Raw genomic sequence first — 55,272 nt, 5'->3', positions numbered from 1 at the left:
GATTCTTTAAATTCATTTGAATATTTAATTGCCATAATAAAAAGCTCCTTTATGATGTATTATATCGAACAGTTTGTCCGTAATTCCATCATAGGAGCCGTTCTCTTTCAGGATTCACAGAATCATACCTCAATGGCGGTAACTCATAAAGCTGGCGTCTATTATCTGCTACGTTATCATCTTCATTTACACCAATTACTGACGCCAAAACATCTTCTTTAAAATCATTTGACTTAGCATCAAATACGGACGTGCTTGCTTGAAAATCTAGTGCACTATACTGATAACTCTGTGCATAACTATTTTCAAAATGCTGTGTAAACGCACGTTTTAAATTATTCAAAGTCTTCTCATTTAGATAGTCAGTATTGGAATTTAATTTATCTTTTAAAACAGTATATAAACCTCTATGCAATTGAGCTGGCTTTAGATTCGTCTCTTTAACAAGTATCTTCAAAAATTCACCGTACTTCATCCCATTTAGTACATTTAATTTTTCATACTCTGCTGTTTGCTCATTTATCTGCATTTCATTATTCTTCTCACTATAAGCCAGGGTCTGATGAACTGATTCAGCATATTGCTTCACAAATATATCCTCTTCATGCATAACATCATCAATTAAGAATTGTAGGGCATCCTCATCAATACGCGTAAACTCTAGCATGTATCGATTAGAGAACCGCTCCCATAATTCACGCATTTGATTCCAGTTATCTTTATTCAACTTAATTCGTTGCTTAGATCTAGGTCCACCCACCGTAATTTTATCTTGTCTAACGCGACTTTGTTGTCCCAAAACTGGATATAAATCTAGTAGTTTGTTTAAACCATTTTCTTTAAACTCATTACTGCGGTTAATAATTCCTTCGATATCTAATTTTTCTAGAAGCTGATCTTTTGTAAGACTAGCATCATCTTTTAAAATTATTTCTATCATATTATCTGTTATTTTGGTTTCATCTAATTTGATAGTTGTATCATCATTGACTTCGCTCACTAAACTCTCTGCAAATGACTTTTCATCATAACCAATTAAAAATCTTAATCTGCTAGGTAATTCCGTCTGTTGTAGTCGATGCCCATTTTCATCGACAGGTAATCGTAACCCCCGACCAACTTCCTGAATCTTAGAATTTTCACTTCCTGATGTCCGCAACTTGGCAATCACAAATACATTGGGATTATCCCAACCTTCTCGTAATGTCCACTTAGAGAATAGAAAACGTCTAGTTTGCCATTTCCCTTTATCATCTTTAAAGGAAAGTAACTTTTCCTTGTTTTTTAAAATGTCATCAACTTCAGCTTGAACAGCTTCATCTCCAGAACCACGATCTTCACCAAAATAACCAGCATGCACATTTTCAGTGAGATTTACCAGAGTTGCTTGTAAGAATGATAGGTATTCTTGTTCTCGCGGCAATTTCTTTAATCTAAATGTTCGAATTAAACTTTCAAGTTTTCTTTGTAATAATTTTTCAAATATCTTCTTTAACCAACCATCCTCGTCTCGATACGATTTAATTGAATCGATAAAAAACAGCGAGAGGGTTTTAACCTTTGCTTGATTATCATTTTCACGCATAAAATTCTGAATTTCTGCTTCAAAATGTTTGTCAATTGCATCTTTGATGATTAATTCCTGATACGAATTAGTCATCGTAGCTGGTAAAAAGGTCATCCCCTTTTCTAATTCCAAACCGTTAGATAATACTTTTGCACCTTCATATGTGACGTCGCCATCAAAGCCAATATCATCGCCTTTTTCAAACGTATATAACTCTTGTTTATTTTTAAGCACCAATTTTTGATTTGTAACCGAGTCTACAACATAGCGATCATTAGCCTCAGACTCTGTCACCGTCGGATAATAAATATCAATTCCTTTTACCAAACCATCATTAAAAGCAGTAATTGCATTTAAATTAAATTGAGGCTGTTTCCGATAGTAATCTTTGATTTCTTTTGCATTTCGTCCTTTACCAACCTTAACCTTAGGAAAGGTTGCCCCAAATCTGATAATGATTTGCGGCTGTGTACTTTGAATGGCTTTATAGAACTCCCCACCTCTTGGAAAACGATGGGGTTCATCAACTAGAACAACTGGCCTAGTCGCTTGAATTGCTTCTAGTGGTTTTGTAAATCCCGACAATAACGTTTGATTAAACCGTTCTTGCCCTTTATTTTTCCCACGCGAAATAACACCCTTCATATTATCTGAATTAAGCATTCCTGCGTTAATTAGCAAAACTTGAATAGTTGAAGTATTTAAGCGATCACCCTCAATAAAATCAACTAAATTAGCTGGAAGTAAACCCTTTTTACTATTAAAATCACCTGCATTAATAACATTTAAGTTAATTTGCGTATTTTCATAAAATTGTGAAAAATGCTGTTTCGCATAGTCTGCTTGAATGAAATTCTTCCATCCTTCTTTAATCGCTGGTGATGGTACAACCACGATAAACTTAAACAAGCCATATTTCTGGTGCATTTCAAACATTGTTCGAACACCTACATAGGTTTTACCAGTACCGGTCTCCATCTTAATATCAATATTAGTACTATCTTCCCCAGCACCTTTAATAATCGGATTCGCATAGACATAGTTACTATCTGGATTCGCTGAATACGCATCAATTCCTAAAAAAGCCTTATCAATTGCTTCTAATGCTTCTTGTTGGTGAGGTAATTCTTCCAATAAAATTTTCATTATATTACCTCCTAGTATCGAACTAATACTTTGACATTATTTTCCAGTTGCTTCAACGCAATCTTTAATTCTCGCAGACTCTCCATTGCCATTGGGTAACCAAATACAACAATCGTTTGTACCGCGATTTGATTCGTCCCAATCGCATTGACCAATGCCTTTGTATTCTCTGACTGCCAATTATCAGTAATAATGTAGATTCTTTGCTGATTGACATACGCCACTTTGATACCACCGAAATCTATCATCTTAATTGGCACATCAAACTGATAATTATCGCTTGCTAAATAAGTTTGTAAGATAGTATCAAACCCACTGGCTTGCCCAGTAACACCCAAATGATCACTTGAGAAATCATCCAACATACTATCAAACATATCTAACTGTAAATTATCATCAAATTCAAGTTGATCTAACGTTTCTTGTTTTGCTGGTACTACCCGATAATGCTTGAATCCACCATCAAAATCCTCAGATAAATTGGTATTTTCGGCTTTAATTTTGGCGCTAGCTCGAATAATCCGTTCTCTTGAAATCTCATCGATTGATTTAAATCCAGCTTTATACGCTGCTTTGCCACCTTTTGTTGGTACCTCTTTACCATTAGAATTAGTTGTAAAAGTTGGTTCAGGTAACGTACACATCATAAATTGACGATGGCCACCATCCTCAGCATTTAATTGCATCACTGCATCGGCAGTAGTGGAGGATCCAGCAAAGAAATCCAAAATTATTGGTTCTTCATTATTCATTAAAGATATAATCTGTTTTATCAAATTAATAGGCTTAGGGTTGTTAAATATATTTTTCACATTAAATAAACTATTCAAATAATTAGTAGTAGCCCTTGTTTGAATCTTAATAACTGATCGACCCACATCTAGCTTGTCCTTATTTAAATAGGTTTTTTTTGAAGCTAGTTTACTATCTTCTTCTGGAAAATAAATTAAATTTTCAGAAACCCACTTATTCCAAGTTTCAACGTTCGTACTCCAACCCCTAGCGGGAACTTTCAATGGTCTTCCTGTCTTTATATTTATCCTTTCATCTTTAGGACCTCTTGATTGAGGATCATCAAGTGGTCCTATACGAAATACTCCATACTGATCGACAAATTTATAATTCGATATATTATTACTTGTTAAATTATTTTTCTTATAAAAATCCTTTAATTTTGTTTCAGCTTCTTTATTATCATAATCGTTTGCTATCCTAACAATTTGATCAGTTAATGGATGAGGAGATCCCCATACTTGCTTTCTCGCTTCTGGTTCGTTCTTTACATACGTAAGCATATATTCATGTGATGTCGCAATCATCATTGGATCATTCTTAGGAGTGGCATCAATTATCACTTCAGCCACAAAATTTCCTTCACCATACACATCATCCATTAATAATTTCAGATTTGCTTGTTCATTATCATCAATGGATACAAAAATTACCCCAGTATCTTTCAACAATTTCTTAGCTAAATATAAACGTGGATACATAAATGTCAGCCACGCACTATGCGTTGATTTTCCTTGAATCGATTTTAATCTTTTTAGTTCTTCACTATTCAACCCAAACATATCTTGTAATTGTCCATCAGAATATTCAAAATTATCCGGATAAACAAACCCATCTGATCCAGTATTATAGGGTGGATCAATATAAATAAAATCAATCGAATTCGCATAATTCTGCTGTAGATGTCGTAAAACTTCTAAGTTATCACCACTAAAGAATAGATTTTTACTACTCTTATTCTCCGCTTTTTCATTATGCACATTATCTGGTACAATCACGGTTGTTGGTCGTTCACCCGCTTGTTTTTTAGCATAGTTCTTACCAATGAAGTCTAACTGATAACCGCTAGTTAATTCATTAATATTATTCTCATTTAAACTAGCTTTAAATTTTTCTAAATCAAAACTCCCCAATTCTTTCACAGCACCAAACTCATCGAGTTTGTCCGCTGTAAAAAAATTGGGGAGTTTATTTTTAAGTTCATCATAAAAAGCGGTGTTAGCTTTAACACCGTTGTTATATTCTAAATTAGCACGTAATCCTTGCTCTGCTCATAGTCGCCCCTCAAAACCCTTCTGTCAAGCGTTTTATTTCATTTCTAATCTTTTATTATTATATCACAGACTATGCTTTATAGTTGCTGTACTTCCAAATAGAAATCTAGATTAAAATTAATATTATTCTTAATAATTCAAAAAAAGCCCTCACCCACCGCCAAACAATTCTTGGCAGGTGCATGAGGGCTTTTTAATTACATCATATCAAACAACGATAATTGATTTTCATCAGGCAAGTCATTCAATACGTTATTTTCTGTTAAATATTCAATCAATGTTTTCGATACTTTCCCACGGTTAGATAAGTCTTCTTTAGATAAGAAAGGTTTTTCTTCGCGGGCGGAGACGATTTGTTTAGCAACGTTATCGCCAAGACTTGGGACTGCGCGGAATGGTGCGAGTAAGGTATGGTCGTCTTGGATCAAGAAATCAGATGAATCTGATTTTTCGATGTCGACCATCTTAATTGTGATGCCGCGTTCCAAACATTCATTGGCGATTTCAAGCACGGTTAACAAGTTCTTTTCTTTCGTACTGGCTTCCATCCCTTTATCCGTGATTTCCTTCATACGAGCCTTCACGCCTTCTTTACCTTGGGCCATCGCCACGAGGTCGAAGTCACTGGCCCGCACACTGAAGTATGCACAGTAATAAATAATTGGGAAGTACACTTTGAAATAGGCAATCCGGAGCGCCATCAAGATATAGGCGGTCGCATGGGCTTTCGGGAACATATATTTAATCTTGAGACAAGAGTCAATATACCAATCCGGCACGTTTTCATTATCGCGCATGGCTCGTTGCCAATCATCCGGAATCCCTTTGCCTTTACGAACCCGTTCCATAATGTTGAAGGACATACTATCGTCCATTCCCCAGTGAATTAAATCCATCATGATATTATCACGACAACCAATAACGTCTTTCAGGGTGACAACGCCTTTATTAATTAGTTCTTCGGCATTCCCCAACCACACGTCGGTCCCATGAGAAAGGCCAGAAATTTGGAGTAGTTCTGAGAAGGTTGTTGGATGTGTTTCTTCCAACATTCCGCGAACAAAACGCGTCCCGAATTCTGGCACGCCCAAGGTGCCCATCTTCGAATTAATCTGTTCAGGCGTCACGCCGAGTGAATCAGTGCCGGAGAACAAGGCCATCACGCCCGGATCATCAGTTGGGATTGATTTAGGATCAATCCCAGAGAGATCTTGGAGCATCCGAATCATCGTGGGATCATCATGCCCCAGGATATCGAGCTTCAAGATATTATCATGGATCGAATGGAAATCAAAATGGGTTGTCTTCCAGGCCGCATCTTGATCATCGGCCGGGAATTGGATTGGCGTGAAATCATAGATATCCATGTAATCAGGCACAACGATAATCCCAGCTGGATGTTGACCTGTCGTCCGTTTAACACCGGTCGAGCCTTTTGCCAACCGATCGACTTCAGCCCCGCGGAAAGTTTGTTCCGTATCACGTTCATAGGCTTTAACATAACCGTACGCCGTTTTATCAGCGACCGTCCCGATTGTCCCGGCCCGGAATACGTTATTTTCACCGAACAAGACCTTCGTATAGTTATGGGCGACTGGTTGATAATCACCGGAGAAGTTCAAATCAATATCCGGCACCTTATCCCCGTGGAAGCCAAGGAAAGTTTCGAACGGAATATCATGGCCGTCCTTATCAAGTGGCGTGCCACATTCAGGGCAATCTTTGTCCGCTAAATCGTAACCCGAACCAACTTCCCCTTTGGTAAAGAATTCGGAGTAGTGACAGTTAGAACACCGATAATGCGGTGGTAACGGGTTAACTTCGGTGATCCCGGTCATGGTTGCGACTAAACTCGAACCAACCGATCCCCGGGAACCAACCAAGTACCCATCCTTGCCACTCTTATAAACCAATTTTTGAGAAATCAGGTAAATAACGGAGAATCCATTCCCGATGATACTCTTCAATTCTTTTTTCAAACGGGCTTCGACGATTTCAGGTAACTCAGCTCCGTACAATTCGTGCGCACGGTTCATCGTTAAGGTTTGAATTTCGTCTTCGGCGCCGGCCATCTTAGGCGTGTAAAGTTTATCTTTAACCGGTACAATTTCGTCGATTTGATCGGCAATCTTTTGTGGATTGGCTACGACTAATTCTTGCGCTAATTCTGGCCCTAGGAAGTCAAAGGCCGTCAGCATTTCATCAGTTGAGCGGAAATGAACATCTGGTAACTTCGAACGGTTCAAGGGGTTGGCCCCGCCCATTGAGTGAATCAGAATCTTCCGATAAATCGCGTCTTCTGGATTCAAATAATGTGCATCGCCAGTTGCGACAACTGGTTTGTTGAGTTTTTCGCCAACTTTAACTAAGTTGCGAATGATTTCTTCAAGTGCCTGATTGTCGCGCACCAATTCACGTTCCAATAATGGCGCGTAAACCGCTTTGGGCATCACTTCGATATAATCGTAGTATTTAGCACGATCGAGCGCTTCGTTATACCCTTTTTGCATCATTGCTTCAAAGACTTCGCCATTACTGCAGGCTGAACCGACTAAAATTCCTTCGCGCAAAGCATCGAGTTTACTCTTAGGCAAGCGCGGTGTCCGGTAATAGTATTCAGTCATTGAGGCTGAAACCAATTTGAATAAATTCTTCAAACCAGCTTGGGTTTGCGCCATTAAGACCGCGTGTGCTGGACGGGCTTGTTTGTAAAACTCGCCGACCCCGACGCGATCATTTAGTTGATTGACGTTTACCATATCGTAATTTTCAGCGGCTTCTTTTTCCAACTTATACAATAAATAACCAGTTGATTCAGCATCGGCATTAGCCCGATGATGGTGTTCTAGGTTGATCTTGTAGCGCTTGGTCAATGAATCCAACTTATGATTCTTGTATTCAGGATGCAACATCCGCGATAATTCCAAGGTATCAATGACTGGGTTATCGATCAGGTCAATATCGTTCCGTTCATAACCCGCGTTCAAGAAGCCCATATCGAAACTAACGTTATGACCGGCTAAAACGGCATCGCCAGTAAATTCCTTGAACATTGCCAAGACTTCAGCTTCCTTCTTGGCACCGTGGACCATTTCGTTGGTGATACTGGTCAATTGCGTTGTGAAGGCTGATAGTGGTCGCTCTGGATCGATAAATTCATCGAACGAGGCGACGACTTCACCATCGCGCATTTTGACCGCAGCCAATTCGATAATTGAATCGTAAACGGCTGACAAACCAGTCGTTTCCACATCAAAAATTACGTATTCAGCTGATTCTAGAACTTGGTCGCGCAAATTATAAACGACTGGCGTGCCATCGTTGACCAAGTTGACTTCGACGCCGTATAAAATCTTAACGCCGTTTTTCTTCCCAGCGGCATAAGCATCCGGAAAGGCTTGGAGATTATAGTGATCGGTCACGGCAATCGCAGGTTGGCCCCACTTAGCGGCTTGTTTGACGTAATCGCCGATTGGGTTGGTCGCGTCCATTTGAGACATGTTGGTATGCAAATGCATTTCGATTCGCTTACCTTCAGTCGCTGTATCTTCACGTTTAGGATGACTAACTTCAACTAAATCGTTGGCGTTAACTGTTAAATCACGCATGAAGTTATCTTCTTGGACACTCCCGCGAACCTTAAACCACATGCCTTTATCAATTGCGGCGAATAAACTTTCATCGCTAGCATCTCTTGAGAACTTCTTGACCGTAAATGAGGATGAGTAATCAGTCATCTTCAAGATTAATAATTGGCGGCCAGAACGGAGTACCCGGACTTCTTTATCAAAGATAAAGCCTTCAATTACGATTGAGCGTTCCTCTTCAGTGATACTAATCATCTGACGAACTGGTTCAGCTGGATTAATCCCGCGACCCATCACGATTGGGCCATCAATTGGCTTGCCTTCGGTTTTACGTTTTTCTTTGAGCGCTTCGTTTTTCTTGATTGCTTCGGCAGCTGCTTGCGCACGTTCAGCATCTTGCACCGCCCGTTTTGCTTGGAAATCTTCAATTGATTTTTGAGAAGCTGATTCGTCGATTAATGGTTGAATCGCAAAGTTGGGGAAGCCCAGGCGTTTATAGCCGGCTTGAATCGTCGTTTGCGCTTGATTGATGAAAAAGGTTTTAACAATGTCATTTTCAACAACCAACAAGACTTTGCGGCCTTCAATATAGGGCGTCTCCTTGGCACATAATTCATGCAAGAGTGATGATTGAATCCCACTATGATTGACGACATATTCCCAATAAGCGGCTAAAACACCACCATCAAGTTCTTTAGCATCGGTACTGATTTCAATTGAAACGGCCGCAATCGCTTGAAAAGCCGCTTCTAAATGTTCTTCAAATGCTGTGTAAACCGCAAAGGGTAACACGTTATCGAAGTGTAATTTAAAGGTCCACCGTTTTGACGTTTCGTGGACAATCACTTGCTCGACCTGCCCCGTTTTAAAGCCGGGATAGTGCGCGACATCCGCAGGTAAAGCAATCTGTTCTAATAATTTTTGAAACAATGCGGTTTGATCTAATGCCACAAAAGGGCCTCCTTCTAGTGATACGTTGAATTAAAAAGAGGCCGAAAAGTAACGATTGCCTATAAACGTGCAATCTTGCTACTTTTGACCCTTTTTAAACCTTACTCAGTGACAAAAAACGAGTCTGAGACAAAAGCAAGTTTCATCCCAGGCTCGACTAATGTCAGTTCATCTTTATTTTTCTGAGGCTAACAAAATGCTGAGGGAGTTGATTAATTCATCCTTCTTCACTTCTAATGTTTCGCCTGTTTTACGTAATTTAACTTCGACGATTTCTTCGGCAGCTTTCTTACCAACTGTGATTCGGATTGGTAACCCAATCAAATCGCTATCGGCAAACTTAACGCCAGCGCGTTCTTTACGATCATCGACTAAGACTGAATAACCAGCTTCTTCTAACAAGCCTTCGATTTGTTCAGCCAATTCAACTTGTGCATCATCCTTAACGTTCACTGGAACAACGTGTAAGTCGTATGGGGCAATGGCACTTGGCCAAACCAAACCATTCTCATCTGCTTGTTGTTCTGTGATTGCTGATAATAGACGACTAACACCAATCCCGTATGAACCCATGATGATTGGTTTAGCACGCCCGTTTTCGTCTAAGAATGTTGCACCGAATTGTTCAGTGTAACGTGTTCCTAATTTGAAGATATGGCCAATTTCGATCCCTTTAGTGAATTGTAATTTACCTTCACCGTCTGGGGCTGTTTCGCCTTCTTGAACAAAACGTAAGTCAGCATAGTCTGCGACGTTGAAATCGCGCTTGCTGTTGACGTTGAGGAAGTGATGATCAGCTTCGTTAGCACCTACTACGGCGTTAACAAGTGCTTCAACACTGTAATCAGCAACGATTTGAACATCTTCTGGTGCATTAACGGGTCCGATTGAACCCATTGGAGCGTTCATCGTTGCTTGAACTTGTTCAGCAGTTGCTAGGTCTAAGAAGTCAGCATCTAAGAAGTTCTTCAACTTAACATCGTTGACTTCATAGTCACCGCGTACAAGCACTAAGACTGGTTTTTCATCAGCAATGAAAAGCACACTCTTAATAATCTTTTGAGCGGGTACTTCTAAGCGTGCTGCTACTTCTTCGATAGAATGTGCATCGCCAGTTGCCACTTTTTCTATTTCTAATTGGACATCAGTTGAACTTTGACCAGGACGAACCCCCGTTGCCATTTCTAAGTTAGCAGCGTAGTCACTTTGATCAGAGTAAACAATCGTATCTTCCCCGATTTCAGCAATCGCAGAAAATTCCATTGAATCCTTACCACCCATGGCGCCGGCATCACCAACGATTGCGCGGAAATCTAAACCGCAACGTTCAAAAATGTTCGTGTAAGCTTGGCGCATTTGTTGGAAAGTTGTATCCAAATCTGCTTCATTAGCAGAAAATGAATAAGCATCTTGCATGATGAATTCACGGCCACGGAGTAAACCATAACGAGGACGATCTTCGTCACGATACTTCGTTTGGATTTGATATAACGTTAATGGTAACTTCTTGTATGATTTAATGTTATTGCGCACTAAATCAGCAAATGTTTCTTCATGTGTTGGTCCGAGGATAAAGTCTCGTGAATGACGATCTTTGAATTTGAATAAGTTAGGGCCATAAGTTGCATAACGACCTGATTCTTCCCATAATTCAGCTGGTAAAATACCAGGCATTTGCATTTGTACTGCGTCGATCTTGCTCATTTCATCCTTGATAATCGCTTGGATATTTTCCAATACGCGATAAGCCAAAGGTAAGTAGCTATAAACACCAGCTGAGACTTGGTGAATGTAACCCGCACGAAGCATCATTCGGTGACTTTTAGCTTCAGCCGAATTAGGCACTTCCTTGAGGGTTGGGATAAATAATTTTGATTGTTTCATAAATTGTTACGCCTCCAAAAATATTCTAAAAGAAAAATCGTTGTATATCGTTCCACGTGACTAAGACCATTAATAACACCATAATACCGACACCGATTAATGTCACGATGCCTTCTTTTTCAGGTGAAATTGGTTTGCGACGAATCGCTTCAATAATGTTCAAGACTAACTTACCACCATCTAACGCCGGAATCGGAATTAGATTCATAATCCCCAAATTAAGTGATAAGAATGCTAAGAAATAAACTAACGCATTAAAGCCTTGTTGGGTAAATTGGGTCGTCATTGAATACATGCCGACCGGCCCCGATAATTTATCTAGTGAGAACCCACCGGTTAAAAATGACCCGAGGATCTTGAAAATCTGACTGGCAATTGACCAAGCTTGTGTAAAGCCGTAAGAAATCTTGGCCTTTAGGCTATGATCCATTTTGACTTTTTGTGTGACCCCTACTTGACCAACCTTTTCTTTTTGGTTAGCCACTTTGACAGCCTTGGGAGTCACCTTAATTGTCTTTTCAGTTGCGCCCCGTTGAACGCGCACCGCAACAGTTTCGTTAGGGTGTTCTGAAATTATCGCACTAAAGTCAGTGAAGCTCGCTACTTTTTTGTTATCAACCTTCAAAAGACGATCGTTGGCTTTTAAGCCTGCCTTTTGAGCAGCTGAATTCTCTTGTACCGTGCCAATTTGATTGGATTGCTGTGGCACACCCCCGCTTAGAAAAGCGAAGAGGATAAAGGCTAGAATTGCGAGGATGAAGTTATTAAATGGTCCGGCAAAGTTCGTTAACATCCGATTAATCAACGTTGCTGATTGGAATTGGACATCCACGGGTGCGATTTGCACTTCCGTTCCATCTGCTTCGATAATCGTCGCATCATGTAAGACGGGATAACGTTTCATTTCTGACTCGTCGCCGCCTTCGTAACCTTCGACCCACAATTCCTTTTGTAAATCTGTTTTAGCAATTTGGAAAGGCACCCCGTTTAACGTGGTGACCTTGTCACTTGTATTAATCTGTTGAACGCGTCCTTGTTCGTCCAAAATTAAAGTCGCTTGTGTGCCCGCTTCAATTTCAGATTCATCGTCGGCCATTCCCGCCATTCGAACGTAACCACCTAATGGTAACCACCGGATGGTGTAAGTTGTGCCGTTTTTGCGAGTTGCAAATAATTTAGGCCCCATGCCGACAGAAAACTCACGCACCAAAATGCCTGAGCGCTTAGCCATGTAAAAATGCCCAAATTCATGAACGACCACTAAAATACCAAAGATGATGATAAACGCAATAATTGCAGCCAATGTATCCGACCTCCTTTTTCAATACCGTCATTCAGATTCTGATTTTATAGGGAACTGTCTTATTATATCACGAAATGAAAAGAAAAAAGAGTGCTTTTGCATGCGCCCCTTTTCACAGCTTGATCGCAGAGGATCGAGTTAGTGATAATGAACGGATGGAAAAACACTCTGATTTGAATGATAGCTTTAAAAACGGGTCATTCATGCTAAATGATGCCAAACAAATGTAGTAACGGTAGTACAAACAACATACTATCAAAGCGATCTAAGATGCCGCCGTGACCTGGTAGGATTTTACCTGAATCTTTAACGCCATAATAGCGTTTGTAAGCTGATTCAACCAAGTCCCCTAATTGACCACAGATTGAGAAGATTAAGGTTAAGCCTAACATGATTGGCAATGAGTAAATTTGTGGGAAGAAGTATAAGTAAACTGCTGCAACGGCAACGGCTAATAAAGTCCCGCCAATTGAGCCTTCCCATGTTTTATTAGGGCTAATTGCTGGCCACAATTTATTCTTACCAAATGCACGACCAAACATATAAGCACCAATATCTGTCATCCAGATAACCAATAAGATGTACATCACTGTATCGAAACCGCCCAAATTACGAGCACCGGCTAAGTAGTGGAAGCCAAGTCCAATATACAGGCTGGCTAAAGTTGTGACACCCATATCATCGAAGTTTACACGGTTCTTCGTGAAGACCGTGATGGCTAATAAGATTGCGACGAATAGATAGAACAAATCAAATTGTGAAACACCATCTGGCAACCAGTCAAACGCTCCCGCTGGTAATGCCAAACTTAATACGGCTAAACCGGCCACCATGGCATCTGATGAAACGATAATCCGTTTGCGCATAATAAAGACTTCTGATAATGCGACTAATGCTAATACGGCTGCGGCGATATCAATGAAAATGCCCCCACTAATTAAAATTGGGATAAAGATAATCAACGCAACGACCGCTGTAATCACTCGTTGTTTCATAAACTGAACTGCCTCCTAATAAATAAACGTCTATTTTAAGCCGCCAAAGCGCCGGTGACGTTGTTGATAAGTAAAAATTGATTTTTCAAAAACTTGCGGTGTAAAATCTGGCCAGAATTCATCAACGAAGACTAATTCACTATAAGCGATTTGCCAAAGTAAAAAGTTCGAGATGCGTTCTTCCCCACTGGTCCGGATCAATAATTCAGGATCCGCATACTCCCCTAAGAAGCCAGTCATCAAATATTGACTAATCAAGTCATCATCAATCGAATCAGCCTCAATTGTACCACTTACGGCATCTTTGGCAATCTGTTGGACAGCCTGTTGAATTTCATCGCGACCACCGTAGTTCAATGCGAAGTTTAAAATCATCCCTGTATTTTGCGCCGTATCAGCCATCGCATCTTGCGCTGCTTTTTGCGTTTTTTCAGGTAAGTCATGGATGTTACCCATGACTTTCACACGCACGTTTTCTTCAATTAATTCTGGCATGAACGTGCCGAAGAAATCGACGGGCAATTGCATCAAAAAATTAACTTCATCACTAGGACGCTTCCAATTTTCTGTTGAAAAAGCGTATAACGTGAGAACCTTAACACCCATCCGACTAGCGGCTTTGGTAATTGTCTTCACATTTTCCATCCCTGCTTTATGGCCAGCAACTCTCGGCATTAGCCGTTTGTTAGCCCAGCGACCGTTACCATCCATAATAATGGCAATATGGTTGGGGATATTTTCCGGATCAAGTTGAATTTTTGCTGTTTCTTTTTTATTTGTAAACAAAATGACTCCTCCAGTTTAGTTACTCAACACTGATTGTACCAAAAATTGCTGGGAGTGACTATTTAAAATAATATTAAATATTTTTTCAAATCATCATGATAAGCTCCAAGTATCCTATTAAATGTGCTAAACTAACTAAATAACTTTTATTTTCAAAGGAGTCCTCTATGAAAAAGACATTCGAACTCTTCCGCTTGGATTGGCGGCGGATTCTCAAAAGCCCAATCGCATTCTTACTAATTCTCGCCCTAATTATCATCCCATCCCTCTACGCATGGTTTAATATCTGGGCTTTGTGGGATCCTTACAGTAAGACGCAAGATTTAAAAGTCGCTGTTTATTCAGCAGATCAAAGCGTGACTGTCGCTAAAAAGAAAGTCGCAATTGGTGATGAATTAATCGACCAATTGAAAAAGAACGATAAACTTGGTTGGCAGTTTACAAGCAGTAAAAAGCAATTGGACGAAGGCGTTAAAACTGGTAAATATTATGCCGGTATTTACGTTCCCAAGAACTTTTCTAAGGACTTAATTAGCTTTGTCGACGGTAAAATTCAAAAACCAACGATTATTTATTCATCCAATGACAAGATTAACGCCATTGCCCCTAAAATTACTAGTGCGGGCGCGACAACGCTTCAATCAACCATTTCAGAGGAACTTGTCCAGACGGTTGCTAAAACCCTCATGTCCTCTCTCAATAAGGCTGGCTTTAAACTCGATGAAAATTTGCCCGTCATTAACCGTTTCTCAAGTATGATTCTCAAAACAGACCAACAGATTCCGGAGATTAACCAATATACGGATCAGGTCATCGCACTGCAAAAGAAAATTCCTGAGATGCAGGCTAAATTAACACAAGCCAATGACTTCGTAAACTTCTTACCCGAAGCGAATAAAATGGCTAAGAAAGTCGTCGGCGTCAATCAGTACCTCCCAGAAGTTGAATCCGTAGGTGCCTTAGCTGTTAAGGTCCAAGGGAAGATTCCAGAAATTCAAAGTGCCGGTAAACAGGTGGCAACCCTTGATAGTGATTTTGACGGGATTGCCAATACCTTAACCAATGGTATTTCCGGAGCTAAAACTGGTTTGACCGTTCTTAATAAGACTCAAACCGTCCTCCCAGAAATTATTACCTTTGGTAAATCCGCGCAGCAAGTTTCTAGTCAGGTTAAAAATGACCTGATTCCAAAACTCAAAACGACCTTGCCTGTCATTCAAAGTGCTGTTGATCAAGGCTTAACGATTACTGATCAATTAGCGAAAAATATCGATAATGACTTAAATGCCGTTAATAAACTATTAGAACAAGCTAAAAACGATCCTGATAATCAAGAATTAAAGGCTGCCTTAAAGACCAACCTCGAGCAATTATCAGCCCATACCGCAACGTTACAAGCTAACAACACGCAATTGGCGAATACCTTGCAAAGTTTACAAGATGCTTATAATGAATCAGCAGTCGCAGCCGGCAAGCCTGAATCACATCTCTTAGATGATCCAATTCAAAAGCTCAACGCCGCTGCAACCCATCTTGGTCAATTAAAAACTAAGATTGATAACGTGCTCGCTCATTATGATGATCTCTCTTTAACGGATATTCAAAATCAACTAACCCCAATCATCGCTTTTGCTAAGCAAGTTCAAAATACCGTGAGCCAAGTTCAAAATGCCGGTATCGGTGCGAACGTTAAGAGCGTCCTTGCTAAATTCGAAACGATGATTACGCAAGGCGATGCTGTTTTAAATCAAATCAACACCGCTGTGCTACCAAAATTACCATCACTATTAACAAATACGCAAAAAACATTAAAAACTGCTATCGATTACCTCGAAAAATATCAAAAGCAAATTCCAGCGCTAAAACAAGAGATTCACGATGCCAATACCCTCTTAAATGGCAATATGGGAACCATCGTCAGCGGTTTGAACACCGCTTCTGATCTCTATCAAAACGATTACCCAACGTTGAAAAATAAATTGCAACTCGCGACCGGCTTCATCAATAACGATTTACCCGGTATCGAAAATGATTTAACAACCACGCTAGCAATGGCCAACGCTAAATTTCCACTCCTTGAAAAAGCATTAAATGATGCCACTGATTTAATTCATAATGACTGGCCATTCTTGAGAAGTGGGATTCAAAAAGGCGCAGAAGCAATTCGCAAGCAACAAAAGACAGTTGATTTGAAAGACTTGATCAAACTACTTCGCCGTGACGCTACTAAGGAAAGTAATTTCTTAGCCGAACCGGTTAAGTTACAATCAAAACATGTCTATCCAATTAAAACTTATGGCTCAGCGAGTGCGCCGTTCTATACCGCCCTTTGTCTTTGGGTTGGTGCCCTCTTGCTCAGTAACATCGTCCTCACGAACTTCTTGTTGGACGACAAGCAAAAAGAACGTTACAGTAAGAAACAACAATTTATCGCCCGTTGGTTGACCTACATTGTCATCGGGGTCGCCCAAGCGGTCTTTGTCGCACTTGGGAATATCTTCCTGATTAAGGCTTATATCGTTAGTCCAGTAGCACTCTTACTACTAGCCGTCTTCCTCAGCATGGTCTTTATGACGATTGTTTACGTCTTAGCCGCGATGTTCGGGAATGTCGGTAAAGGATTGGCGATGATTATCCTCGTGCTCTCCATCTCTGGTGGGGGCGGGAACTTCCCGGTTGTCTTATCCGATAAGTTCTTCCAATTCATTAACCCGTTATTACCATTTACTTACGGCGTTAACTTATTGCGGGAACCAACCGGGGGCATCTACGCCCCAAATCTCTGGCATAATTTCATTATTCTAGCGATTTACGCAGTTGTCTTCTTCTTCATCGGCCTCTTCTTAAAAGATCGGATTAATCCTTTCTTCGAAAAACTCCATAAAGAAGCAGCCAAAAGTAAAATTATTCATTAATCCAAAAAAGGCGTTGAGACAAAATTTGTCTCAACGCCTTTTTAATGACCGTTAGATTAACCTTCAGTAATTTCTTTTTCTTTATCTTTAGAAATAGCATCGATTTTCTTTGTTGCTTCGTTCGTTAAGTTTTGGACTTGTTCTTCCAAATCGTGCATTTCGTCTTCACTAATTTCGCTAGCTTTTTCAGCCTTTTTCAAGTTATCCATTGCGTCACGACGAGCATTACGGACAACAACTTTAGCTAATTCAGCTTCCTTACCAACTTCTTTAGCGATTTCCTTACGACGTTCACCCGTTAATTGAGGGATTACTAAACGGATTACTGAACCATCGTTAGCTGGTGAGATACCGATATCAGCTGTGTAAAGAGCTTTCTCGATATCTTCAAGTGCACCTTTATCATAAGGTGTGATTAACAATACCCGTGCTTCAGGGATTGTGATTGCAGCAATTTGATTAAGAGGTGTCATTGCGCCATAATATTCGACGTTGACACGGTTAACTAAGCTTGCATTAGCGCGGCCGGCCCGGATTTGACCAAGTGTCCGGCGCAATGAAGCTTCTGCTTTTTCCATGTTTTCTTTAGCTTGTTCTAAAATTGGATTTGCCATTTTTATTCCTCTCCTTCAATCGTTGTACCAATATTGGCACCTTCAACAACCTTTTTAATGTTGTCTGCTTCGTTCAAGTTGAAGACTACCAATGGAATATCATTATCCATTGATAAAGTACTTGCAGTTGAATCCATCACTTGTAGACCTTTGTTGATAATATCTAAGTGTGTTAAAGTATCGAACTTAACAGCACTAGGGTCTGTGTTAGGATCTGCGGAGTAAACACCATCAACGTTGTTTTTAGCCATCAAGATAACGTCAGCATCGATTTCAGCAGCACGTAATGCAGCTGTTGTATCTGTTGAGAAGTAAGGGTTACCTGTCCCACCAGCAAAAATAACCACGCGGCCTTTTTCTAAATGACGGACAGCCTTCCGACGGATGTAAGGTTCAGCGATTTGACGCATTTCAATTGATGTTTGAACACGCGTTGGGACACCAATACTTTCCAAATTGTCTTGTAATGCCAAAGCATTCATGACAGTAGCCATCATGCCCATGTAATCAGCTTGTGCACGTTCCATGCCCATTTGTTCGCCAGTCACGCCACGCCAGATGTTACCACCACCACAGACGATTGCGATTTGAACACCTAAATCATGAACTGATTTAATTTCGTTGGCGACTACTTTAACGATTTCAGGATTGATCCCGAAGCCTTGTTCGCCGGCTAATGCCTCGCCACTTACTTTTAAGACAATTCGCTTATATTTTGTATTTGTCATATTTAATATCCCTCCGTTGATTACTAGGCCCATTTTACCATATTTAACTAGGCATTTGGGTATGCGATTCTGAATTATCGCAAAACTGCAAAAAAAAGGAGCGCAAATTGCGTTCCCTTTTTGAAGCAAATATGCTTATTTGATTTGACCCATAACTTCATCAACGAAGTTATTTTCTTTTTTCTCGATACCTTCACCAACAGTGAAACGAACGAAGCCTTTAACACTACCATTTTTTGATGCAACAAATTGTGCAACAGTTTGGTCTGAGTCTTTGATGAATGCTTGGTCGTTTAAGCTGATTTCTGACAAGAACTTGTTAACACGGCCTTCAACGATCTTAGGAATGATGTTTTCTGGCTTGCCTTCGTTCTTTGTTTCTTCAGTTAATACTTCACGTTCGTGATCCAATGTTTCTGCAGGAACATCTTCGCGAGAAACGTATTGAGGGTTAACAGCTGAAACGTGCATAGCAACGTCATGAGCTGCTTCATCGTCAGCACCTTCTAAAGTAACTAATGAAGCGATTTGGCCACCATTGTGTAAGTATGAACCGAAGTGATCGCCATCATTTTTTTCAACTAATTCGAAACGACGGAAGCTGATCTTTTCGCCGATAACAGCTGTTAAGTTGATTACTGAGCTAGCAATTGTACCTTCACCCATTGGTAATTCTTCAGCAGCAGCCATGTCAGCTGGTTTGTTTTTAGCAATTGTTTCAGCAATATCTTTCAATAAAGCTTTGAATTGATCGTTTGAAGCAACAAAGTCAGTTTCTGAGTTCACTTCAACGATTGCAGCAGTATTGCCATCAATAGCAACGCCAGCTAAACCTTCAGCAGCGATCCGATCGTTTTTCTTAGCAGCCTTTGCCATCCCTTTTTCACGTAAAGCATCGATTGCTTCTTCAACGTTACCATCACTAGCAACTAGGGCTTTTTTAGCGTCCATGATACCAACGCCAGTTTTCTTACGTAATTCCATTACTTGAGCAGCTTTAATTTCAGCCATAATTCGTACCTCCGACAATTTATATTAAATATGATTGGTTTAAAAAAAGCTGTCCCACAAGTCAGGCAGTATTTGCGAAACCTCTAAGACAGCTTATTTGAATCTACTATTTAGCGTCAGTGTTAGTATCGTTGTTGCCTTCAACTGCTTCAACGATTTCTTCCATTGAGTCTGCTGATTTGTTTTCTGCAGCAAATGTAGCTTCTTCAACATCATCTTCACCTTGACGGCCTTCGATGATAGCATCAGCCATTTTAGCTGTGATTAAACGAACAGCGCGGATAGCGTCATCGTTTGATGGGATAATAACATCAATATCATCTGGATCTGAGTTAGTATCAACCATAGCAACGACTGGGATATTTAATTTTTGTGCTTCCTTGATAGCAATCCGTTCTTTACGAGGATCAACGACAAACATTACATCTGGGATGCGTGGCATGTCTTCGATACCGCCTAAGAATTTTTCAAGTTTTTCTTGTTGTTTCTTCAACAAGGCAACTTCTTTCTTAGGTAAACGTTCGAAAGTACCATCTTCGTCCATTGCTTTGATTTCCTTAAGACGTTTGATACGTTTTTGGATTGTATCCCAGTTAGTTAATGTACCACCTAACCAACGGTGATTTACAAAGTATTGGCCTGCACGTACTGATTCTTCAGCAATTGCATCTTGTGCTTGTTTCTTAGTACCAACGAATAAGAATACACCTTCGTTAGCAGCTTCTTCTTTAACGAAGTCATAAGCATCGTCAACCATGCGAACTGTCTTTTGCAAGTCGATGATGTAGATACCATTTCTTTCAGTAAAGATAAATTTCTTCATTTTTGGGTTCCAACGACGTGTTTGGTGACCGAAGTGAACACCCGCTTCTAATAATTGTTTCATTGACAATACAGCCATGTCAACAGACCTCCATATGGTTTTATTCGACCACTGGTTTCACTTTTTTAGAGAACTTGTCGCCAAGCACCTCTCTAGAAATCAACCAGTGTGAATTATTTTTTGGTAATGAAATACCGTTTAAAAGTATACTAAAGATATTCGCTAGAGTCAACCTGTAATCCCGTTTAAAATTGGGTACTTTCAATCCCGTGTGCGATTAAGTACCGTTCCTTTTTTAAACGGCTTTGGTGTTTAAAGGCGTATTCGGCTTTTAAAGCGGATGACTTGTCCGCAAATGTTTCGTAATACAACAAACGCACCGGGCGCCGAAGCTTCGTGTACTTCGCGCCTTTACCAGCATTATGTGTGGCAACGCGTTTCGTGACGTCCGTCGTAAAGCCACCATAAAAACTACGATCGGCACAGACTAGTACGTAAAAATAATAAGCTTTCTCAGTCATCTTCTGCCATGAATAACTTCGTGCGCATTTCTGGTGTATAGTCACTATTTTCATCATAGATCGTGAGTTCCGGAAGCATTCGCAAGCCCCCTTTTTTACCATCTTTGACGGCTTCAATCAATACCATGCTGGCTTCTTTACCTGCCTTAGGGTAAACGAACCGGACACGCTTGGGCTCCATGCGTGCTGCCCGTAATTCATCACAGATTTCTAAGAATCGTTCTGGGCGGTGCACGAGATACCCTTTACCATTCATCTTCAACAAACCACTCATCGTTTGGACCACGGTTCTTAAATCCGTCGCAATTTCGTGGCGTGCTAAGGCTAGATGTTCATTAGGATTCTTTTGACTATTAGGCGCCACCTTAAAGTACGGTGGATTACAAGTCACAATATCGACGCTATCTTTTTTAATAACGGTCGTTACATCTTTTAAATCCATATTTAAAACGCTCAGCTGTTCCGTCAACGCGTTTAGTTCGATTGAACGTTGTGCCATATCTGCCAAGCGTGGTTGTAATTCGACTCCTACAATTTGACCATTTGTTTTAGGACTCATAAATAAGCCCACCGCCCCATTACCAGCGCATAAATCAACAATCAGGCCTCGCTTGGGCAATTGCGCAAAATCAGCTAACAAGACTGCATCCATTGAATAAGAAAAGACGGATGGACTTTGGATAATTTGAATATCTAATCGGAATAACTGATCAATTCTTTCATCTGCTTTTAACATGCTACTTTCAACCCCACTTGTATTTAGCCCATATTATAACAAAGACCAGCGTTATTTGGTATAATAGCTAGGTAGTTCGTTAAATCGCCTTAAAAAAGGTTTTTTGAAAGGAATTAAAATTATGTTTTTCTCATTTGCCCGCTTCATCGTGCGAATTCTTTCCTGGTTACTTAATGGCCGAATCAACGTTGAAAACAAATCAGCTTTACCAGAGGGCACCTACGTTTTAGTTGGCCCCCATCGGACTTGGTGGGATCCCATCTTCTTCGCACTTGCTGCAAGCCCTCGTAAGTTTACGTTTATGGCTAAAGAAGAATTATTCAAAAATCCAATCTTACGTTTTATCTTGAAACACGCCAACGCGTTTCCTGTTAATCGTCAAAATCCCGGCCCCTCAGCGATTAAAACACCGGTTAAAGCCCTACGTTCAAAGGACTTATCTTTAATCATGTTTCCCACTGGTAGCCGCTATTCAAGCGAATTAAAAGGTGGCGCAGTGGTCATCGCTAAGATGGCGCGGGTTCCATTAGTCCCCGCCGTTTATCAAGGCCCCTTGAAATTTTCAGCCGTCTTAAAACGTAAAAAGATTACGATTCGTTTCGGCGAACCAATTCCAGTCGACCCTAAACTTAAATTAAACGACGAAAACTTGACAATGATTGGTGATCAAATGCAAGCCGCTTTTGATCAAATCGATCACGACATCAATCCTGATTTTAAATATGAGATTGACGATCACAAATAACACAAAAAAAGACGCGCGCCAACGATGAAACTTATCGTTGACGTGCGTCTTTTTAGTACTCTATTTTTCCCAATACTGATCCAAGAATTTTGCAACCTTATTGCGATAAGCTGTTGGTTGCTTGGCTAACGCTTCACCATGACCTGCATCTGGAACAACCCACAATTGCTTAGGCGCATTAGCGGCTTTGTAATTTTCGTAAACCATCTTCGTCGGTACAAATTTATCTTTAGCGCCATGAATCAACATGATTGGTAATTTTGACTTAGCGAGACTCTTGGTTGCGTCTCCTTCGCTAAAGTTATACCCAGCACGGACCCGCGCCATCAAGTTAGTGGTATAAAATAGTGGGAACTTCGGTAAACCAAACAAATCGTTGAGTTGATAGGCCAACTCACCTGAGATACTGCTGTACCCACAGTCTTCAATCACTGCTTTAACCTGTTTAGGAAGCTTTTCGCCAGCAGTGTACATCACAGTGGCGCCGCCCATGCTAACCCCAAAGAGTGCAATTTGGCTATCTTGACCATTTTTGGCAATCACTTGTTTGATCCATTTAACGTAATCTAAGCGATCTGGCCAACCATAGCCAATATAATCCCCTTCCGATTCGCCGGAACCACGGTCATCAGGTGCCAATACGTTGTACCCCAAGTCATGATAGAGATGAATATAGCGCGCCATATCCTCTTTGTAGCCCATATAGCCGTGTGCCACAACGATTGTTTTAGTTGTTTTTTTAGCAGCTGGTACGTAAATCGCGTCTAGCTTAAGATCATCAGTCGCTGACTTTTGATACCACTTCACTTTATCGGCTTTTGCCAACCATTTCTGATTGTCGCGATAAAACTTGCTAGGCTTGCCATTATTCAAGAATGACTTTTGCCCTGGTACGAAAGCATATTGATACATATACAGCGTTGCGCCAAAGACACCAATCACAATTAAAATAACAACGCTTATTAAAGACCATTTAAGCCAGCGTTTCTTTTTCATCTTCTAAAAATCCTCCTGGTTATTCCAAAATGTACTAAACGTGCTTGTTGAAATTGCTTCTTCCGCTTAACCTAATCTAAACGTGTGCTTCCTTGCGGTTAACGCCGAATGTCAAACGATGGCTTACAGTCATCATTCGCCCCTCTCTGTTAATCCTCAGGATATAACCGACTTATAGCCCACTCTGTCCATTTTGTAATTGATACATTTCATAATAGCGGCCCTTTTGTGCAACCAAGCTATCGTGATTGCCCCGTTCGACAATTTGACCTTGATCCAAGACGAGAATTAATTCTGCGTCGCGAATTGTTGATAACCGATGGGCAATCGCAATACTAGTTCGTCCCTGTCGCAAGCGAGCAAGGCCGGTTTGAATCACTGATTCCGTTTCGGTATCAATGTTGGCAGTTGCTTCATCTAAGACCAGAATCTTCGGATTGGTCACTAATGTTCTAGCAAATGAGAGTAATTGTCGTTGTCCACTTGAAAATTGTGCGCCACCTTCAATCACTCGTGCGTGGTATTGTCCGGGTAATTCCTTAATAAATTCATCTGCTTGAACAAATTCAGCAGCGGCTTGAATTTGTTCATCCGTAATTTCATCGTTAAACAAGCGGATATTAGATGCAATATCGCCGTAAAACATGAACGCATCTTGTAAAACTAAGCCCATTTTACGCCGTAACTCTGCCGTTTGAAAACTGCGAATATCTTGACCGTCAATTAAAATTTCGCCTTCATAAAATTCATAAAAGCGCATCATGACGTTGATAATCGAACTTTTACCAGAACCGGTATGCCCCACTAGCGCAACCGTTTGACCTGGTTCAACGACAAACGAAATATCATGGAGAATTTCATGCTTGCCATCATATGAAAACGACACGTGTTTGAACTCAACGCGGCCATCGGTAATTTGACTAGCAGCATCTGCATCTTGGGCTGGTGCAAATTCCGTTTGATCCAGAATTCTAAAAATACGACGCCCGGCAACCATCCCATCTTGTAATGAGGATAATGAATCCATCATATTGGTCATCGGATTGAAAAAGTTGCTAACGTACGTCGTAAAGGCATAAACCAACCCAGCCGCAACAAAACTATGCAACGCTGTAAGCCCAAATAAACTTAAAACAACGACTAATGCCAACGTATAGAGCAAATTAACGACCGGTGCCAACAATAAGGAATTAGTCCGAATCATCGCTTCTCTTGTTTTAAGGTAATCTTCGTTAACCGATTCGAATTCAGCTGTGAGTCGTTTTTCTTGGCGGAACTGTTGAATAATTGTAATCCCTTCAATCGATTCATTCAACTTAGTGTTCAATTGACTCAACTTTTCACGCATATGCCGATAAACCTTGGCACTATAACTGCTGTAATACCAAATAATGACTAATAAAATTGGTAAAAAACCAGCCGTTGCTAATGCAATCTTCGGTGATAACAACCACATCGCGATGAACGCGGAGATAATTGAAAATGAACCCACTAATAATGATAGAAACACATTCCAATAATCAATTAACGTCATCGTATCATTGGTAACTCGCGAAACAATTGATCCAGCAGGTGTTTGATCAAAATAACGCATGCCCAAACGATGCAACTGACGAAAAAGATCACGGCGCACATCTTCCATCGCGCGTTCTGATCCCATTCCAAAAAGAAAAGATTGAGCGAACTGTGTGATAGCTTTCAAAATAACCCCTAAGGCGTATAACCCGGCGACCCCTAATAAAATCTGAGTTGTCGCTGTTTGCTTCGTCAAGTAACGATCCATAAAAACTTGTAATAAGCGCGGTAACAAGATGTTAATCGTTGCTAAACCCGCCGCTGCGATGATTGCGCCGATAAATTGTTTCTTATAGCGCTTGGTATAACCGAAGAGCCGTTTCATAATTTGAAACTGTTCCTTAGTCGATATCTTTTGTGACCATTCAGATTGATACTTTTGTGCCATCCTATTGGCCCCCCATCGCTTGATTTAATTGTTGTTTAACCCACATTTCAGCATACCAGCCTTGTTGAGCTAGTAAGCTGTCGTGCGTGCCACGCTCGGCAATCGTCCCGTCATCCATAACGATAATCTCATCAGCATGCATCACACTGCTGAGTCGATTGGCGGTAATAATCGTCGTTTGATTTGCCCGCAACGTCTTAAGGTTCATTAGAATTGCTTCTTCAGTCTTTGCATCAACCGCGGACAATGAGTCATCTAAAATTAAAATTTCAGGATCAGTCATTATTGCCCGGGAAATAGCAATTCGCTGTTTCTGGCCACCCGATAATGAAACACCACGTTCACCAACAACTGTGTCGTAACCCTGTGCAAACGTTAAAATATCTTCATGAACCGCACCAGAACTAGCCGCTGCTTCAACGGCCTCTTGTTCCTTTTCAAAATCCGCGAACCGAATATTATCGCGAACATCCGTTGAAAACAAAAAGTTGTCCTGTGGTATATAACCAATACTATCGAGTAATGCATCTAATGTGTAATCCCGAATATCGTTCTGGTTAATCTTAATTTGGCCCTGATATTGATCATATTCTCGTAACAGCAACTTGATCAAAGTACTTTTACCAGAACCAACCTTCCCGACAATTCCCAGTGTCTTTCCTTGTGGCAGTTGGAAATGCACATTCGTTAAAGTTGGTGTTTGTTCTTCAGGATAGGCAAATTGTTGAATGGCATAGTCGATATCACCAGTTGCCAACGTTTGAATGGCATCTGGCTTTTCAATAATCGTGCTGGTTTCTTTTAATAATGATTCAACCCGATCATAACTGGCATTGCCACGTTCAAGCACATTGAATAAACGACCAATCGCAAACATTGGCCAAACTAAAGCTGCGATATAACTGATAAAAGCAATCAATTGGCCAATTGTAATACTGTGGTTCATGACCAACGTTCCACCATAAATAATTGTAACGAGGTACGTTAGCCCGATAATTAAACTAATCGCTGGATCAAATAAACCATCGATAAAGTTGACGCGCTTGTTAATCGCAATTGTCTTCGTCACAATTTGGTCGAAATCATCGATATCCGCTTCTTCTTGACCAAACGTTTTTAAAACTTTGATCCCAGAAACACTCTCTTGCGTCTTATCATTTAATTTCGAAAAGGCTGCTTGTGATTCTCTAAAAGCGGTATGCAAATGCGCCCCTAAGCGTCCTGAAGCCACTGCTAATAATGGCATCGGAATCAAGGCCATTAATGTGAGCCGCCAATCGACAAAAATAATCATCGCGACGATCGTTGTCCCACCTGTAATAATCGAATCCGCAAACGTTAAAATACCGGCGCCTGCCACTTGTTGAATCGCGGTTAAATCATTGGTAGCATGGGCCATCAAATCGCCAGTGCGGTGCTTCTGGAAGAAAGTTGTGTCCATCTTCATAAAATGCCAGAACAAACGACTCCGCAATGTCCGTTCTAACTTGGCTGCGCCACCCCAGATACGAGTCCGCCAACCATAGCGAAAGAGATATTGTAAAATCGTGGCTGCTAATAAGACCCCAATCCACATTAATAAGACCGATGCCTTCAACTTTCGGGCAGCCATTAAATCAATTAACGTCCCAATCACTTTTGGTGGCACGATTTGCACAATTGCAACTAGGACTAAAAAAACAACCCCTAATATATAGCGGCGATATTCTTGTTTAAAATACCAGCCTAATTTCTTAAATATACCCATAAAATATCTCCGTCTTCAAAATTAGATAATCCTCATTATAGCAATCTTAGTTCAGTGGGACAATTATTTCTCTTCCAATAAAAAGAGGGTTCCATACAAAAATAAGTTTTTGTACGAAACGCCTCTTTAATTAAGTCATGTTTATTTTTTGCTACGTTTTTGTTGTGCTTTCATTGAGCTCATCATCTGGTTTAATTTCTTTTCAGATGGTTTTTGCCCCATTTGCATCATCATAGCTTTCAACATATCTTCATTAACTGGTGGATTTTCTTCGAAATATTTCTTCATGTAAGCACGTGCGCCGAAAAAGCCAGCAACTGCACCTAATAATGCCCCAATGACAAAAATTAATACGCCTATTCCAATATTCATATCTTATGCACCCCTTCCTCATTCAGTTCACTTAAATATTCTACACATTATTGCACTAAAAAGAAAGCGGAATTCCTAGATTAATCGTCACGTAAACCCTTTTCACGTTGGATGTCCTTCACTTTTTCAGGTGTGACTTCCTTACCTTCTTTATCATAAACTTGTAGCATCTCAACTTGTGAACGGAAACTAGAACGGAAATCCTTCAAATAAGCGTCCCGTAGTTCTTGACGTTCCATTGTTTCTTCGGGTGTTAACCCTTCTGCTTTTGCTTTATGTGCTAATTCGTTGATACGATCGAGTCGTTTTTGATCCATTGCCATCATCGGCCTCCAACTTTAAACTTTTATCCTATTTTGGACTAAAATGCTCAAAATGTCAAAAAATACGAACACTTGTTTGAAATTCACCTATAAATATGCTACTATATGCTTAATAGAACGAATGAGGTGCGCTTATGACTAAAACTGAATCCAAACAATTAGAGGTCTTACGTTTTATTCACGAACGTGTTCAAGACAAAGGTTACCCACCAACGGTCCGCGAGATTTGCGAAGCCGTTAATTTATCGTCCACTTCTACTGTCCATGGCCATTTAGCCCGACTTGAGAAGAAGGGCTTATTACAAAAGGATCCCACTAAGCCACGGGCGATCGAGTTAACGCCCGCTGGCCTAACGGCAATTGGGGCGACACCCCAGAAAATACCAGTATTAGGGGTGGTTACTGCCGGTGTGCCTATCTTAGCAGTTGAAGAAGCAACTGATTACTTCCCGCTTCCACCTAGTTTGCAAACCGAACAAGATTTGTTCATGCTAACAATTCGTGGTGAAAGTATGATTAATGCCGGTATCTTAGATGGCGACGAAGTTATCATTCGCAAGCAATCAACCGCCGATAATGGCGATATTGTCATTGCGATGACTGCCGAAGATGAAGCAACCTGCAAACGGTTCTTCAAAGAAGCAGATCACTATCGTCTCCAACCAGAAAACGATACGTTTGAACCAATCATTTTAAATGAAGTCAGCATTCTAGGGAAGGTCGTTGGCCTTTACCGAGATCGCATGTAATAAAAAAGAAGTTCGCTTAGGCGAACTTCTTTTTTTGTCTGTTTCTCTTTAACGTGCTTTCATCAACTACTTTCTGCACTTTGCTATATCAGTCAAATGTTCAAAAGCAACCTGTTGATGGCGCACTTCTTTATTAGTATTCCATTAATTTAAAAATATCATAGTCCTTAATCTTTTCGCGGCCGTTTAAGTCCTTCAATTCGATGAAGAAGGCTGTCCCAACAACGATGCCACCTAGTTCTTCAACCATTTTGATTGTTGCGGCAATTGTGCCACCGGTTGCTAATAAGTCATCTGTTACTAAGACTTTTTGGCCTGGTTTAACCGCGTCTTTATGCATATATAATGTTGATTTACCATATTCTAAACCATAGCTAGCTGAAACTGTTTCGCGTGGCAACTTGCCCTTCTTACGAGCAGGTGCAAACCCGACACCTAATTTGTAAGCAACCGGGCAGCCAACGATAAAGCCCCGGGCTTCAGGGCCAACGACCATTTCAACACCTTTATTCTTGGCGTATTCAACAATTTTATCCGTTGCTGCTGCGTATGCTTCACCATCGGACATCAAAGGTGAGATATCACGAAAAGTAACGCCAGCTTCCGGAAAATCCGGAACACTTGCGACATAATCTTTAAAGTTGATTGACATATATAATTCGCTCCTTAACTCTTTTAGCGATTTGCTACTGCTGGGAGAGTTGCTAGCCAGTCTTTCACCTCGGTAAAGGTTGAATAAACAAGCTGTTTTTCCATTTCAATTTTAGCTAATCGTTTTTGATAACTTGGTGCACTTTCCAGTGCATGCTTTTCAGGTTGTAACTCGGCCGTAATCAGACCACGTTCTATTCTAACAAATCCGAGGTCAAAAAACACCTGCAACATAAAAATCATTAACGGTAATTGTAATTTTAAATACGTTGCTAATTCTGCTAACCGCGCTTTTTCAATGTTTGGGTGCTTGCGTAAGTAGACTAAGAAGGTCGCAAACTGTTGTTTTGTCGGCATTCCTTCTAAGTAAGCAGAGTGTTTGGCATAAAAAATCAAGCTTAATTTAGCGGCCTGTTGTTGTTGATAAAATTGTTCAAAAGCAGTTAAATCAGCTGGTTCATCAACTACAATTAGCTCTTGGCTAGTAGCAACTTGTTCATCGGTAGCTAACAGCGCCTGACTCCCTGCCGGTAAATAAGACTGCAGTTGCTCGCGCATTTTATCATTGAAAAAGACGTAGTCGCCTGTTGATTGGAATAATTGCTTCGTCAGACGATTGCTACGTTGATCAAGTACGACTTGCCCACTTGTAGCAAGGTCTTTTACCATTAATTGCAACGTCGTCTGGCCACGCCAAGTATTCTCACTCAAACTCCCGACTAATTTCACATCTTCAGCGGCTGTTAAATCGGGCATCAAAGCCCCTTTATTGAAAGCTAAAACCGCTAATTGTTGTTGTTGATCAACCGCCATCATCTTCAAATGCTTCTGATCAGCACCGATTTGTTTGACATCGGCTAACTGGGGTGCACTAAGTTCAATTAACGGTTCTGGGTTATCACTGCCAAAAGGTGCCAGTTGTTGCAATGCTTGATATAAATCAGGCGTAATATCAGCTAACGTCAGCGCCAAATCAACTGGTAATGGTTGGCGTCCTGTTAAATCTAACTGATTAACTTGCGCATACTCGTTCATTGCAGTTTGAATCAGCGCTAATTGATCAACCTTAGCAGTCAAGCCAACTGCCATGTGATGGCCACCAAAATGAACCAATAATTCACGGTGGGCATCTAACGCTTTAAATAAATGGAAAGCTGTCACACTACGGCCAGAGCCTTTAGCTAAACCAGTTTCCGGGTCAATCGTCAAGACTAAGGTTGGTTTACCGGTCTGTTCAACAACATGACTAGCCACAATCCCTAGAACCCCTTCATGCCAACCTTCGTGGGCAATAACTAAGGTGGCACTCGCTTGGTTTTCCGGTGTTTCAGCAATTGTCATTGCCATTTCCGTAATTTCCTTTACCAGACCTTGGCGTTTTTTATTTTGTTGTTCAATAAATTGGGCCTGTTCGACTGCTTCTTCGTCATCAAGCGTCGTCAACAATTGCACACCAAGGGTCGCATCACGTAAACGACCAATTGCGTTTAAACGGGGACCAATCCCAAACCCAATGTTAGTAGCATCTAGTGTCGCTTGTTCTAAGCCAGCTGATTGACACAATGCGACCAAACCTGGTCGATCGGTATTTTGTAATTGTTGTAAGCCTAAGCTAACCAACGTCCGATTTTCATCGACTAAGGGGACGATATCACAAACCGTCCCGATTGCAGCTAAATCTAATTTATCGTAAGGAATCTCTTCTAATAAAGCAGTCGCCACTTTAAACGCCACACCGACCCCACAGAGTTCGCCAAAAGGATATTGCCCCTCTGGATGTCTAGGATGCACAATCGCTACTGCGTTGGGTAATTCTGCTGGTAATTCATGGTGATCGGTCACAACCACGTCAACACCGTGTTCTTGCGCGTAAGCGATTGGTTCTAGGCCGCTCACCCCGTTATCAACGGTCACAATTAATTGGGTGCCATTTTCAATCAAGCGCTTGTAAGCTTCTAAATTAGGCCCATAGCCATCCTTAAAACGGTTAGGCACATAGACTTCAACATCGGCACCTAAGTCATCTAAGGTTTCCTTCATTAAAGTCGTACTAGTAATCCCGTCCGCGTCATAATCGCCATAAATCGTAATTTTTTCGCCATTCACAATCGCTTCTTGAATCCGATCAATCGCCTTTTGCATATCATGCAAAGCGTATGGATCGTGAAGTTGACCGACATTGGGATTCATAAAATTATTAATATGCTCTGCATCCCGCAAGCCACGTTGCCACAAAAGTTGGGCCGCAGCCTTAGGTAGCGGATTGTCTTTTGTAATTGTTTGTAATTCATCTTCAGTTGGTACTGGTTTTAATTGCCATTCATATTGTGCTTCCAAATTAATCCCTCACTACTTCCCAGTCATTAACTAAACCATTATAGCAAAATTTAGCACTTTTCGCCCAACTTCGCCTTTTGTTTAATCCGATAGATGCTATACTATTAAGAGTACACCTGTATTCTCAACTTAGGGGGAAATTCCATGTCAATTCTAGTTTTAGGGGGCGCCGGCTACATCGGTTCCCACACCGTTGATCAATTAATCCAACGCGGCTATGACGTCGCTGTTGTCGATAGTTTGGTAACGGGTCATCAAGGCGCCATCAATCAAAAAGCCCGTTTTTATCAAGGTGATATCCGCGATAAAGACTCCATGCGGACCGTTTTCCAACAAGAAGACGTGACTGGTGTCATTCATTTTGCCGCCTTTTCAATCGTGCCTGAATCAATGCAAGCACCACTTAAATATTTCGATAACAACACTTATGGGATGACTGCCTTATTAGAAGTGATGAACGAATTTGATGTTAAACGCATCGTCTTTTCTTCAACTGCCGCTACTTATGGCGAACCTAAATCAATTCCCATCAAGGAATCAGATCCACAATTACCAACCAACCCTTACGGCGAAAGTAAATTAATGATGGAAACCATGATGAAATGGGCTGACAAAGCTTATGGCATCAAGTTTGTCGCATTACGTTACTTCAACGTAGTTGGCGCTAAACCAGACGGTTCAATCGGTGAAGATCACCATCCTGAAACCCATCTCTTACCAATCGTCTTACAAGTTGCGGCTGGCAAACGTGATCAATTATCAATCTTCGGTGATGATTACGATACACCAGATGGGACGAACGTCCGCGATTACGTACACGTTTTAGATTTAGCAGACGCCCACATCTTGGCCTTTGAATATCTTGCTGATGGTCATGACAGCAACGCCTTTAACTTGGGTTCATCAACTGGTTTTTCAAACATGGAAATTGTCGAAGCTGCTCGTAAAGTAACTGGCAAAGCGATTCCACTTGAAATGGCCCCTCGTCGTGCCGGCGATCCAAGTACCTTGATTGCTGCTAGTGACAAAGCTCGCGAAACACTCGGCTGGGCACCCAAATATGATAATATGGAAGCAATTATTGAAACCGCATGGAATTGGCATTTAAACCATCCTAACGGTTACGCTGATCGCTAAACTAAATTAAAGCAGTTCAAACCCTAATGACGGATTTGAACTGCTTTATTTGTTATAATAAAAATGGAACTTAAGGAGGTTCATCATGTCTTTATTCATCACAATTTTAACGAGTTTAATCGCCATCGAACATCTCGGCATTATGGGACTCGAAATGTTCGCCAACGATCAAACAAAAGCCAAGGCCTTCGATATGCCCCTGGATTTCGTTCGGTTGCCCAACACCAAAGTCGCCCTTGCTAATCAGGGGATTTATAATGGGATGCTTGGTGTCTTAATCATCGCCGTTAATTGCTTATTGACCGGTGCCGCATTAAAAACCGTCTTAGCATTGTTAATGTTATACATCTTCATCGTTGCCCTTTATGGCACTTTTACCGCAACGAAAAAGATTTTCTTCTTGCAAGGCTTACCAGCGCTGATTACATTGTTAATAATTTTAATCTTTTAAAAAAGGAGTTTTCATAATGACTAATCAAATTTTAATTACCACTACCGAAACAATTCCGGGCAAACAATACGAAGTGCTCGGTGAAGTTTTCGGCCTCACAACTCAATCTAAGAATGTTTTCAAAAATATCGGTGCCTCACTTAAAAACGTGGTTGGTGGCGAAATTAGAGCCTATACCGAAATGATGACCGAATCGCGCGATGTCGCAATCGACCGTTTACGCCAAAATGCTATTGAGATGGGTGCTGATGCTGTTGTGATGATGCGCTTTGACTCTGGTTCAATTGGAACGGACATGCAATCAGTCGCTGCCTACGGGACAGCCGTTAAATATATCGACTAATTAAAAAGCCTCGTAATTGATTTAACAACCAATTACGAGACTTTTTTTAGTTATGCTGCTGGTACTTCAGGCTGCGTATTATTTAATGTCCAAGTGATATCACTAGAGAAATTTTCACCAGATTCAATTTGAAGATCTGGATTGGCAGCCATCAATAAGTTACCCGTTACTTGCCAAGCGTTTGATAACTTGGTCGATGCAATCGTTGTTTCACTATTATTATCAACCAATCCTAAATTAGCTCCTCCTGGTAGGCCACTCATATTAACCGTCGTTGTATTCAATCGATGACCAGCTTTAGATGCCATTTTAGTCATCTTTGCCGTTAGTTTCCAACCCGGATTAACTCTAGTATCGGTAATTTTTAACGTGTCACTAACTTCATATGGCTGATTCTGAGTGTTTGTTCCCTTATAAACATCTTTCGCTAAAACATTGCCAAATCTAAAGTTAGGCACTTGATCCAATGTTAACTTACCTAATGAGGGCTCAACTTGTAGTTCGGCCTTATTAGAGACAACGACGACCTTTTCTGCTTTCTTACTTGATTCTTCTTCAGAATCAACACTCGTCGTTAGTGTTAGCTGCGCTTGATACCGCTTACCGCTAGCAGTCGCAGCTGCGGCCTGTTTCATAAACTGGCTATCTTTAGCAAACGTTAACGGTTGTGCCGTATTTAAATTAGCCAGATTATTAATATCACCGCTACTATTTGTCACGCCACTATTTGCTGGCAACTCAATCGTTTTACCAGTACTATCCATAAAACGCCATGCATAATGCCAAGCACTCGTTGCGCCGGTTGCTTTAACTAAATCACTCAAGCCGCCCACAGACCAACTACCACCGGCATCCATTGCCCGATTATAGGCTGGCAGACCACCAACATAAACATCCTTATTAGCCGCTACATTACCAGCTGCAATCTTAAAGTTAGCGGGAATTCCCGGTACATTAGGATCACGATTGACTTGATTGACGTAATAAGAATCTGGTACATATTGTTTGTCGCTACCCACTTCACCATTACCGGCCATTAAAGATGTTTTTCGACCATTACTTGGTGTAAATTTCAAGAGATCTTTAGCGCTGGCTGCTTGCCAAGTAATATCATCGGTCGAATCGACTGGATCAATAATCGCTCTAGCACCATAATCAACATCCGAATAGATGACTTTAGGTGTACCGTCAGCATTATCCGTATCGACATTAATCGATTTAGCCGGTTTCGGTTCTGGCGTAATCCCCACTTTCGCTAAATCAGAATAGAAAGTCTTATTAAGGGGCCAGATACCATCTGAAAAACTAAATTGATAATAGTATGTCCCGACACCTAAGTTGCCCGACTTATTTAAAGCATAGTCATTAATATCTAAAAAGCCCAAAGAGCCCATGATCAAAGACAAACCGGTCTTTGCCTTAGGTTGCTTTTTATCTTCAACCCAGTTGTTCTGACTAGCATCCCAGTGCCAACGCCGAACAGTAATGTCTTTTCCTAACCCATTACCTAAGTTCGTTAGGATACTCATCCCTGAGAATTTAGCCTTATCAATATCTTGCAACGCAAAATAATCTTCTTCTTGCGGCTGACGGCTAAACCCTCTTCTAAAAATTGTTAATAAAAAGCTCCATCCATCTTTTGAAGGTTTATCTGCATTACTAGGTGTACCAACTGGTTCAGCACTGCGACTAGTTGGTGCTTGCTCACTCGTAGCTGGCTTTTTTGTATTGACATCGATTGATTCTGTTGATGTTTCTTTTTCGGTTTCACTCACACTGGTTGCTGACTCTGATTCAGCCGCCCAAGCCTGACCCGGCACATTAATCAAACTACCGCTGAGCATCATTGCCGCCAAACTCACGTAAATTAGGCGCTTAATTTGCATCGTAGTCCGCCTCCTTCGTATTAGATTGTTGGCGATGCCAGCCAAGTACCAATAGAATTATCGCACTACCGATTAAACTTAATAGTGTACTTTTTATAGCACCCGTTTGTGGTAAACGACCAGTGGCATTTTGGGAACCACTCGCTGTGTAATGAATTTCTTGACCATTTTCCGGTATTGTTGGCTGTGCAACACCACCATCCTGACCATGATTCCCGGGTGGCGTTGGTCTTTTTTGATCGATATGCACCGCAAAACTAGCGGTACTTTGTCCACTATCAATCCGATTAGCTCGTACTGGTTGCGCTACCGTTACCAATAAGAGTATCAGTAACAACAATCCCATCATTAAGCCTTCTTTACGTCCTGATAAACTACTCGTCATGTTCCCCTACACCCCTTTTTCGACCAATTAAATAGGCGACTAATGCTATCACTAATAATAATAAAATCCCTAGAGAACCCCATAACCACCAATTTATCCCTGGTTTTTCTGGATCAATTAGCGTTTTGTTAACTTGTTCCCGTGTCGCACCATCAACCGTAAAATGTTGTTTTAAATTAAAGGTTTTCTTACCCGATACCATTTTGACATGATAGGTATAGTGACCTTTGGGCAAAATTTTATTATTCGTCTCAATTGCATAGTTAAATGTTGAGCGCGGTGCCATTGATAATTTTTCCGCGTTCTTCCGATATATTTTTTTAGTTTGATTCTTTTTGGTAATCCAAGCATGCATCTTAATTTGACCAAACATTGTCGGTTCATGATTAGCGATTTGACCAACAACTTGCGGCACCCCACTGGATGAATCCATCTTAGTCTTCGTTAAGGTTAATCGAGGTGTGATTTTCTGATCAAAATCCTGTGTCACAACGATTGGAACAGTCATCGCAAAACTATTTTTAATGCCGAACCCCTTCTTTTGTGGTTCGTTATTCGACGTTCGTTTCACATAAACACTACCAAGAATCGTTCCTTTAAAACCATTTTGGGGTATTTTAACGTTAAAAGTGACTTTTTTTGAAGCACCTGGCGCTAATGTTAAACTTTGTTTGCGGGCCTCTTTTGAGACCAAATCAGGTAACAATGGCGCTTTTGTTTTGACCATTTTTTGATGCGTCGGTGTATAGTCAATACTGCCGCTATTTGACGTTGAGGCGGCTACAAGCTGTGCATTGAAATCATTTGTTTTCTTCGTATTTAAATTTTGCACGTTGACGGTAATTGGATATGTTTGCCCCTTTTCGGCTTTAATTGCGAAATAACCCAAACTAGCATCCGTTTGTCCTAACCCATATTCAGGTGTTACGGTAAATTCAGCACCTTCAGCATGCACCGCTTGCGCAAAACTACCAATCCCCACTAATAAACACATTAAACTTAACATTGTGATTAATACTTTCTTTTTAAACAACTTCGTAGCCTCCTATAAAAATAAGGGGTGGACAAATCACTTTGCCTGCCCCTTATCCAACACATCATTCACTTGATTGACGATGACGATCACTAGCGCCAATGACTCATTATTTCTAGATTAAGCTTCTGGTGCAACTGGGGCTGTTGATGATAAGTTCCAGTTAATTGTTGTTGAGAAAGCTTCATCTTTTGCTAAATCAGCAGCTGGGTTAGCTGCCATTGTCAATTTACTATCGGCAGCTGCCATGTTGAATGTATCAACACCATGGGCACCATTACCTTTAACAACTTCAACAGCACTTGCATCATCTTTAATAGCAGTTGCTAAATCTTCACCTAATGAACCAGTAGAAGCTAAGTTCAACGTTGAACCATTTAATTGGTTATCTTTATCGGCAAATTGACCCATATCAGCTGTTAATGTCCAGTCTGATGCACCTAAACGTGTATCAGATACTTCTAAAGTACCGTCTGCTTGTGCTTTTTTACCATTAAACCCAGCATAAATATCACTAGCTTCAATTGTACCGAAGTTAAAACTTGGTACTGATTTTAAAACCAAAGTACCGTTTTCAGGATCTGTTGGGTTAGTTGGATCTTTAGCAACAACCGTAAAGTCTGCTTTTGATGTTTGTGGTGTTACCACATCAGCTGATGCTGAACCGATTGTCATTGCGGCTGGTGCCACCAATGCTGCTACTGCTACTACTGAGAATAATTTAGTCTTCATAAGATAATTCCTTCAAATATTAATAATTAACTACATTCAATATAGTAGCACGTAATCTATCTTCTAAATGACAAAAAAGGGATACCAAATGGTATCCCTTTTTTGTTGATTTATCTTTTTTTAAAACTCATCTATAATTTTGCAGTTTATTTGGCAATCACCAATCTTCTTGTATACACCGCTTGACCTGAATGCATCACAGCATCATCAATAACCGAAACTAACCGCGCACCGCGTGTCACTGCCGGCGTCCAATTATCATCAATCACTTCATCTAGACTTTCCAGAGAAACATCTTGGAGATAAGTTTGTGTTAACTTAACAGCTTCTGACAAGTAATCGATTAGAAGTTGGCGATCAGAGACGACTACCTTGGCCGCCTCTTCGGGGCTATGCTGCCAATCTTGCGTATCATCTGGTAACGCTAACCCAAAACGGCCTGTCCAATTAGCACTGAGCCACAATGGTGTTTGCCCTTTTAAATCTGAAATCTGATAGTCTAATTCCCGTGCCGTATGCCAAATGAGCCATGTTACTGATTTGATAAGCGGATTAGGCATCGTATTAGCCTCCTCCAGTGTCATCTGTTCTAAAGCTTCTAACAGACGTTCTTGGGCGCGAGCCACCGTTTCAATCGATAATTGCATTGCTTCCATCATAGTTTCCTCCAAATTCACTAAGTTGTGGTCATTATAGCATGCCTGCTCCAGCAATACCGGCATCAACCATCGTCGCCTATTCTTGCAGCACCACTTTTTTGATATACTACTTTGTAATGTCAACACATCAAAGGAGTATCCGCATGTCATCAGCACAACAAATTATCCTATTATTTATCGTCTTCTGTTCAGCAGTTGCCGTTCTTGGCTCATCCCTAATGAGTTTCATCGCCTTTTATAAACATAACGCGACCCTCAGAAAAAGCGCCAGCGTCACTTTCTGGATCAGCATCATTATCCTCGTTATCTTTCTAAAACTAATCGATATGTATCAATAACAAAAAGACCTCCGATCATTATCGGAGGTCTTTTGTTATTTATTTACCTTTGGTATCTTCATCATTCATCTTAAGAATGGACATGAAGGCTTCCTGCGGCACTTCCACTGAGCCCACGGATTTCATCCGTTTCTTCCCAGCCTTTTGCTTTTCTAACAATTTCCGTTTCCGGGTGATGTCACCACCGTAACACTTGGCAAGCACGTTTTTCCGGAAAGCTTTAACGGTTGAACGGGCAATAATCTTATTCCCGATAGCGGCTTGGATTGGCACTTCGAATTGTTGACGCGGAATCGTTTCTTTCAACTTACCAACAATCACACGGCTCCGTTCAAAGGCAAAGTCCCGATGCACGATGAAACTCAAGGCATCAACCGCTTCACCATTCAAGAGAATATCAATCTTAACCAGGTCACTGGCACGATAGCCTGTCACTTCGTAATCAAACGATGCGTAACCCTTGGTGTTTGATTTCAAATCATCGAAGAAATCAAAAATGATTTCAGAAAGTGGCATGTTGTAGATCACATTAACACGGTACGTATCTAAATAATCCATCGTCACGAATTCGCCCCGTTTACGTTGGGCTAATTCCATCACAGCCCCAACATAATCGTTAGGGACCATGATTGACGCTTTGACGTATGGTTCTTTAACTTCTGAAATATTTGATGTTTCTGGCATTTCTGATGGGTTATCAATCACTTCTTCAGTCCCATCAGTCAAGGCAACGTGGTAATCAACCGATGGTGCTGTCATGATCAAGTCTAAATTAAATTCACGTTCCAATCGTTCTTGAACAACATCCATGTGTAACAGACCCAAGAAACCACACCGGAACCCAAAGCCTAAAGCTTGCGATGATTCTGGTTCGAACTCTAAAGCCGCATCGTTTAATTGTAATTTCTCAAGCGCTTCACGTAAATCATTAAACTTCGCATTATCAACGGGATACATCCCTGAATAAACCATTGGTTGGATATGACGATAACCATCAAGTGGTGCATCAGCTGGATTATCAGCTAAAGTGACCGTATCCCCAACGCGTGTATCTTGAATTGTTTTGATGCTAGCTGTGATATAACCAACATCACCGACCATTAAGAAATCACGTTTAACCGCTTTGGGTGACATCACACCAACTTCTGTGACTTCAAATTCTTTACCGCTGTTCATTAAACGAATCTTGTCGCCGACTTTAACCGTTCCATCGACCACTCGAATATTTAAAACAACCCCGCGGTAACTATCATAATTTGAATCAAAAATTAAGGCTTTTAATGGCGCTTCTAAATCACCAGTTGGGGCTGGTACATCCGTCACTAGTTTTTCAAGAATTTCTTCAATCCCAATCCCACTTTTGGCACTGGCAAGAACGGCTTCTGACGCATCTAACCCAATCATTTCTTCAATTTCAGCCTTAACAACATCAGGTTGCGCTGATGGGAGGTCAATTTTATTAATAACCGGTACGATTTCAAGATCATCGTCGACTGCTAAATAAACGTTGGCCAATGTTTGGGCTTCAACGCCTTGCGCTGCATCAACAACTAATAAGGCCCCTTCGCAGGCCGCCAAACTTCGTGACACTTCATATGAAAAATCGACATGCCCTGGCGTATCGATTAAATGGAAAATATAAGTTTCGCCATCTTTAGCATGGTAGTGCAATTCCACCGCGTTCAACTTAATGGTAATCCCACGTTCACGTTCTAATTCCATGTCATCTAAGACTTGCGCTTGCATATCGCGCTTGGCAATAGTATCCGTCATCTCAAGAATTCGATCAGCTAATGTTGATTTACCATGATCAATATGCGCGATGATCGAAAAGTTACGAATGTGTTTTTGCCGGTCTAACATTTCTGCGTAATCCATTTATTGTACCTACTTCCTCTGACTATCCCTTAAATTATACCAAGCATGACACTTAAAAGCGAACAGTATTCCTTAAAATGACGCCACTAAAAAAGACGACCACTTAAAATTAATTTAGTGAGCGTCTTTAGCAACTATTTTTCTGGATTCGTTTTAGCTTTTTGTTTATCTTTTTTGGCTTCTTCTTGCGATTTATCGTGGGTCACTTCTTCGACGACCTTCTTAACTGTGCCTTCAATCTGATCTTTAAGACTATCTAATCGTTCTTCATTTGCCATCGTTTCTTTCCCCTTTCACTATTCTAACTTCATTTTACGAGTCTTCAGTAGATAATGTCAAAAAGAAGGCCTTTTTTCGTAATCATGATATACTTAGGTTGGATTCATTTTGATTTTTAAATTGAGAATTGGAGTGTGGTACCATGACATTTTTAATGACTTTTTCAAATAACGAGACCGTTACTTTACCGGAAACAGCACGTTTCCACGCTTGGAAAAACGATACAAGTTATCTGAGCGTGGATGAAGACCAAGCCTTCTATTTAGAAGCAATTTTCTCAGGAAGCTATCAAGAAGCTTTACAATCAGCTAAAGCCAATCAACAAACTGATAGCCAACCCGTTAATGTCCTCGCCGGATTATTAGCCAGTGCCGATTGGTTAACGCTCGACGAACATCCAGATAAATACTACCGTACTAGCACAATTGTTTCATTAGAAGTACAATCAAATTAAAACACAAGCCTTAGTCTGATGACTGAGGCTTTTTTAGTGGTTGATTGCGTTCAAATCAAGCCCGTTATACAATTAACTAAATCATTTGCTTTGGAGGCTAATTAATGACAATCTTATTGACGATTCTTTTAACCATCAGTATCATCACCAGCGTTTATTATTTCACGAAACACCCTTATCATCGTCGCTTCTGGTTGAGCCTGGTGTTTTTGCTTGTGGCAATCATTGGCCTAGGCACCACTAATACACTTATTAACTCGGCGAGTGCTTCAAAAACAAAGGTTCAGCACGTTTCGAAAAAAGAAGGCCAACGGGCCAAACAAGAAGCACTCGCCAACTCAACCTCACTTAAAAAACAACTAGCGGCCAAAAAATCAGAGGCTAGTAGTCTATCAATTGCGGTTTCTGAACAAGAAGCGGCTACTGAAAGTAATGTGCAATCGACCGCCACAGTCGATACAACCCAAACAACCGCTAATCAAGCTGAAGAAATGGTGACAGTGGCACCCAACGCCGGTAAAAAATACCATCTCGATGCAAACTGTCGCGGCCTAAAACGCGCCACGAGTACAACAACCATGACTCTGGCCGAGGCACAAGCGCAAGGCTATACGCTTTGTGGCTGGGAGGATTAATATGTCAAAATTAAAAGCAACCACCACTCTCATTATCGGGTTACTCCTTGCAAGCAGCCCCCTCATCACGCCGAAGCCGATCCAAGCAGCTTCAGGGACTGCGGATTATCAACAAGCTCAAAAAATTAATCAGAAGAATAAAAAGACCGGCAAGAAAATCAGTAAATTACAACGTCAGATTAACAAGCTCAATAAGCAACTCGCTAAACTGGCAACTGAAACCAATACCCCCATCGCTAATACAACAAATCACGCTGCTTCTGAGCTGGCAACATTAGATTATCAAGGTGATAACGAAATTATCGTCAACAATAACCAGCCTACCTTTACAACGGCTGACCTTGCCACTACAAATGGACCCTGGCAGACTTTTAGTAACCTCGACCAATTAAATCGGGCCGGCACTGCCAATGCGCTCTTAAATAAAAGTATGATGCCCACTGCCAAACGGGAAGGCCTTACTTGGAACCCAACTGGCTGGCGTAACAAACGGGTGAAATCCGGTTGGCTCTATAATCGTAGTCATTTAATCGGTTATCAACTGACTGGTGAAAACAACAACCCTAAAAACCTCATCACCGGTACCCGCCAATTGAATGCCCCCGAAATGTTGGCTCATGAGTCGGATATTGCAGCCTATCTTAAAAAGCATCCCTCAAGTGACGTGCGTTATCGCGTAACACCCATTTTTAGAGGGAATGAACTACTGGCTCGTGGGGTTCAAATGGAAGGTCAGTCAATTGGCGATAATAGCATTCAATTTAACACTTATATCTTCAACGTTGCAGATGGTGTTACTTTAAATTACGCAGACGGTTCAAGTAAAACTGCCGAATAAGCACATTAAGCAAAGCCTTTTGGGACTTTGCTTTTTTATATTGTCTAACAGAATTGTCACCCAGAATTTAATGCTTATCATCAAACTTAAAACGTGAGATAATATACCCATTAAATCTTTTAGGGGAGTTACCTTATGCAAACAAAATCACATCAGATACTGAATAATTTTGATATCAAGATTCTAGGAATATTACTCATGTTTGTTGACCATATCCACCAGATGTTCGCCGGAGCAGGCGTCCCTGACTGGGTCGATTGGTTCGGTAGACCAGTCGCTACTATTTTCTTTTTCATGGCGGTTGAAGGTTTCACGCACACACGTAACCAAAAACGCTATCTAACTCAGCTGCTCATCGGCTTTTGGGTGATGAATTTTGGTGATCGACTCATTCAGCAATTCTTCACAGTTGGTGATATCGCTTTATCCAATAACATCTTCACAGATTTATTTATTGCCGTCCTAGCAATGTATGGGATCCAAGAGATCACAGCTGGTCGTCGGGCCCATAATACCAAGCAAATGATAATTGGGTTTTTAGCTATTATCGTGCCAATCATGATGTCGGTACTCGTTATCTTGTTACTAGTTAATCCCAAAACAGCAATGTTAGCAGCAAATATCGGCATGGTTATTCCAACCATCACACTTGCTGAAAATTCTATTTTTCTTTATATCGGTGTCTTCTTTTACCTTTTCCGCAATAATCGGTTACTGCAATGCCTGACAATTATTGTTTTTGCCGTTATTAACGCAGGCGCTAACTCAGGTTTTACCTTTACTGGTTTATTAACGACTAATACCCAATGGATGATGATTTTTGCGATTATTCCGATCCTGTTGTACAACGGTCAAAAAGGTCGGAGTATGAAGTCGTTTTTCTACTTCTTCTACCCAATCCACATTTGGTTATTATACATTCTCGCTTCATTCATCATTTAATACCGCTTAATAAGCTAAAAACTGTTAATTAGTAAACGCAATATGCCATAATATTATTAACAGCAAAGCGTTTTTCTTATCGTTTAAAAACGTTAAGCGCTGATTAATGGAAAGGGGCTTTTATCATGGTAAAATCATATCAAAGATATTGGGCACGTATTCTTGATTTCACGGGGACCTCAAATCGTCCCGATTTTTGGTGGCCAATTATTATTAATTATATTTTAGGTGGCATTATTATTGGAATTATTCAGGCAATGACCGGGCATCCAATCTCAGAAATTTATAACATTGGTGATTTAGGCATTTCGATGGGCCGTAATATCGTAGTTTTCATTGTATGGATCGCAACTTTATCCGTTAAAATCCGTCGTCTGCACGATACAGACCGCTCAGGTTGGTGGGTTCTCATTGAATTCGTACCACTGATCGGGACAATCTGGTTCTACATCTTAATGCTCCTACCAACAAAAACAAATCGTTGGGCATAAGCAATTGATTTAACAGTCACACTGGTGGCTGTTATTTTTTTGCAACAAAAAAGGCATCTAACACCGTTACGGTAGTGTTAAATGCCTTTTATTAAGCCAACTAATTGGCTTAACCCATGTTTTATCCAATGGAGCCGGCGGGGGTTGAACCCGCGTCCATGCGCATTGCCACGTCAATCTCTACACTCATAGTCGAACTATTTAGAAATTCGCTAGCCCAAAACGCCGTTCAACAGAGGCTCGGATGGACTAACTAGCTTGAAAATCTCTTTTAAACACTTCAAACGGCGGCATTTAACGTAACCCAATTAATTTGAGACCCGGATCTAACCCTTGGGTGAAGTCAGACGGATCACGCTATGCTGGTGTTTAGGCAGCTACAGCGTAAGAATTGTTATTGTTTGCAGTTATAATTAACTGTAACGTTGTTAACGCAGACGTAACCTACGAAGTGCAATTCACGCTCACCTACACATGTCGAATCCGTAACGGCCCCGATATGCATAGCATATTTTATCATAAATTCGCGTAATATAAAAGGATTACGCCGATTTAACCACTAATCGTTTCTCAGGGAACCGTTCTTTGAGGAATTTAGCTAGCGTTGCGCTATCCAATTTAAACTTTAACGTCGTAATTTGAATTTGACCGCTAAACACTTGCACGACCGTTTCGGCCTCTTTTGTGATTAATTCAATCTTAGAAATTGCGGCAAATTGACGAACCGTATTTAAATTAGCAATTAGCATGGTCTTAGTAAACCCCTTTGGCCAAAAGGCGAAGACTAACAAGATGATGACCGACGCAACACCTGTCAGTTTATCATCTACCGATCCCGTGACAACAACACTGGCAATCAGTAACCCAATTGCAATTACCGTTAAAATGATGCGCATCACGCGACTACTCTTAGCGCGATATACCATATGAAACTGCACGACTAGCCAAATGACTAATAAAGACATTGCTAGGATGCTATAAAAAATTGTAAAACTCGACATTGCTTTGAACCTCCAATAAAAAAGGACCAGCAATACGCTGATCACTTTTTAAACTTATTTAATTTGACCGACTGACATAACGTCTCTGGCGATCATGACTTCTTCATTTGTAGGTACTAAGAGCACCTTAACTTTTGAATCATCAGTACTAATAATCCGTTCTTGTGCCATCACGTTATTCCGTTCTGGATCAACTTCAACACCGAAATAGCTAAGGCGATCGCCAATTCGTTGACGCATTAAAATATCGCCTTCACCCATACCAGCTGTAATCACTAAGACATCTAAGCCACCCATAATCGCAACGTATGAACCAACATACTTGATTAGACGATTAACAAAAATATCGATTGCCAATTGTGATTCTGGGCGTTCTTCTCTTGTCTTTTCAAGATCGCGCATATCAGGTGATAATCCTGAAATACCGTAAATTCCTGATTTCTTGTTCAAGATATCAATCATCTCTTCTGGATCCTTGATATCTAATTTCTTCATTAAGAAAGCGACTAATGACGCATCGATATCCCCAGAACGGGTACTCATCGTAACACCAGCAAGTGGTGTGAAGCCCATTGAAGTGTCTAATGATTTACCATCTTTGATAGCAGTCATTGAAACGCCACTACCAAGATGCATAGTAATCATCTTCAAATCTTCTAATGGTTTTCCTAACATTTCAGCAGCACGATGTGAAACATAACGGTGACTAGTCCCATGAGCACCGTATTTACGAGCCCCATATTTACGATAATAATCTAATGGTAAACTGTAAAGATAGTTTTCTTCGGGCATTGTCGTGTGGAAAGAAGTATCAAAGACTGCCACTTGTGGCACATTAGGCAAAATATTACGGAAAGCACGAATCACACCAGCTTCAGCAGGATTATGCAATGGTGCATATTCAGCTAATTCTTCGATACGTTTTAATGATGCTTCAGTAATCAAGGCTGATGTTTTAAAATCTTCGCCTCCGGCAACAACCCGGTGGCCAATCCCACTAATTTCAGAATATTCAGCAATAATCTTAAATTCGATTAACTTCTTAAGTAATAAATCAACCGCAACATCTTGAGTTTCAATATCTTGCGTGATTTCATATTTTTGACCATCACCATATTTAACAGTGAAGACAGAATCGGATAAGCCGAGACGATCAACCATCCCTTTGGCAATCACCTTTTCTTCAGGCATTACAAATAATTTCCATTTTAAAGTTGAACTGCCGGCATTAATTGCTAAAATTTTTGACATCTAATCACCTTTTCTATTCGATTAATTAATATTTTCTTTATGCCAAGTCCGAATCTGTTGTAAATACGCAGCGAACGCTTTTTGATCGTTTGAATTTGGAAATTCACCTAATAGAATTTGCTTAGCTTGTTGGGCACCAGCACCTTGTTTTTGTAAGACCAAAATGGCTTTTTGACCCTCTTTAGTCTTAAACAAGTTAACTGGTAAGCTCAATAAACCTTGCAAGTAGACGTGTTTAGTAATCCATTTTACCAGTTGCTTCGCGTCATCTGTTTCCAAAATAACATTTGGTACAAGGAAGAACCCAAAACCGCCGTCTTTAACATAATGCATCGTTTGTTCAATCAATAAATGATGCGCATATGAGTGTCCACTAGCAGCATGTGTTTCAAAATCTGCTGCTCGTTCATCAATTGGATAAAAACCAATTGGTAAATCGGCAACCGCGATATCAACTGGATTAACCATTAATGGTTCAATCGCATCTTGATGGAATAAAGTGGTGTCTAACCCTTGTAACTCACTACTAATACCGGCTAATTCTAGCAGACTATCATCGTTATCAACCCCAAAACCTTGGAGCTTATTACCCGTTAGATTTTGAATATGATTCATAACAGTTGCTAATAAATTACCTGTACCAATCACTGGGTCCAACACTGTCTTAATTTGATCAGCGCCACCAAATACTTCCGCCAAATATGCGACTAAATAACCAATTGCATCAGGTGTCATTTGTTTATTAGGCTCCACTTTAACTTGACGAAGCCCTTTTAAGGTTGCCAGTTGTAAGGCTTGACGAATGGTCTCCGCATCAAACTGGTTAAGCTTAACCGTTGCGTAAATTGTTTCAAGTTGTGCGACAGTTTGCGCATCTGGTAAATTATCTTCAACCTTCACACGACCACCATCAGCGATATTGGCAATTGATTCAGTCAATGCATCTAAATAGGTTGTTTCTAAATTCTGTTCAATCAACGTTGTTGTTTGATCAATTAAGTCAAACAACGTTTCTACAGCACTCTTAGGCAAAATAGCCACCTCTATTCATTGGATTCTGTTATATTCTAGCGGTAATCCAACATCAACGCAAGTAATACAGATGGTTACATTACAAATTATAAGCTATAGTAAGCGCTTTATCAAATGGAATTTTTATTTTTTACCTGTTATATTTTTTATTTCAAACTGTTTCTGATAGCCATTCTTAAGTGTCACCTTGATTTGATGCTGTTTCCTTAGAATTTTACTTTCACCTGTTGTGGCTTTAATCCCCTTTAAATCAGTCTTGGATTGACTAGCCAAGGTCAATCCATAAAGTGTTTTAGCTTGATAATGATTCAGCAAATACCGATAACTCTGTTGTTGCTGTTGATAACTATGTGTCACACCTACTAATACGACGCTGATTAATGTCAGCATTAATATCGCGTTAAGTAATGCAACCGCCGAATGTTTAATCGGTTTTAATCGTCTTTTTTTTAGCCTGTTCATCTTGTTCCTCCAAGAAAACTTCGTGTTGGTAGCGACTCTGATCCGTAAAAGTCGCATCGATTTGAACAAACGGTCGCTGGTAGTCAAGTTGAAGTTGCTTGAGGTTGCCTAATAATGGCATATACCCATTTAATTGGCTGACAACAACCATTTCATTTTTCATCCTTTTTAAATAGTAAACAGTCTCCGCTTCCTCCCCTGACTGATTAGTGTCTGGTTTTCGAAAAGTGATTTTGGAGCCATCTTGATCCTGATGATGTGTAAAATACGCATCGGCTAAAAACTGATCTAACTGAATCGTACTGATATGCCAATTGATTGTATTTTGCTGTTGTTGCGTGACTTTAATTGCCTTTTGTAAAACACCCACCGTTGCCACCAGTAACTGACTCGTCAGGATTAGAATCGCCATTGAAATCACCATTTCAATTAGCGTGAACGCTGAATGCTTAATCGGTCGTCCAATTAATCGCAACCGACTCACCTGCCTTTGTGGTTATCTTTAATTTCTGCTGATTAGCCGTCACCGTATAGATTGTTCGCCCCATTTGCCAGCGTTTTTTCACTGTCTGATGCGCTCTCAACTGCTCAGCGGCCATTGCTAGAACCGCCTGTTGTGCAACTTGCTGTTGTTTAAGCGTTTGTTGTTGCTTAAAGTGTAGTAGACTTACCGTTAATAGCCAGCAAGCCCCTAATACCAAGGTTAAGGCGATGATATTTTCAACGAGTGAAAAAGCCGGCCTACTTCTGAACATGTAATACCCCCCACATCATCTGGACTTTATACTGATATTCACGATTATTAAGCGTTGATTTTAACTTTAAGGTGCGCGGTTTAATACCCTTATTATGAGTAATATTAATTAAATGCCATTCGGCTGGGTTACTCACTGTTAAAGTTTCTGGTAATACGAGTTGATGATTTCTAAATGACTCACCAGCACCTTTAAATGTGATCGTATGTGTTGGTGCATCCCACATCACACGGACGGCACGCGGTTCAATTGCCACATATTGACGAGCTGCATCCCAACTCGTTTCAAATTGATGTAGAAACAACTGCTCAGCCTGTTGCGCACGATATTGCTTAATCTGATAAATCGGCAACCAGCTTAATAAGCTTACAATCGCTAAGACCACGCACATTTCAATCAACGTAAAACCTTCATTTTTGCTTAACCGTGCCGCCTTCAATTGTAATCCCCTTCTCCTTTGCGTGCTTTAATTGGTCTTTTGAAATATACTTATCCGTTAATTCGTCTAGACTCTTAATTTGATGACCAATCTCGTCGCTAGCTAATTCAACTTGCGTTTGCAAAGTCGTCACCAAAGCTTGATCCGTTTTCTTCTCCGCGCGCTGTTTTTGAGCACCTAGGTTTGGTGCAACTAATAAGATTAGTAACGCAATAATGGCAAGAACAACTACCATTTCAATTAGTGTAAAAGCTTTTCTTTTTTTCTTCATGAAATTCCCTCCATTGTTTGATACAGCGGTAATAAAATACTGAGATACGTACAAATAATAATGAGCCCAATTAAGATAAATAAAATAGGTTGTAACCAGCTCACTTTCCGCTGTAATTGCTTCTGTAGTTCCGTATACTGCAGGTTAGCTAGCATGGTGATCTCATCGGTCGTCTGTTGCGTGAGATTATGCTTAGCTAATACCAATCGTAACGACTGTGGAAAAAATGCAGAGCGACTAAGATAAGCATCCAATGATTGCCCTGAAGCGAGTACGACTTCCAATTGTGCTACCAAGGTCACCAGCCATGTATTTTGTTGCAGTTGCTTCTGTAAAGCACAAATTTCTGTTAACTTAAGCCCGTTTTGCAGACAAGTGCTCAAATCAAATAATAAACAATAATGATAATACTGCTGAATATCACGCCCAATGATTGGCCACTTGAACGCTTTTTGTAATCGAACTAAAACCGGTAACCGGCGGTAAACCATAAAAAGACCGCTGCCCATTATCAAAAGGACTAGCACTAACAAAAAGCCCCACAATATGATGCGACTAAGCGGCGAGCCTGTCTGGTTTGACTCGGGCGTTATCTGGGCAATCTCAGGTAATAAATAATGGCGTAATAAACCGATTAAGCCGCCTAAAAAAGCCAAAAGAAATAACGGATAAGCTAGCACACCCCGAATTTCTCGGCGGCGTTTTTGGCGGATACTTTGAATCCGGCCTAAATGCCATAAACATTGCCCGAGATTACCTTGTAATTCGGTTAGTTCAATCTGACCAACATAATCAGTTGGAAAATCAGCATGCGCTAAACTGACTGCTAGACTGTCGCCTTTTTCAAGGGCTTGATTCACCTGATTTAACCACTGTCGTTGTTTTGGGAAGACAATCGGTAAGAAGGCAAAAGCTTGTTGCAATGAGAAACCGTTCTCTAATAGCCGCCCCAATAACTGCAAGAAATCAGCGTAAAATTGCGCTTGTTGTCGTAACTTATACATCGCAACCACCTTCTTTTTTTGAGAAATAATCTGAACCAGTTAATAATTCATAATGGGCTTGCACAACGTCGTCTTTTGTCACCAACGATTGGTAGGCAATTCCCGTTAGACAGGCCCGCAACTGCAGCTCAGAAATACCAAGATCTAATAAGCGCGCGACCACGCCCTGTGTACTCCGAGCGTGAATAGTACTCAATACCAGGTGGCCACTTAAGGCCGCAGAAACCACGTATTGAGCTGTCTCTAAATCGCGAATTTCACCGATAATCAGCGTATCCGGTCGCAGTCGTAAACTAATTTTTAATAGCTCGGCGTAGCTCAATCCCGCATTATCGTTGACCTGCAGTTGCAAAAACTCAGGTGCAACAATTTCAATCGGATCTTCAATAGCAACCACCATCTTGGCACTCATTGATTGTTGGGCCAGATGATAGAGACTAGTCGTTTTACCAGAACCAGTCGGCCCAGCGAAAAGAATTAAGCCCGACTGTCGACTCATCTGCGTTAATTGCGCCAAGATCTGTTGATCATCACAATGATAGATGGCACCAATTGGATAGATAAACCGAATGACCAAGCTTTCGCGGTTTAAAAAATCCCCGACCGTCGCTAGGCGTAAATAAATTGTTTGATCGGCTAGCTGTAATTCCGAGCGGCCGGTTTGCGCACGCCGAGTCTCGCTGATATCCATCCCCGCCATATACTTCAGTCGATTTAAATAACGCGTTCCAGTCGGTTTATCCAATTCTTGATTGGTGACCAAATCGCTCTGACGACGTTCCGTCAAGCGCCAGCCACCTATTGTCGGTGTAAAATAAAGATCTTGCACATAGTGCTTAGCACAATGCTTTAATAAAGTTGTTAGCTTTTCTTCAGTTGACATGCCATCACCTTTCTTTTAAGTTGTTACTTAAGATTACGCTAGGGATAGTCATATTTTTTTGCAAAAAAATAACCTTAAACCAATAATATTGGTTTAAGGTTATTTCGAATAATATTATTCTTCCTCTGGTAGTTCACCAGCAGTATAAACATCTTGAACATCATCGTTGTCTTCCAAAGCATCAACTAAACGTTGGAATTGTTCTACTTTTTCAGGATCAACTGGTGTTGTATTTTGTGGAATCATTGTTAATTCAGCATTTGCCAAAGTGTATTTCTTTTCAAGAATATCACGGACATTTGCCAATTCCTTAGGATCTGTGTAAATTTCAAACACATCTTCTTCGGTTTGTAAATCATCCGCACCAGCTTCTAAAATGTCTTCGAACATTTGATCTTCATCAACATCTAAGCCTTCACGTGCAATCGCGATATAACCGCGACGATCAAACATGTAAGCCACTGAACCAGCAGCGCCCATTGTCCCGCCATTACGAGTAAATGCAACACGAACGTCTGAACTTGTCCGGTTCTTATTGTCAGTTAAAGCGTGTACTAAAACGGCAACACCACCTGGTGCGTAGCCTTCATAAGTAATTTCATCGTAGTTCGCGCCATCGCTACCGTCAGCCTTGTCAATTGCCCGTTTGATGTTATCTTTAGGCATGTTAGCTGAACGTGCTTTATCCATAATTAAACGTAATGCGGCGTTAGAACTTGGGTCAGGACCGCCACTTCTCGCAGCCATGAAAAGCTCACGGGATAGTTTTTGGAAAATCTTGCCGCGTTTTGCATCTTGTGCGTTTTTACGACCCTGAATATTATGCCATTTTGAATGTCCTGACATATCTAACTCCTCTTTTCGATTATAGAATTCTGGTACTAAGTCGTTATCTATGATAGCAAATTATCGACTCAAAAGCAATGGTAGTCACGTTTATCGTCGTTTTTTGCGACCTACAAAGTATAAAATAACACTCATAATGACAATCCCTGATAAAGCGCCCACACTATCGAGCATGACATCTTGAAAAAGTGGTGTCCGATCACCCGTTAACATTTGGTGAAATTCGTCGGTTGCCGCATACCCAGTCGCTGCTAACCAACTGAAAATCCCCGCTAAGAAAGCACCTTCGATTCGGGGGCGTAATCCTAAATAACTGAATAACGCTAATAAGAAATATGTGCCGAAGTGGGCACCCTTGCGCACAAAGAATTCGACAAACTTAAAGTAACCACTTGCCTTAACACTTTGTTCACTGCCTACATAATGGAAGGAGAATTGACTCAACCACTGCTTGAGTGGTTCATTTTTCAAGACGCGTTCCAAAAGTGGGACGGATGTTTGTTCATGATACGTCATTGATGAGCTATAAAACAAAATTGCCATCATGACAAGTGCCAATACTAAGAACCAATCGCTCTTTTTCTTAAACATGCTTAATCCTCCGCTAATTAATCTCAGATTACAGTATACCAAAGTTGTTCCAAGCATTAAAATCAGATATACTACCATTTGAAAGAAGGTTTTAAAATGCCCGAGCAAGATCGTTTTTACCAACCTCAAAACGCCAAAGATGCCATGCGTTTTGTCCAAAAATTATTCAACCAATACAACCAAGCACCACTAACTGAAGAATTAGTCGCATACCATCAAAAATTACTCGCTTATCTCACTAATGACGTCACCGTTGAAGTCCAAAAACAAGGCAACTCAGAACAAGCTGCCAAATTAAATGGCATGATTGTCGCCATGCAAGACTGGCTAAAAATTCGTGTCAGCGGGAAACCCTACGCTGGCAAAATGCAACATTTCAAATTTATGCCTGATCAACAACAAACGACATTTAAGCAACGGACAATTAAAGGCAGCAAGCCCAACAACCTCCGGACATCGCCTCGTCGTTAAAGACGCTTGCTATTTTAGCTGAAAGTGCTAAAATATTTTTTGTAAGCGTTTGGGCCCGTAGCTCAGTTGGGAGAGCGCCTGCTTCGCATGTAGGAGGTCGCCAGTTCGAATCTGGTCGGGTCCATCAATTTAATCCCATAAAAAAGAACCACCAACAATAATTGTTGGCGGTTCTTTTTTACTATCTTAGTCATCATAACTTACTGATGCATCAAACTCACTTAATCTAGCAGCATCAACCTTCTCAGCATTTAAATAGTCTGTAAACTTCGCTGATTTAATAAAGCCCGTCCCGGGATTTAGATAAATATTGCTATCTTCTCCTAAACCAATTGATTCAACGCCATCAATCTGTTGTTCATCTTTTGGTGAAACATCTTCAATCGTCGTCAGATAAGCAAACCGAATCCCCCCTTGTGTCACGTTACTATCAGTCGCTTTAATTCCAAATGCTTGGGGGCGACCCCACATACCTGCTAAACTCGGTGTCCGATAGGCAATTAACGCCCACTTACCAAAATTTTCTGCATTTTCAAATTGGCTGATAAGCGGATTAACTTTAGTCATTGTGCCTCGTTTTTCAAGATAAGTTGGCGTTTTGGTTGCTGATTCAGTCATCACTGTACTTGTTTTATAAGCCCCTGAATCCGGTGTTTGGTACGCTGCTTCCGACCCACCGACCGAATCCGATAGCCGCATAATAAGCTGATTATCATAAACCGCAAAATTAAAGCGTTCATCAGGCACTGACACACTTGACCGATCACGGTACTGGTTACCCGCAACACTCAATTGACTCATGTCATAAATATCCCCCTGGTTATGATTAAAAGTAATATGACCCTGATCATCTAAATGGTACTGACCCGTCATATAGGCTACTGAGCCAGCACCATAGGAATTGTAGACTGCTTGCCAGTTAAAGGTACCATCTTGATTAAAGGTTAGCCAAACCTGATTCTTATCAATTCGGCCCATAAAATTCTTACCACCAATCAACTTTTGCGCGACCACTTTCGGTGTTGATTGATATTGCTTAGCTTGTTGTGTCTTGAATTGATCGAAATCAACCACTTTAGTTTTCACTTTATATAATTTAACTTTATTAATTGAACCTTCTAAATATTTAGGCGTTATTTTAATTTCAATTGGCTTATTTTCAGCTGCTGTTAACTGATGTTCGTCCCTATATTGATATGCAGCTGGCGTTGCCTTTTGTTTAAGCGCACTATCACTTGCGTAAGTGACTTCAACTACTTTTTGAATTTTAATGATAATCTGTTGCGTCTTCTTATTCACCTGATAGGTCCCCGATTCAACAAACTTACCAGCATATCCGTTACTGGCGGTAATATCTTGCCGGAATGTACCATCTTTTTTAAAGCTCATTAAATAATCATAATCTGGATCTTCATGAGACTTATTCCCCGTATAAGTCCCGTGATAAGTGCCACCGCTAACATTATTTTGTGTTGTAGTTTGGTGTTGTGCGTGACTAATCTGTTTAGCTAACTTCACTTGGCGACTACATGCAACCAATAGTAAGCTAGCAAATGCCAGCAGCATTACTAATTTCATTTTTTTCATTATGACGCTCCCCCTTGGTCATGAATATGTGTTGGTGCGATTGTTGTCGTTCCAATAACCCGCATATTTTTTAAATCAACAATTTCTTTTTCATAATCTGTTGGATTGGCGCCCGGACCTTCTCTTATAAAGCCATATACAGCAACGTCACCAAAGCGTCTGATAGCGGGTGTGGCAGTGCCTTGAAAGAACAATTTATAACTACCATCACTTTCTAAAGTTATTACCGCATCATCATCAACGCCACTATTACGCCAGACACGCCACATTACATTCATTCTTTTTCCAACCAATAAATTATACAGTTCAACTCCCATATTCGTATCAATAACCGACTCACTCGTCACCTTTAAACTCGGATCCTGCCCCGCAACTTCTGCCTTCAACTGCGTTAATTCACTACTTCCAGTTGGTGCAGTTTCCACTTTTGTGGTATTCGTTGTTTGACGCGACGTGCTAGTTGTCGTCTTACGACTTTTTTGCGATTGAACTTCATTTTGCGCGGCTGTCTTAAAATGGTTGAACGATATCATCGCATGTTTTGTTGGTCGCAACTGAACGCCATTAACACTTCCCTGTAAATAATTCGACTTGGCAAATTCTATAATTAATCCGAACAGAAATTAAAAAGCCCAAAGCAATCACTTACAATGGTAGTAGCTAATTCCAACCAATATAGGGA

54 protein-coding genes, 1 tRNA gene and 1 other RNA gene are annotated in these 55,272 nt (G+C 40.7%); 14 read left to right on the top strand and 42 right to left on the bottom strand.

What is annotated here, in order from left to right; all coding sequences use genetic code 11:
• Positions 1–88 precede the first annotated feature (88 nt).
• From NDN60_RS07970 to NDN60_RS07940, 7 genes are all read right to left on the bottom strand, one after another.
• Entirely contained in the window at positions 89–2,713 is a 2,625-nt protein-coding gene (locus tag NDN60_RS07970; protein WP_099947683.1) for a type III restriction-modification system endonuclease, read from the bottom strand.
• A gap of 11 nt (positions 2,714–2,724) precedes the next feature.
• Positions 2,725–4,647 (bottom strand): site-specific DNA-methyltransferase, encoded by a 1,923-nt coding sequence (locus NDN60_RS07965; protein WP_056947062.1) that lies wholly within the window; start codon positions 4,645–4,647, stop codon positions 2,725–2,727.
• A 329-nt stretch (positions 4,648–4,976) separates the two neighbouring features.
• Positions 4,977–9,317 (bottom strand): PolC-type DNA polymerase III, encoded by a 4,341-nt coding sequence (locus NDN60_RS07960; protein ID WP_099947684.1) that lies wholly within the window; start codon positions 9,315–9,317, stop codon positions 4,977–4,979.
• 174 nt (positions 9,318–9,491) lie between these two features.
• On the bottom strand, positions 9,492–11,201 hold the full coding sequence (locus NDN60_RS07955) for a proline--tRNA ligase (RefSeq protein WP_099947685.1): 1,710 nt from the start codon (positions 11,199–11,201) through the stop codon (positions 9,492–9,494).
• A 25-nt stretch (positions 11,202–11,226) separates the two neighbouring features.
• Positions 11,227–12,504, bottom strand: a complete 1,278-nt coding sequence (gene rseP / locus NDN60_RS07950; RefSeq protein WP_076632067.1) for an RIP metalloprotease RseP — start codon at positions 12,502–12,504, stop codon at positions 11,227–11,229.
• 206 nt (positions 12,505–12,710) lie between these two features.
• On the bottom strand, positions 12,711–13,499 hold the full coding sequence (locus tag NDN60_RS07945; protein ID WP_011374956.1) for a phosphatidate cytidylyltransferase: 789 nt from the start codon (positions 13,497–13,499) through the stop codon (positions 12,711–12,713).
• Positions 13,500–13,529: 30 nt separating this feature from the next.
• Positions 13,530–14,285, bottom strand: a complete 756-nt coding sequence (locus tag NDN60_RS07940) for an isoprenyl transferase (RefSeq protein WP_011374957.1) — start codon at positions 14,283–14,285, stop codon at positions 13,530–13,532.
• A gap of 167 nt (positions 14,286–14,452) precedes the next feature.
• On the opposite strand from NDN60_RS07940, the gene NDN60_RS07935 reads away from it, so the two are divergent.
• Positions 14,453–17,200 carry a YhgE/Pip domain-containing protein gene (locus NDN60_RS07935; protein ID WP_099947686.1) on the top strand — a complete coding sequence of 916 codons (2,748 nt, stop codon included), beginning with the start codon at positions 14,453–14,455 and terminating at the stop codon, positions 17,198–17,200.
• A gap of 56 nt (positions 17,201–17,256) precedes the next feature.
• Here NDN60_RS07935 and frr read toward each other — a convergent pair whose 3' ends face one another.
• The 6 genes from frr to NDN60_RS07905 all read right to left on the bottom strand — a co-directional run bounded on the left by frr (position 17,257) and on the right by NDN60_RS07905 (position 21,633).
• Positions 17,257–17,814 carry a ribosome recycling factor gene (gene frr / locus NDN60_RS07930; protein ID WP_011374959.1) on the bottom strand — a complete coding sequence of 186 codons (558 nt, stop codon included), beginning with the start codon at positions 17,812–17,814 and terminating at the stop codon, positions 17,257–17,259.
• Between the two features lie 2 nt (positions 17,815–17,816).
• Complete coding sequence (gene pyrH, locus NDN60_RS07925) at positions 17,817–18,542, bottom strand: UMP kinase (RefSeq protein WP_011374960.1); 726 nt, start codon at positions 18,540–18,542, stop codon at positions 17,817–17,819.
• Positions 18,543–18,677: 135 nt separating this feature from the next.
• Positions 18,678–19,553, bottom strand: coding sequence for a translation elongation factor Ts (gene tsf / locus NDN60_RS07920; RefSeq protein WP_011374961.1), 876 nt, complete (start codon positions 19,551–19,553; stop codon positions 18,678–18,680).
• A gap of 106 nt (positions 19,554–19,659) precedes the next feature.
• Positions 19,660–20,454 carry a 30S ribosomal protein S2 gene (rpsB, locus tag NDN60_RS07915; RefSeq protein WP_011374962.1) on the bottom strand — a complete coding sequence of 265 codons (795 nt, stop codon included), beginning with the start codon at positions 20,452–20,454 and terminating at the stop codon, positions 19,660–19,662.
• Positions 20,455–20,621: 167 nt separating this feature from the next.
• Positions 20,622–20,897: a GIY-YIG nuclease family protein gene (locus NDN60_RS07910; RefSeq protein WP_076648185.1), complete on the bottom strand. Its 276-nt coding sequence runs from the start codon at positions 20,895–20,897 to the stop codon at positions 20,622–20,624.
• Positions 20,890–21,633 (bottom strand): tRNA1(Val) (adenine(37)-N6)-methyltransferase, encoded by a 744-nt coding sequence (locus NDN60_RS07905; protein ID WP_011374964.1) that lies wholly within the window; start codon positions 21,631–21,633, stop codon positions 20,890–20,892. Before NDN60_RS07905 ends, NDN60_RS07910 begins: the two co-directional genes overlap by 8 nt.
• A 121-nt stretch (positions 21,634–21,754) precedes the next feature.
• Between NDN60_RS07905 and NDN60_RS07900 the strand changes: the two genes are divergently transcribed.
• Complete coding sequence (locus NDN60_RS07900) at positions 21,755–22,378, top strand: lysophospholipid acyltransferase family protein (protein WP_099947688.1); 624 nt, start codon at positions 21,755–21,757, stop codon at positions 22,376–22,378.
• Positions 22,379–22,438: 60 nt separating this feature from the next.
• Here NDN60_RS07900 and NDN60_RS07895 read toward each other — a convergent pair whose 3' ends face one another.
• From NDN60_RS07895 to NDN60_RS07875, 5 genes are all read right to left on the bottom strand, one after another.
• Positions 22,439–23,374 (bottom strand): alpha/beta hydrolase, encoded by a 936-nt coding sequence (locus NDN60_RS07895; protein ID WP_011374966.1) that lies wholly within the window; start codon positions 23,372–23,374, stop codon positions 22,439–22,441.
• Between the two features lie 172 nt (positions 23,375–23,546).
• The gene (locus tag NDN60_RS07890; RefSeq protein WP_016265354.1) at positions 23,547–25,337 is read right to left on the bottom strand and encodes an ABC transporter ATP-binding protein; all 1,791 of its coding nucleotides are present in this window, start codon (positions 25,335–25,337) and stop codon (positions 23,547–23,549) included.
• A gap of 1 nt (position 25,338) precedes the next feature.
• Complete coding sequence (locus NDN60_RS07885) at positions 25,339–27,084, bottom strand: ABC transporter ATP-binding protein (RefSeq protein ID WP_099947689.1); 1,746 nt, start codon at positions 27,082–27,084, stop codon at positions 25,339–25,341.
• A 141-nt stretch (positions 27,085–27,225) separates the two neighbouring features.
• Positions 27,226–27,456, bottom strand: a complete 231-nt coding sequence (locus NDN60_RS07880) for a YneF family protein (protein ID WP_011374970.1) — start codon at positions 27,454–27,456, stop codon at positions 27,226–27,228.
• A gap of 80 nt (positions 27,457–27,536) precedes the next feature.
• A complete protein-coding gene (locus NDN60_RS07875; protein WP_011374971.1) occupies positions 27,537–27,779 on the bottom strand; it encodes a DUF896 domain-containing protein in 243 nt (80 codons plus the stop codon).
• A 134-nt stretch (positions 27,780–27,913) separates the two neighbouring features.
• On the opposite strand from NDN60_RS07875, the gene lexA reads away from it, so the two are divergent.
• The gene (gene lexA / locus NDN60_RS07870; RefSeq protein WP_011374972.1) at positions 27,914–28,528 is read left to right on the top strand and encodes a transcriptional repressor LexA; all 615 of its coding nucleotides are present in this window, start codon (positions 27,914–27,916) and stop codon (positions 28,526–28,528) included.
• Positions 28,529–28,661: 133 nt separating this feature from the next.
• Here the strand turns inward: lexA and NDN60_RS07865 are convergent, their stop codons facing one another.
• Together NDN60_RS07865 and recJ are read right to left on the bottom strand one after the other, a co-directional pair.
• On the bottom strand, positions 28,662–29,180 hold the full coding sequence (locus NDN60_RS07865) for an adenine phosphoribosyltransferase (RefSeq protein WP_099947690.1): 519 nt from the start codon (positions 29,178–29,180) through the stop codon (positions 28,662–28,664).
• A 23-nt stretch (positions 29,181–29,203) separates the two neighbouring features.
• The gene (gene recJ / locus NDN60_RS07860; RefSeq protein ID WP_099947691.1) at positions 29,204–31,516 is read right to left on the bottom strand and encodes a single-stranded-DNA-specific exonuclease RecJ; all 2,313 of its coding nucleotides are present in this window, start codon (positions 31,514–31,516) and stop codon (positions 29,204–29,206) included.
• A 144-nt stretch (positions 31,517–31,660) separates the two neighbouring features.
• Between recJ and galE the strand changes: the two genes are divergently transcribed.
• The 3 genes from galE (at position 31,661) to NDN60_RS07845 (ending at position 33,447) form a co-directional block, all read left to right on the top strand.
• Positions 31,661–32,653, top strand: a complete 993-nt coding sequence (gene galE, locus NDN60_RS07855; RefSeq protein ID WP_099947692.1) for a UDP-glucose 4-epimerase GalE — start codon at positions 31,661–31,663, stop codon at positions 32,651–32,653.
• A gap of 85 nt (positions 32,654–32,738) precedes the next feature.
• A complete protein-coding gene (locus NDN60_RS07850) occupies positions 32,739–33,104 on the top strand; it encodes a DUF1304 domain-containing protein (protein WP_025016401.1) in 366 nt (121 codons plus the stop codon).
• A 16-nt stretch (positions 33,105–33,120) separates the two neighbouring features.
• Complete coding sequence (locus tag NDN60_RS07845; protein WP_016265359.1) at positions 33,121–33,447, top strand: heavy metal-binding domain-containing protein; 327 nt, start codon at positions 33,121–33,123, stop codon at positions 33,445–33,447.
• A gap of 50 nt (positions 33,448–33,497) precedes the next feature.
• On the opposite strand, the gene NDN60_RS07840 is transcribed toward NDN60_RS07845, so the two are convergent.
• The 5 genes from NDN60_RS07840 to NDN60_RS07820 all read right to left on the bottom strand — a co-directional run bounded on the left by NDN60_RS07840 (position 33,498) and on the right by NDN60_RS07820 (position 38,139).
• The gene (locus tag NDN60_RS07840; RefSeq protein ID WP_099947693.1) at positions 33,498–35,333 is read right to left on the bottom strand and encodes a WxL domain-containing protein; all 1,836 of its coding nucleotides are present in this window, start codon (positions 35,331–35,333) and stop codon (positions 33,498–33,500) included.
• Positions 35,323–35,718 (bottom strand): LPXTG cell wall anchor domain-containing protein, encoded by a 396-nt coding sequence (locus NDN60_RS07835; RefSeq protein ID WP_016265361.1) that lies wholly within the window; start codon positions 35,716–35,718, stop codon positions 35,323–35,325. The genes NDN60_RS07840 and NDN60_RS07835 overlap by 11 nt, the downstream gene beginning before the upstream one ends.
• Complete coding sequence (locus tag NDN60_RS07830) at positions 35,708–36,751, bottom strand: DUF916 and DUF3324 domain-containing protein (RefSeq protein WP_056947110.1); 1,044 nt, start codon at positions 36,749–36,751, stop codon at positions 35,708–35,710. Before NDN60_RS07830 ends, NDN60_RS07835 begins: the two co-directional genes overlap by 11 nt.
• Before the next feature lie 120 nt (positions 36,752–36,871).
• Positions 36,872–37,483 carry a WxL domain-containing protein gene (locus NDN60_RS07825; RefSeq protein WP_099947694.1) on the bottom strand — a complete coding sequence of 204 codons (612 nt, stop codon included), beginning with the start codon at positions 37,481–37,483 and terminating at the stop codon, positions 36,872–36,874.
• Positions 37,484–37,629: 146 nt separating this feature from the next.
• On the bottom strand, positions 37,630–38,139 hold the full coding sequence (locus NDN60_RS07820) for a DinB family protein (RefSeq protein WP_011374983.1): 510 nt from the start codon (positions 38,137–38,139) through the stop codon (positions 37,630–37,632).
• A 146-nt stretch (positions 38,140–38,285) separates the two neighbouring features.
• On the opposite strand from NDN60_RS07820, the gene NDN60_RS07815 reads away from it, so the two are divergent.
• On the top strand, positions 38,286–38,480 hold the full coding sequence (locus tag NDN60_RS07815; RefSeq protein WP_011374984.1) for a hypothetical protein: 195 nt from the start codon (positions 38,286–38,288) through the stop codon (positions 38,478–38,480).
• A gap of 39 nt (positions 38,481–38,519) precedes the next feature.
• Here NDN60_RS07815 and lepA read toward each other — a convergent pair whose 3' ends face one another.
• Both lepA and NDN60_RS07805 read right to left on the bottom strand, forming a co-directional pair.
• Positions 38,520–40,358: a translation elongation factor 4 gene (gene lepA, locus NDN60_RS07810; protein ID WP_011374985.1), complete on the bottom strand. Its 1,839-nt coding sequence runs from the start codon at positions 40,356–40,358 to the stop codon at positions 38,520–38,522.
• Between the two features lie 134 nt (positions 40,359–40,492).
• The gene (locus NDN60_RS07805) at positions 40,493–40,636 is read right to left on the bottom strand and encodes a hypothetical protein (protein WP_011374986.1); all 144 of its coding nucleotides are present in this window, start codon (positions 40,634–40,636) and stop codon (positions 40,493–40,495) included.
• A gap of 143 nt (positions 40,637–40,779) precedes the next feature.
• Between NDN60_RS07805 and NDN60_RS07800 the strand changes: the two genes are divergently transcribed.
• From NDN60_RS07800 to NDN60_RS07780, 5 genes are all read left to right on the top strand, one after another.
• Positions 40,780–41,091 (top strand): hypothetical protein, encoded by a 312-nt coding sequence (locus NDN60_RS07800; protein ID WP_056947116.1) that lies wholly within the window; start codon positions 40,780–40,782, stop codon positions 41,089–41,091.
• A 104-nt stretch (positions 41,092–41,195) separates the two neighbouring features.
• On the top strand, positions 41,196–41,726 hold the full coding sequence (locus tag NDN60_RS07795; protein ID WP_016265368.1) for a hypothetical protein: 531 nt from the start codon (positions 41,196–41,198) through the stop codon (positions 41,724–41,726).
• 1 nt (position 41,727) lies between these two features.
• Positions 41,728–42,564 (top strand): DNA/RNA non-specific endonuclease, encoded by an 837-nt coding sequence (locus NDN60_RS07790; RefSeq protein WP_016265369.1) that lies wholly within the window; start codon positions 41,728–41,730, stop codon positions 42,562–42,564.
• A gap of 135 nt (positions 42,565–42,699) precedes the next feature.
• The gene (locus tag NDN60_RS07785) at positions 42,700–43,506 is read left to right on the top strand and encodes a TraX family protein (protein WP_016265370.1); all 807 of its coding nucleotides are present in this window, start codon (positions 42,700–42,702) and stop codon (positions 43,504–43,506) included.
• 125 nt (positions 43,507–43,631) lie between these two features.
• A complete protein-coding gene (locus tag NDN60_RS07780; protein ID WP_011374991.1) occupies positions 43,632–43,997 on the top strand; it encodes a DUF805 domain-containing protein in 366 nt (121 codons plus the stop codon).
• 126 nt (positions 43,998–44,123) lie between these two features.
• On the opposite strand, the gene ssrA is transcribed toward NDN60_RS07780, so the two are convergent.
• From ssrA to NDN60_RS07715, 13 genes are all read right to left on the bottom strand, one after another.
• Positions 44,124–44,493: a transfer-messenger RNA gene (gene ssrA / locus NDN60_RS07775) on the bottom strand.
• Between the two features lie 46 nt (positions 44,494–44,539).
• Positions 44,540–44,998, bottom strand: coding sequence for a hypothetical protein (locus NDN60_RS07770; protein ID WP_011374992.1), 459 nt, complete (start codon positions 44,996–44,998; stop codon positions 44,540–44,542).
• A 54-nt stretch (positions 44,999–45,052) separates the two neighbouring features.
• Positions 45,053–46,249 carry an acetate/propionate family kinase gene (locus tag NDN60_RS07765; RefSeq protein WP_011374993.1) on the bottom strand — a complete coding sequence of 399 codons (1,197 nt, stop codon included), beginning with the start codon at positions 46,247–46,249 and terminating at the stop codon, positions 45,053–45,055.
• Positions 46,250–46,270: 21 nt separating this feature from the next.
• Entirely contained in the window at positions 46,271–47,290 is a 1,020-nt protein-coding gene (locus tag NDN60_RS07760) for a class I SAM-dependent methyltransferase (protein ID WP_226474411.1), read from the bottom strand.
• Between the two features lie 114 nt (positions 47,291–47,404).
• Entirely contained in the window at positions 47,405–47,743 is a 339-nt protein-coding gene (locus tag NDN60_RS07755) for a hypothetical protein (RefSeq protein WP_035145011.1), read from the bottom strand.
• Positions 47,706–48,218 carry a competence type IV pilus minor pilin ComGF gene (locus NDN60_RS07750; RefSeq protein WP_035145013.1) on the bottom strand — a complete coding sequence of 171 codons (513 nt, stop codon included), beginning with the start codon at positions 48,216–48,218 and terminating at the stop codon, positions 47,706–47,708. The genes NDN60_RS07755 and NDN60_RS07750 overlap by 38 nt, the downstream gene beginning before the upstream one ends.
• Positions 48,193–48,498, bottom strand: a complete 306-nt coding sequence (locus NDN60_RS07745; RefSeq protein ID WP_016265375.1) for a hypothetical protein — start codon at positions 48,496–48,498, stop codon at positions 48,193–48,195. Before NDN60_RS07745 ends, NDN60_RS07750 begins: the two co-directional genes overlap by 26 nt.
• On the bottom strand, positions 48,485–48,937 hold the full coding sequence (comGD, locus tag NDN60_RS07740) for a competence type IV pilus minor pilin ComGD (RefSeq protein WP_035145016.1): 453 nt from the start codon (positions 48,935–48,937) through the stop codon (positions 48,485–48,487). Before comGD ends, NDN60_RS07745 begins: the two co-directional genes overlap by 14 nt.
• Positions 48,909–49,208 (bottom strand): prepilin-type N-terminal cleavage/methylation domain-containing protein, encoded by a 300-nt coding sequence (locus NDN60_RS07735; protein WP_011374999.1) that lies wholly within the window; start codon positions 49,206–49,208, stop codon positions 48,909–48,911. Before NDN60_RS07735 ends, comGD begins: the two co-directional genes overlap by 29 nt.
• Positions 49,205–50,212 (bottom strand): type II secretion system F family protein, encoded by a 1,008-nt coding sequence (locus tag NDN60_RS07730; RefSeq protein WP_011375000.1) that lies wholly within the window; start codon positions 50,210–50,212, stop codon positions 49,205–49,207. The genes NDN60_RS07735 and NDN60_RS07730 overlap by 4 nt, the downstream gene beginning before the upstream one ends.
• On the bottom strand, positions 50,205–51,095 hold the full coding sequence (gene comGA / locus NDN60_RS07725) for a competence type IV pilus ATPase ComGA (RefSeq protein ID WP_016265378.1): 891 nt from the start codon (positions 51,093–51,095) through the stop codon (positions 50,205–50,207). The genes NDN60_RS07730 and comGA overlap by 8 nt, the downstream gene beginning before the upstream one ends.
• 114 nt (positions 51,096–51,209) lie before the next feature.
• A complete protein-coding gene (locus NDN60_RS07720; protein WP_011375002.1) occupies positions 51,210–51,941 on the bottom strand; it encodes a YebC/PmpR family DNA-binding transcriptional regulator in 732 nt (243 codons plus the stop codon).
• A 90-nt stretch (positions 51,942–52,031) separates the two neighbouring features.
• Positions 52,032–52,532: a VanZ family protein gene (locus tag NDN60_RS07715; RefSeq protein WP_099947696.1), complete on the bottom strand. Its 501-nt coding sequence runs from the start codon at positions 52,530–52,532 to the stop codon at positions 52,032–52,034.
• A gap of 96 nt (positions 52,533–52,628) precedes the next feature.
• On the opposite strand from NDN60_RS07715, the gene NDN60_RS07710 reads away from it, so the two are divergent.
• Positions 52,629–53,003, top strand: coding sequence for a hypothetical protein (locus NDN60_RS07710; protein WP_011375004.1), 375 nt, complete (start codon positions 52,629–52,631; stop codon positions 53,001–53,003).
• Between the two features lie 51 nt (positions 53,004–53,054).
• Positions 53,055–53,127, top strand: a tRNA-Ala gene (locus tag NDN60_RS07705).
• 62 nt (positions 53,128–53,189) lie between these two features.
• Here NDN60_RS07705 and NDN60_RS07700 read toward each other — a convergent pair.
• On the bottom strand, positions 53,190–54,590 hold the full coding sequence (locus NDN60_RS07700; RefSeq protein WP_099947697.1) for a hypothetical protein: 1,401 nt from the start codon (positions 54,588–54,590) through the stop codon (positions 53,190–53,192).
• Positions 54,590–55,144, bottom strand: a complete 555-nt coding sequence (locus tag NDN60_RS07695) for a hypothetical protein (RefSeq protein ID WP_099947698.1) — start codon at positions 55,142–55,144, stop codon at positions 54,590–54,592. Before NDN60_RS07695 ends, NDN60_RS07700 begins: the two co-directional genes overlap by 1 nt.
• Positions 55,145–55,272 lie beyond the last annotated feature (128 nt).

The sequence above is a fragment of the Latilactobacillus sp. genome (genome assembly GCF_033176295.1).
Taxonomy (GTDB): domain Bacteria; phylum Bacillota; class Bacilli; order Lactobacillales; family Lactobacillaceae; genus Latilactobacillus; species Latilactobacillus sakei.
The sequence above is the reverse complement of the archived record's forward strand: the minus strand, read 5'-3'. Positions and strand labels throughout refer to the sequence as shown.

Bases quoted from the DNA above. Each gene is read 5' to 3' on its own strand.
- NDN60_RS07900 (WP_099947688.1), top strand. From the start codon at position 21,755: ATGTTTTTCTCATTTGCCCGCTTCATCGTGCGAATTCTTTCCTGGTTA.
- NDN60_RS07845 (WP_016265359.1), top strand. From the start codon at position 33,121: ATGACTAATCAAATTTTAATTACCACTACCGAAACAATTCCGGGCAAA.
- NDN60_RS07970 (WP_099947683.1), bottom strand. From the start codon at position 2,713: ATGAAAATTTTATTGGAAGAATTACCTCACCAACAAGAAGCATTAGAA.
- NDN60_RS07905 (WP_011374964.1), bottom strand. From the start codon at position 21,633: ATGTTAAAAGCAGATGAAAGAATTGATCAGTTATTCCGATTAGATATT.
- NDN60_RS07885 (WP_099947689.1), bottom strand. From the start codon at position 27,084: ATGGGTATATTTAAGAAATTAGGCTGGTATTTTAAACAAGAATATCGC.
- NDN60_RS07715 (WP_099947696.1), bottom strand. From the start codon at position 52,532: ATGTTTAAGAAAAAGAGCGATTGGTTCTTAGTATTGGCACTTGTCATG.
- NDN60_RS07945 (WP_011374956.1), bottom strand. From the start codon at position 13,499: ATGAAACAACGAGTGATTACAGCGGTCGTTGCGTTGATTATCTTTATC.
- NDN60_RS07790 (WP_016265369.1), top strand. From the start codon at position 41,728: ATGTCAAAATTAAAAGCAACCACCACTCTCATTATCGGGTTACTCCTT.
- comGA (WP_016265378.1), bottom strand. From the start codon at position 51,095: ATGTCAACTGAAGAAAAGCTAACAACTTTATTAAAGCATTGTGCTAAG.
- NDN60_RS07765 (WP_011374993.1), bottom strand. From the start codon at position 46,249: ATGTCAAAAATTTTAGCAATTAATGCCGGCAGTTCAACTTTAAAATGG.
- pyrH (WP_011374960.1), bottom strand. From the start codon at position 18,542: ATGACAAATACAAAATATAAGCGAATTGTCTTAAAAGTAAGTGGCGAG.
- NDN60_RS07755 (WP_035145011.1), bottom strand. From the start codon at position 47,743: ATGAACAGGCTAAAAAAAAGACGATTAAAACCGATTAAACATTCGGCG.
- rpsB (WP_011374962.1), bottom strand. From the start codon at position 20,454: ATGGCTGTATTGTCAATGAAACAATTATTAGAAGCGGGTGTTCACTTC.
- NDN60_RS07735 (WP_011374999.1), bottom strand. From the start codon at position 49,208: ATGAAGAAAAAAAGAAAAGCTTTTACACTAATTGAAATGGTAGTTGTT.
- tsf (WP_011374961.1), bottom strand. From the start codon at position 19,553: ATGGCTGAAATTAAAGCTGCTCAAGTAATGGAATTACGTAAGAAAACT.
- NDN60_RS07805 (WP_011374986.1), bottom strand. From the start codon at position 40,636: ATGGCAAATGAAGAACGATTAGATAGTCTTAAAGATCAGATTGAAGGC.
- NDN60_RS07710 (WP_011375004.1), top strand. From the start codon at position 52,629: ATGCCCGAGCAAGATCGTTTTTACCAACCTCAAAACGCCAAAGATGCC.
- NDN60_RS07910 (WP_076648185.1), bottom strand. From the start codon at position 20,897: ATGACTGAGAAAGCTTATTATTTTTACGTACTAGTCTGTGCCGATCGT.
- NDN60_RS07800 (WP_056947116.1), top strand. From the start codon at position 40,780: ATGACATTTTTAATGACTTTTTCAAATAACGAGACCGTTACTTTACCG.
- NDN60_RS07895 (WP_011374966.1), bottom strand. From the start codon at position 23,374: ATGAAAAAGAAACGCTGGCTTAAATGGTCTTTAATAAGCGTTGTTATT.
- frr (WP_011374959.1), bottom strand. From the start codon at position 17,814: ATGGCAAATCCAATTTTAGAACAAGCTAAAGAAAACATGGAAAAAGCA.
- NDN60_RS07770 (WP_011374992.1), bottom strand. From the start codon at position 44,998: ATGTCGAGTTTTACAATTTTTTATAGCATCCTAGCAATGTCTTTATTA.
- NDN60_RS07785 (WP_016265370.1), top strand. From the start codon at position 42,700: ATGCAAACAAAATCACATCAGATACTGAATAATTTTGATATCAAGATT.
- NDN60_RS07815 (WP_011374984.1), top strand. From the start codon at position 38,286: ATGTCATCAGCACAACAAATTATCCTATTATTTATCGTCTTCTGTTCA.
- NDN60_RS07880 (WP_011374970.1), bottom strand. From the start codon at position 27,456: ATGAATATTGGAATAGGCGTATTAATTTTTGTCATTGGGGCATTATTA.
- lexA (WP_011374972.1), top strand. From the start codon at position 27,914: ATGACTAAAACTGAATCCAAACAATTAGAGGTCTTACGTTTTATTCAC.
- NDN60_RS07795 (WP_016265368.1), top strand. From the start codon at position 41,196: ATGACAATCTTATTGACGATTCTTTTAACCATCAGTATCATCACCAGC.
- NDN60_RS07825 (WP_099947694.1), bottom strand. From the start codon at position 37,483: ATGAAGACTAAATTATTCTCAGTAGTAGCAGTAGCAGCATTGGTGGCA.
- NDN60_RS07745 (WP_016265375.1), bottom strand. From the start codon at position 48,498: ATGTTCAGAAGTAGGCCGGCTTTTTCACTCGTTGAAAATATCATCGCC.
- NDN60_RS07700 (WP_099947697.1), bottom strand. From the start codon at position 54,590: ATGAAAAAAATGAAATTAGTAATGCTGCTGGCATTTGCTAGCTTACTA.
- NDN60_RS07780 (WP_011374991.1), top strand. From the start codon at position 43,632: ATGGTAAAATCATATCAAAGATATTGGGCACGTATTCTTGATTTCACG.
- NDN60_RS07720 (WP_011375002.1), bottom strand. From the start codon at position 51,941: ATGTCAGGACATTCAAAATGGCATAATATTCAGGGTCGTAAAAACGCA.
- NDN60_RS07820 (WP_011374983.1), bottom strand. From the start codon at position 38,139: ATGGAAGCAATGCAATTATCGATTGAAACGGTGGCTCGCGCCCAAGAA.
- lepA (WP_011374985.1), bottom strand. From the start codon at position 40,358: ATGGATTACGCAGAAATGTTAGACCGGCAAAAACACATTCGTAACTTT.
- NDN60_RS07840 (WP_099947693.1), bottom strand. From the start codon at position 35,333: ATGCAAATTAAGCGCCTAATTTACGTGAGTTTGGCGGCAATGATGCTC.
- NDN60_RS07875 (WP_011374971.1), bottom strand. From the start codon at position 27,779: ATGGCAATGGATCAAAAACGACTCGATCGTATCAACGAATTAGCACAT.
- NDN60_RS07955 (WP_099947685.1), bottom strand. From the start codon at position 11,201: ATGAAACAATCAAAATTATTTATCCCAACCCTCAAGGAAGTGCCTAAT.
- NDN60_RS07730 (WP_011375000.1), bottom strand. From the start codon at position 50,212: ATGTATAAGTTACGACAACAAGCGCAATTTTACGCTGATTTCTTGCAG.
- NDN60_RS07890 (WP_016265354.1), bottom strand. From the start codon at position 25,337: ATGGCACAAAAGTATCAATCTGAATGGTCACAAAAGATATCGACTAAG.
- NDN60_RS07835 (WP_016265361.1), bottom strand. From the start codon at position 35,718: ATGACGAGTAGTTTATCAGGACGTAAAGAAGGCTTAATGATGGGATTG.
- galE (WP_099947692.1), top strand. From the start codon at position 31,661: ATGTCAATTCTAGTTTTAGGGGGCGCCGGCTACATCGGTTCCCACACC.
- NDN60_RS07935 (WP_099947686.1), top strand. From the start codon at position 14,453: ATGAAAAAGACATTCGAACTCTTCCGCTTGGATTGGCGGCGGATTCTC.
- NDN60_RS07850 (WP_025016401.1), top strand. From the start codon at position 32,739: ATGTCTTTATTCATCACAATTTTAACGAGTTTAATCGCCATCGAACAT.
- NDN60_RS07865 (WP_099947690.1), bottom strand. From the start codon at position 29,180: ATGTCAATCAACTTTAAAGATTATGTCGCAAGTGTTCCGGATTTTCCG.